The 57,671-nt window shown below is 66.8% G+C and carries 52 protein-coding genes (2 of these 52 only partly in view); 30 read left to right on the plus strand and 22 right to left on the minus strand.

The features are described 5' to 3' along the window. The 9 genes from Q0653_RS09820 to Q0653_RS09860 form a co-directional block, all read right to left on the minus strand. On the minus strand, positions 1-28 hold the 5' portion of the coding sequence (locus Q0653_RS09820) for a lipopolysaccharide biosynthesis protein (protein ID WP_298944435.1). It extends 1,472 nt beyond the left edge of the window; 28 of the gene's 1,500 nt are visible here — the first part of the coding sequence; it begins with the start codon at positions 26-28; its stop codon lies beyond the left edge, outside the window. Further along, positions 25-1,224, minus strand: a complete 1,200-nt coding sequence (locus Q0653_RS09825; protein WP_298944436.1) for a glycosyltransferase — start codon at positions 1,222-1,224, stop codon at positions 25-27. The genes Q0653_RS09820 and Q0653_RS09825 overlap by 4 nt, the downstream gene beginning before the upstream one ends. Before the next feature lie 6 nt (positions 1,225-1,230). Further along, entirely contained in the window at positions 1,231-2,343 is a 1,113-nt protein-coding gene (locus Q0653_RS09830) for a DegT/DnrJ/EryC1/StrS family aminotransferase (protein ID WP_298944437.1), read from the minus strand. Then, the gene (locus Q0653_RS09835) at positions 2,333-3,121 is read right to left on the minus strand and encodes a methionyl-tRNA formyltransferase (protein WP_298944438.1); all 789 of its coding nucleotides are present in this window, start codon (positions 3,119-3,121) and stop codon (positions 2,333-2,335) included. The genes Q0653_RS09830 and Q0653_RS09835 overlap by 11 nt, the downstream gene beginning before the upstream one ends. Positions 3,122-3,263: 142 nt before the next feature. After that, entirely contained in the window at positions 3,264-4,268 is a 1,005-nt protein-coding gene (locus Q0653_RS09840) for a hypothetical protein (RefSeq protein ID WP_298944439.1), read from the minus strand. Beyond that, a complete protein-coding gene (locus Q0653_RS09845) occupies positions 4,265-5,416 on the minus strand; it encodes a DegT/DnrJ/EryC1/StrS family aminotransferase (RefSeq protein ID WP_298944646.1) in 1,152 nt (383 codons plus the stop codon). The genes Q0653_RS09840 and Q0653_RS09845 overlap by 4 nt, the downstream gene beginning before the upstream one ends. Positions 5,417-5,433: 17 nt before the next feature. Beyond that, positions 5,434-6,432: an NAD-dependent epimerase/dehydratase family protein gene (locus Q0653_RS09850; RefSeq protein WP_298944440.1), complete on the minus strand. Its 999-nt coding sequence runs from the start codon at positions 6,430-6,432 to the stop codon at positions 5,434-5,436. Beyond that, a complete protein-coding gene (locus Q0653_RS09855) occupies positions 6,429-7,496 on the minus strand; it encodes a Gfo/Idh/MocA family oxidoreductase (RefSeq protein ID WP_298944441.1) in 1,068 nt (355 codons plus the stop codon). The genes Q0653_RS09850 and Q0653_RS09855 overlap by 4 nt, the downstream gene beginning before the upstream one ends. Before the next feature lie 40 nt (positions 7,497-7,536). Then, entirely contained in the window at positions 7,537-13,248 is a 5,712-nt protein-coding gene (locus tag Q0653_RS09860; protein WP_298944442.1) for a DUF4082 domain-containing protein, read from the minus strand. Positions 13,249-13,666: 418 nt separating this feature from the next. On the opposite strand from Q0653_RS09860, the gene Q0653_RS09865 reads away from it, so the two are divergent. After that, positions 13,667-14,263, plus strand: coding sequence for an acyltransferase (locus tag Q0653_RS09865; RefSeq protein WP_298944443.1), 597 nt, complete (start codon positions 13,667-13,669; stop codon positions 14,261-14,263). After that, complete coding sequence (gene lhgO / locus Q0653_RS09870; protein WP_298944444.1) at positions 14,260-15,450, plus strand: L-2-hydroxyglutarate oxidase; 1,191 nt, start codon at positions 14,260-14,262, stop codon at positions 15,448-15,450. Before Q0653_RS09865 ends, lhgO begins: the two co-directional genes overlap by 4 nt. A 14-nt stretch (positions 15,451-15,464) precedes the next feature. Here the strand turns inward: lhgO and coaA are convergent, their stop codons facing one another. Then, complete coding sequence (gene coaA / locus Q0653_RS09875; RefSeq protein ID WP_298944445.1) at positions 15,465-16,409, minus strand: type I pantothenate kinase; 945 nt, start codon at positions 16,407-16,409, stop codon at positions 15,465-15,467. Positions 16,410-16,558: 149 nt separating this feature from the next. On the opposite strand from coaA, the gene Q0653_RS09880 reads away from it, so the two are divergent. After that, a complete protein-coding gene (locus Q0653_RS09880) occupies positions 16,559-17,500 on the plus strand; it encodes a Ppx/GppA phosphatase family protein (RefSeq protein WP_298944446.1) in 942 nt (313 codons plus the stop codon). Between the two features lie 109 nt (positions 17,501-17,609). Here Q0653_RS09880 and Q0653_RS09885 read toward each other — a convergent pair whose 3' ends face one another. The 7 genes from Q0653_RS09885 to Q0653_RS09915 all read right to left on the minus strand — a co-directional run bounded on the left by Q0653_RS09885 (position 17,610) and on the right by Q0653_RS09915 (position 23,551). Beyond that, positions 17,610-18,497: a hypothetical protein gene (locus Q0653_RS09885; RefSeq protein WP_298944447.1), complete on the minus strand. Its 888-nt coding sequence runs from the start codon at positions 18,495-18,497 to the stop codon at positions 17,610-17,612. Positions 18,498-18,576: 79 nt separating this feature from the next. Next, a complete protein-coding gene (glmM, locus tag Q0653_RS09890; RefSeq protein ID WP_298944448.1) occupies positions 18,577-19,920 on the minus strand; it encodes a phosphoglucosamine mutase in 1,344 nt (447 codons plus the stop codon). A gap of 8 nt (positions 19,921-19,928) precedes the next feature. Then, positions 19,929-20,414: a 30S ribosomal protein S9 gene (rpsI, locus tag Q0653_RS09895; RefSeq protein WP_298744291.1), complete on the minus strand. Its 486-nt coding sequence runs from the start codon at positions 20,412-20,414 to the stop codon at positions 19,929-19,931. Between the two features lie 27 nt (positions 20,415-20,441). Continuing rightward, positions 20,442-20,888: a 50S ribosomal protein L13 gene (gene rplM, locus Q0653_RS09900; RefSeq protein ID WP_261607139.1), complete on the minus strand. Its 447-nt coding sequence runs from the start codon at positions 20,886-20,888 to the stop codon at positions 20,442-20,444. A gap of 445 nt (positions 20,889-21,333) precedes the next feature. Then, the gene (locus Q0653_RS09905; protein WP_298944449.1) at positions 21,334-22,053 is read right to left on the minus strand and encodes a CPBP family intramembrane glutamic endopeptidase; all 720 of its coding nucleotides are present in this window, start codon (positions 22,051-22,053) and stop codon (positions 21,334-21,336) included. Positions 22,054-22,061: 8 nt separating this feature from the next. Continuing rightward, positions 22,062-22,589, minus strand: coding sequence for an LPXTG cell wall anchor domain-containing protein (locus tag Q0653_RS09910; RefSeq protein WP_298944450.1), 528 nt, complete (start codon positions 22,587-22,589; stop codon positions 22,062-22,064). Positions 22,590-22,750: 161 nt separating this feature from the next. Continuing rightward, positions 22,751-23,551, minus strand: coding sequence for a CPBP family intramembrane glutamic endopeptidase (locus tag Q0653_RS09915; RefSeq protein WP_298944451.1), 801 nt, complete (start codon positions 23,549-23,551; stop codon positions 22,751-22,753). A gap of 44 nt (positions 23,552-23,595) precedes the next feature. Here Q0653_RS09915 and Q0653_RS09920 point away from each other — a divergent pair, with 44 nt between their 5' ends. The 3 genes from Q0653_RS09920 to Q0653_RS09930 all read left to right on the plus strand — a co-directional run bounded on the left by Q0653_RS09920 (position 23,596) and on the right by Q0653_RS09930 (position 26,946). After that, positions 23,596-24,186, plus strand: a complete 591-nt coding sequence (locus tag Q0653_RS09920) for a low molecular weight phosphatase family protein (protein ID WP_298944452.1) — start codon at positions 23,596-23,598, stop codon at positions 24,184-24,186. Between the two features lie 110 nt (positions 24,187-24,296). Next, positions 24,297-26,054, plus strand: coding sequence for a polysaccharide biosynthesis tyrosine autokinase (locus tag Q0653_RS09925; protein WP_298944453.1), 1,758 nt, complete (start codon positions 24,297-24,299; stop codon positions 26,052-26,054). 7 nt (positions 26,055-26,061) lie between these two features. Further along, positions 26,062-26,946, plus strand: coding sequence for a hypothetical protein (locus Q0653_RS09930; RefSeq protein ID WP_298944454.1), 885 nt, complete (start codon positions 26,062-26,064; stop codon positions 26,944-26,946). 38 nt (positions 26,947-26,984) lie between these two features. Here Q0653_RS09930 and Q0653_RS09935 read toward each other — a convergent pair whose 3' ends face one another. Further along, positions 26,985-28,484: an HNH endonuclease signature motif containing protein gene (locus Q0653_RS09935; protein ID WP_298944455.1), complete on the minus strand. Its 1,500-nt coding sequence runs from the start codon at positions 28,482-28,484 to the stop codon at positions 26,985-26,987. A gap of 182 nt (positions 28,485-28,666) precedes the next feature. Between Q0653_RS09935 and Q0653_RS09940 the strand changes: the two genes are divergently transcribed. The 9 genes from Q0653_RS09940 (at position 28,667) to Q0653_RS09980 (ending at position 38,533) form a co-directional block, all read left to right on the plus strand. Continuing rightward, positions 28,667-29,758 carry a hypothetical protein gene (locus Q0653_RS09940; RefSeq protein ID WP_298944456.1) on the plus strand — a complete coding sequence of 364 codons (1,092 nt, stop codon included), beginning with the start codon at positions 28,667-28,669 and terminating at the stop codon, positions 29,756-29,758. 65 nt (positions 29,759-29,823) lie between these two features. Continuing rightward, positions 29,824-30,330 carry a VanZ family protein gene (locus Q0653_RS09945; RefSeq protein WP_298944457.1) on the plus strand — a complete coding sequence of 169 codons (507 nt, stop codon included), beginning with the start codon at positions 29,824-29,826 and terminating at the stop codon, positions 30,328-30,330. A gap of 147 nt (positions 30,331-30,477) precedes the next feature. Continuing rightward, complete coding sequence (locus Q0653_RS09950; protein WP_298944458.1) at positions 30,478-32,001, plus strand: sugar transferase; 1,524 nt, start codon at positions 30,478-30,480, stop codon at positions 31,999-32,001. Continuing rightward, positions 32,001-33,104, plus strand: coding sequence for a glycosyltransferase (locus tag Q0653_RS09955; RefSeq protein ID WP_298944459.1), 1,104 nt, complete (start codon positions 32,001-32,003; stop codon positions 33,102-33,104). Before Q0653_RS09950 ends, Q0653_RS09955 begins: the two co-directional genes overlap by 1 nt. 247 nt (positions 33,105-33,351) lie before the next feature. Continuing rightward, entirely contained in the window at positions 33,352-34,071 is a 720-nt protein-coding gene (locus Q0653_RS09960; RefSeq protein ID WP_298944460.1) for a glycosyltransferase, read from the plus strand. Then, the gene (locus Q0653_RS09965; RefSeq protein ID WP_298944461.1) at positions 34,068-35,126 is read left to right on the plus strand and encodes a glycosyltransferase; all 1,059 of its coding nucleotides are present in this window, start codon (positions 34,068-34,070) and stop codon (positions 35,124-35,126) included. The genes Q0653_RS09960 and Q0653_RS09965 overlap by 4 nt, the downstream gene beginning before the upstream one ends. Further along, positions 35,123-36,229, plus strand: a complete 1,107-nt coding sequence (locus Q0653_RS09970; RefSeq protein WP_298944462.1) for a glycosyltransferase family 4 protein — start codon at positions 35,123-35,125, stop codon at positions 36,227-36,229. Before Q0653_RS09965 ends, Q0653_RS09970 begins: the two co-directional genes overlap by 4 nt. Positions 36,230-36,539: 310 nt before the next feature. Next, a complete protein-coding gene (locus Q0653_RS09975) occupies positions 36,540-37,292 on the plus strand; it encodes a hypothetical protein (RefSeq protein WP_298944463.1) in 753 nt (250 codons plus the stop codon). Positions 37,293-37,504: 212 nt separating this feature from the next. Next, entirely contained in the window at positions 37,505-38,533 is a 1,029-nt protein-coding gene (locus Q0653_RS09980) for a hypothetical protein (RefSeq protein WP_298944464.1), read from the plus strand. Here Q0653_RS09980 and Q0653_RS09985 read toward each other — a convergent pair. Continuing rightward, positions 38,514-39,956 carry a lipopolysaccharide biosynthesis protein gene (locus Q0653_RS09985; protein WP_298944465.1) on the minus strand — a complete coding sequence of 481 codons (1,443 nt, stop codon included), beginning with the start codon at positions 39,954-39,956 and terminating at the stop codon, positions 38,514-38,516. The two genes, Q0653_RS09980 and Q0653_RS09985, sit on opposite strands and share 20 nt — an antisense overlap. Positions 39,957-40,305: 349 nt before the next feature. Between Q0653_RS09985 and Q0653_RS09990 the strand changes: the two genes are divergently transcribed. From Q0653_RS09990 to Q0653_RS10010, 5 genes are all read left to right on the plus strand, one after another. Next, complete coding sequence (locus Q0653_RS09990; RefSeq protein ID WP_298944466.1) at positions 40,306-41,601, plus strand: UDP-glucose/GDP-mannose dehydrogenase family protein; 1,296 nt, start codon at positions 40,306-40,308, stop codon at positions 41,599-41,601. 526 nt (positions 41,602-42,127) lie between these two features. Beyond that, positions 42,128-42,871, plus strand: coding sequence for a cohesin domain-containing protein (locus Q0653_RS09995; RefSeq protein WP_298944467.1), 744 nt, complete (start codon positions 42,128-42,130; stop codon positions 42,869-42,871). Further along, a complete protein-coding gene (locus Q0653_RS10000; RefSeq protein WP_298944468.1) occupies positions 42,868-44,694 on the plus strand; it encodes an amidase family protein in 1,827 nt (608 codons plus the stop codon). The genes Q0653_RS09995 and Q0653_RS10000 overlap by 4 nt, the downstream gene beginning before the upstream one ends. Positions 44,695-44,871: 177 nt before the next feature. Then, positions 44,872-46,203 (plus strand): HNH endonuclease signature motif containing protein, encoded by a 1,332-nt coding sequence (locus Q0653_RS10005; RefSeq protein ID WP_298944469.1) that lies wholly within the window; start codon positions 44,872-44,874, stop codon positions 46,201-46,203. A gap of 59 nt (positions 46,204-46,262) precedes the next feature. Then, positions 46,263-46,517 (plus strand): hypothetical protein, encoded by a 255-nt coding sequence (locus tag Q0653_RS10010; RefSeq protein WP_298944470.1) that lies wholly within the window; start codon positions 46,263-46,265, stop codon positions 46,515-46,517. 9 nt (positions 46,518-46,526) lie between these two features. On the opposite strand, the gene Q0653_RS10015 is transcribed toward Q0653_RS10010, so the two are convergent. Both Q0653_RS10015 and Q0653_RS10020 read right to left on the minus strand, forming a co-directional pair. Beyond that, positions 46,527-46,781: a hypothetical protein gene (locus Q0653_RS10015; protein WP_298944471.1), complete on the minus strand. Its 255-nt coding sequence runs from the start codon at positions 46,779-46,781 to the stop codon at positions 46,527-46,529. A gap of 178 nt (positions 46,782-46,959) precedes the next feature. Beyond that, the gene (locus Q0653_RS10020) at positions 46,960-47,793 is read right to left on the minus strand and encodes a universal stress protein (RefSeq protein WP_298944472.1); all 834 of its coding nucleotides are present in this window, start codon (positions 47,791-47,793) and stop codon (positions 46,960-46,962) included. Between the two features lie 130 nt (positions 47,794-47,923). Here Q0653_RS10020 and Q0653_RS10025 point away from each other — a divergent pair, with 130 nt between their 5' ends. From Q0653_RS10025 to Q0653_RS10060, 8 genes are all read left to right on the plus strand, one after another. Further along, a complete protein-coding gene (locus Q0653_RS10025) occupies positions 47,924-48,517 on the plus strand; it encodes a hypothetical protein (protein ID WP_298944473.1) in 594 nt (197 codons plus the stop codon). Continuing rightward, the gene (locus Q0653_RS10030; RefSeq protein ID WP_298944474.1) at positions 48,518-49,273 is read left to right on the plus strand and encodes a PAS domain-containing sensor histidine kinase; all 756 of its coding nucleotides are present in this window, start codon (positions 48,518-48,520) and stop codon (positions 49,271-49,273) included. Next, complete coding sequence (locus Q0653_RS10035) at positions 49,270-49,422, plus strand: hypothetical protein (protein WP_298944475.1); 153 nt, start codon at positions 49,270-49,272, stop codon at positions 49,420-49,422. Before Q0653_RS10030 ends, Q0653_RS10035 begins: the two co-directional genes overlap by 4 nt. A gap of 30 nt (positions 49,423-49,452) precedes the next feature. After that, positions 49,453-50,358, plus strand: a complete 906-nt coding sequence (locus tag Q0653_RS10040) for a nucleotidyltransferase family protein (RefSeq protein ID WP_298944476.1) — start codon at positions 49,453-49,455, stop codon at positions 50,356-50,358. Between the two features lie 70 nt (positions 50,359-50,428). Continuing rightward, the gene (locus tag Q0653_RS10045; RefSeq protein ID WP_298944477.1) at positions 50,429-51,190 is read left to right on the plus strand and encodes a response regulator transcription factor; all 762 of its coding nucleotides are present in this window, start codon (positions 50,429-50,431) and stop codon (positions 51,188-51,190) included. A 9-nt stretch (positions 51,191-51,199) separates the two neighbouring features. After that, entirely contained in the window at positions 51,200-52,828 is a 1,629-nt protein-coding gene (locus tag Q0653_RS10050) for a PAS domain-containing sensor histidine kinase (protein WP_298944478.1), read from the plus strand. Continuing rightward, on the plus strand, positions 52,825-53,940 hold the full coding sequence (locus tag Q0653_RS10055; protein WP_298944479.1) for a GGDEF domain-containing protein: 1,116 nt from the start codon (positions 52,825-52,827) through the stop codon (positions 53,938-53,940). Before Q0653_RS10050 ends, Q0653_RS10055 begins: the two co-directional genes overlap by 4 nt. Positions 53,941-54,132: 192 nt before the next feature. After that, positions 54,133-54,687 carry a hypothetical protein gene (locus Q0653_RS10060; protein WP_298944480.1) on the plus strand — a complete coding sequence of 185 codons (555 nt, stop codon included), beginning with the start codon at positions 54,133-54,135 and terminating at the stop codon, positions 54,685-54,687. A 23-nt stretch (positions 54,688-54,710) separates the two neighbouring features. On the opposite strand, the gene Q0653_RS10065 is transcribed toward Q0653_RS10060, so the two are convergent. Then, positions 54,711-56,084, minus strand: a complete 1,374-nt coding sequence (locus Q0653_RS10065) for a PqqD family peptide modification chaperone (protein WP_298944481.1) — start codon at positions 56,082-56,084, stop codon at positions 54,711-54,713. A 54-nt stretch (positions 56,085-56,138) separates the two neighbouring features. Here Q0653_RS10065 and Q0653_RS10070 point away from each other — a divergent pair, with 54 nt between their 5' ends. Together Q0653_RS10070 and Q0653_RS10075 are read left to right on the plus strand one after the other, a co-directional pair. Further along, complete coding sequence (locus Q0653_RS10070; RefSeq protein WP_298944482.1) at positions 56,139-57,623, plus strand: polysaccharide biosynthesis tyrosine autokinase; 1,485 nt, start codon at positions 56,139-56,141, stop codon at positions 57,621-57,623. A gap of 31 nt (positions 57,624-57,654) precedes the next feature. Continuing rightward, positions 57,655-57,671, plus strand: partial view of a DUF4012 domain-containing protein gene (locus Q0653_RS10075; protein WP_298944483.1) — the 5' portion only. Its footprint extends 1,780 nt past the window's final position; 17 of the gene's 1,797 nt are visible here — the first part of the coding sequence; it begins with the start codon at positions 57,655-57,657; its stop codon lies off the right edge, out of view.

Below are 57,671 nucleotides of genomic sequence, written 5' to 3' on the forward strand. Positions count from 1 at the left end.
GACCGCCCGATGAGACCGGAACGCTCATGTCTGCCCACCGCCCCCGACGACACGCGCCACCGCGCGACCCACCTTCTTGGTCAGGCGCCTTCCCTCGCGGGGGAGATCCGCGACCCACTGTGTGACGCCGTAGGTCGACAGTGCGGTTTCGTAGACGGCACACAGCCGTTCGGTCATCGCCGGCAGGCCGAACCGCTCGACGGCAAATGTGCGTCCGAATTCGCCTAGCGCTACGCGGCGAGCCGGGTCTTCGAGGAGCGCGCCGACGTCACGGGCGAGGCGGCCGATCGGGTCGTCAAGTGTGTCGGGACTCCAATAGCTCGATCGCGCGAGCTCCTCTGCGGAGCTGGGTTCGAACGTCTGCGACCACCCCGCCTCCCCTTGCACGACGAGAGGTTTGCCGAATGCAAGAGCCCGGGCCGCCGATCCTCCCATCCCCAGCATCACGTCGGCTGCCTCATACGCTGGGCGTGGATCTGACATCGGTCCGAGCAGTCGAACCGCCTCACGACGGAGCGCATCGTTCACCCGACGCGCACGGTCCCCCAGGGATTCCGCCGCATCGCCGCCGCCCACGATGTATAGCGTGGCGCCCGAGCCATCCAGCTCTTCCATGGCGTCGATCGCGATCTCCAACGAACGTGCCTTCATGCGGCTGTCCAGTCGGCTCACAACCCCGATCAGCGGACCATCACCCAAGCCTGTGTCCCTTCGGAAGTCGGCGCCTCCGGCTCGGCCGGGCGCGTCACGCTCGATGTCCACGGGGGGAGAGATGAGCTCCGTCGCACCCGCGCGACCCGACTGCTCCTCGATCAGATACCCTGTCCCGAGGACGAGCGGCATATGACGAAGCACAATGGGCGCGATGCTCATTTCGTACACGGTATGAACCCACGGCGTGCGGCCCCATCGGGCGGGGCCCCAATACACTTGGCGCGCCGCGCCCCACATGCCGTACACGTGAATGAGATCGACCTTGCGGCGATGCGCGATATCGCTCAGCTGTGCCGCGTGCGCACGCATTCCCACCGCAGCGTCGTAGACCTCGATGTCGACATCCTGGTCGCGGGCGTAGTCGAGCAGATTCGGCGTCGCAGGCAGCGTCTCACCCATGCCCACAACGATCGACTCGACCCCGAACGCGCGCGCGGCGACAGCGAAATCGACCGCGTTGATCTGCGTGCCGCCGAGCTCGAGGCTGTTCAGGTGTACGAGGACGCGCATGGCCACTCAGCCGCCCACACTTGTGCGCAGAGTGGCCGCCACCAGCATCTGCTGCGTCTCGGTGAGATGCGGGAACATCGGCAGCGAGAGGATGCTCGCGGCAGCCGCTTCAGCCACCGGGAACTGCCCATGACGGTACCCGAGAGATGCGTACGCCTCGGTGGACGGCACGACGGTCGGGTAATGGATGCCGGCCCCGATTCCTGCGTCGCCGAGACGCGCGAGTACGCGATCACGATCGTCCACGCGTACGACGTAGAGGTGCCAGACATCGGTGTTTCCTGGGCGAACCGCCGGCAGGCGTAGGCCGTCGATGCCGCCGAGGAGGTGGCCGTAGCGTTCGGCGGCGGCCCGACGCGCTGAGTTCCATGTCTCGAGCCGACGGAGCTTTGCCCGCAGTACCGTCGCCTGCACGGCATCGAGTCGGGCGTTCATCCCGACGTGGTCGTGGACGTACTTGACCGAACTGCCGTGTGCGGAGAGGTTCCGGATGAGGGCGGCACAGTCGGCGTCGTTCGTCATCACAGCCCCGGCATCGCCGGCCGCTCCGAGGTTCTTGCCTGGATAGAAACTCGTCGCGGCGACCCGCCCCACAGCGCCCGCGCGCCCAGCCGCGCCCGATGCGCCCTGCGCTTGAGCAGCATCCTCGATGACCTCAAGTCCGTGGCGCTGAGCAAGCGCTGTGATCGGGCCCATCGGCGCGGTCTGCCCGAACAGATGCACCGGCACGATCACGCGCGTGCGCGGGGTGATCGCGGCCTCGACGGCTTCGGGATCGATGAGCAAGTACTCGTCGTCGACGTCGACGAACACCGGGACCGCGCCGATCCGTGATGCTGCTTCGGCCGTCGCGATGAAGGTGTTCGCGGGCATGATGACTTCGTCGCCGGGGCCGACGCCGACGGCGCGGTACGCGAGTTCGAGCGCATCGGTGCCGTTGGAGACGCCGACGACGTGATCGACACCGATGTACTCGGCGTATTCGTGTTCGAAGGCCACGACCTCAGGCCCGCCGATGAACCCGGCCGTGGCCAACTGACGCGCCCAGACCGGGAGTACCTCGTCGAGAACTTCCGCCTGTTGAGCGGCTAGATCAACGAACGGAACTTCATGCGTCACGAGGACCCCTCCCGTCCCGTGAATCAAAGTCGGCGAAGGTGAGCTGCAGGGAACCCGCAATCTCGCAAGGCCGTTGAGCCTCCCCGCCGACACGAACAGCCTCGACACGGATCAGGCCGTCGCCGGTGAGCACATCGACCGAGCCCTCGTCGCGGTTCACACGTACGACGCGGCCCGGGATACGCCCCACATATGTCGGGGGGTCGTCGACGGGCGAAGCCCGCTCAACAACGATCCGATTCCCCGCGACGTAGCTGAATGCCCCGGGGTAGGGCGAGGTGAGTCCACGAATCAGCCGATCGATCGACTCAGTAGAGTCCGACCAGTCGATGAGGCCATCGTCAGGAACGCGACCGCAACAGTATGTGGCTAAGCTCTCGTCCTGCGCCGTTCCCACCTTGCCCGTCAGTCGAAGCTTTACGGCATCAGGAAGAATGCTGGCTTGCGTCGCGTTCAGCTCCCGGTACAAGTCGGTCACCGTGTCCCTCGGCCCGATGGGCACTCGGCGCTGAATCAGGATCGGTCCTGCATCGAGCCCTGGAACGATGCTGTGCACGGTTACCGCAGTCTCGTGTTCACCGTTGATGATCGCCCAATTGACGTTGGCGCGTCCTCGGTATGCGGGCAACGGCGCGTAGTGGACGTTGATGTACGGGGTCGTCTCGACCATCGCGGCCGGCAAGATACGGGCGAACGAAGACACGACCACGATGTCGGGCGCCTCTCGCTGCACATGGTGCTCCACGTCCTGGGGTCGGGGCCCGGCAAGCACCGGCACGCCGCATCGGCGCGCTCGCGCAACGACAGCATCCTCCGCGGGCTCGTTCCGGACGACTCCGACGACGTCGAAGCGATCGACCAGCGCCTGAAGGGCGGAGTCTGCTGTGGGCCCATCTCCGATCAGCATCACCCGTGGCGTGTCAGAGCTCATCGATGTACCGCCGTTCGGCGCTCGTGAGTGACGCGGGCTCGCGTAGGAGAAGCTCGCCGACTTTGAGTCCTCCTGCTTGAAGGCGCACGATGGCGTCCGGCCCCACGCGCGAGGGCAACACCGCCATATGGCCGCCGGAAACGTTCTCGCGTGGCCAGACCGAGAGGCCCACCGTGTCGCACGTGTCCGTTGAAATATCCCCCCAGTACCGCACCACCACGAGATCCGGCCGCGCCGTAGCCAGCCGCGCGACATCGGTGTCGGAGAGCACCGACCCACCGGTCGGTGTGATGGCCACGAGCAGTGCATCCGCCGCGGTGACATCGAGCCCGTCGAGACTCCTCGCGGAAACCACCCTGGCGCCCGCCGCCTCGAGCCCGTGGACGATGTAGTCGTTGAAGGGATTGTCGCAGCAGAGCGCGATGGTGCTCCCGTACGCCGGAACGCCGGCATCCGCGAGTTGGATGACCGCCATGATCCCGAGGTACGAGAAAACATCCACAAACGGATGCCGCTCGTTCGTCCCCGCTACACGCACACCGCGCCGGAGGAGCCCATCGATGTCCAGATCGACCCTCCCCGCTTGGATCTCCCACGTCTCGAACATGAGGGAAACGACCGCGTCGTCCCGGATCGCATCGGCGTAGGCGCCGACGATCGGCCGGACGTGTCCGCTGTTGGTGATCACGTCTGCCCGGGCGAAGTCGTTCTTGTCATGCTCGCCAGTCACCCGGATTCGATCTGCGACGCCCAGCAGGTGCGCCAAGGCCGATGTGGCAGATGTCACGTCATCGACGCTTCCGTACCGCGTCGCCTTCGTGATGGCCGTCACGCGCGCCCCGGACAGCGCCGCAACGACTGGTGTGACCAAGTAAGCGCCCGTAGCGGCTTCGGTGAGCACCTCGCGATCGGCGAGGTCGATCTCCATCCGTTCCACCGACTCGCGAACAAGCCGGGCGAGTCTCGGGAGGGCAAAACCCGCAGCATGCGTCACTGTTGCCTCTCCGCGACGTCTCCGATTGTGACGCCCTTCACAGGGTGCAGGAGCACATCGATCACGCGATCCTGATCGGCATTGCTGAGCGAGTGATACACGGGGAGGATCAGCGTGTGGTCCGTCAGCCACTCGGTGACCGGCAGCGATCCGTCGGCAGCCAACTCGCGGTAAGGCGCGTGACGATGCGTTGCCATGATGCCGCGACGCGCCGAGATTCCTGCCTCCGCGAGCGCGATCAACAATCCGTCGCGGTCGGTCGGATAGCCCTCTTGCACTTCGACCCAGAACGACTGGATGTTGCCAGTCCCATAGTCCGGATCAGCCACCGTGCGCAAACCCTCGACCCCGCGAATCCCTGCACGATACCGCGTTGCGATCTCGCGGCGGCGACGCACGATCGCGGGCAGTTTCGACAATTGCACGATACCTACGGCGGCCTGCAGGTCGGTCATCCGGAAGTTGAATCCCACCTCGGAGTACTCCTCGGCAGGGGGCAAGACGCTCTGATGCCGATCAGCTGCGGAGACTGTCATTGCGTGCTCCCGCAACCGACGCGCGCGTGCCGCCCAGTCCGCGCGGGAGGTGGTGAGCATGCCGCCCTCACCGGTCGTCAGCAGCTTCCGCGGGTGGAACGACCAGGCGGCGATATCGGCGCCGGCCCCCACCGGTCGCCCGCGATACGTCGACCCGGCGCCGCAGGCGGCGTCCTCGATGACGACGACGCCGAGCGGATCTGCGATCTCACGAATCGGCGCAAGGTCCACCGGGACGCCACCCTGGTCGACCACGATGACCGCCCGGGTTGCGGAGGTCAATGCCGCCGCGAATCCCGCCGCGGTCATATTCCCCGTGACGATGTCGACGTCGACGAACACGGGCGTTGCGCCCACGTAGGTCACGGCGTTCGTCGTTGCGATGAACGAGAACGATGGCACGATGACTTCGTCCCCCGGTCCAATCCCCGCAACGACCAGAGCGAGGTGGAGCGCCGTCGTGCAGCTGCTCGTGGCGACGGCGAACGAGGCATCCATCGCGGCGGCGAACTCTTCTTCGAAGCGCGCGACGCGTGGTCCTTGTGCGACCCAACCAGACGCGATCACCTCGGCGACGGCGTCGGTCTCCTCCTGGCCGAGCCAGGGGATCATCACGTTGATGCGATCGGTCACGCCGTCACCACCGAACGGCTCGCGGCGATCTCGGAGCGGAGCGGCCGCCACCACTCGACGAGCTCCCGCAGGCCTTCGTCGAGTCCGATCGTCGCCTCGAACCCCAAGTCGCGGCGGGCCGCGGATGTGTCAGCGAGACGGCGAGCCACGCCGTTGATGGCTCGTTCAGGACCGTGCTCGACGCCGAGGTGTTCGGCATCCATCACCCGGAGGAGCGCCTGCGCGAGTTCGAGCAGACTGGTTTCGGTGCCACTGGCGATGTTGTACGTCCCTTCGACGATGTCACTTCGCGCCGCCAGCACATTGGCGTGCGCGATGTCGGGCACGCAAACGAAGTCCATCGTCTGATTGCCGTCACCGAAGATGAGGGGTGGAACCCCGTCTGAGATACGTTCCATCCAGCGGACGAGGACTTCGGTGTAGAGACCATGCACGTCCATACGCGGGCCGTACACGTTGAAGTAGCGGAGCAGGACGTAGTCGAGGCCTTGCATCGCGCGGAAGCTGCGCACGAGCCCTTCGTTGAAGGTCTTCGCTGCCCCGTAGATCGTGTCGTTGTTCTCGTGGTGGTGGCGTTCGTCGGTTGGGAAGGTCTCGGCCATGCCGTACACCGACGCACTGGATGCTGCCACGAGCTTGCCGACGCGGTGCTTCGCCGCGGCTTCGACGACATTGAACGTGCCGTCGACGAGCACTTCGAGCGCGAGCCGCGGCTCCTCAGCACACTGCGTGATGCGGATCGCCGCCTGGTGATAGACGACGTCCTTTCCCGCGACGAGCTCGTCGACGAGCGCGCGATCGCGGATGTCGCCGTCGATCAAAGTGGCGCGTCCTGTCGCGAGCGCCTCGTCGAGGTTCGCGAGACGCCCCCGGACGAGATTGTCGAGAATGTCGATATGGGCGACGCCCGCGCCCAGGAGTTGGTCGACCAGTGTCGAACCGATCGTCCCGGCGCCGCCGGTGACGAGCACACGCGCTCCTTCGAGCTGAGTCATGCGGCTGCCCTCCGGGGCTGGATGTCGAGCTTCATGGGCGCCGGCGCACCGCCGGCCGCAAGACTGCGCTGTGCGGCGTCGAGCACCGACAGCACACGAAGTCCGGCTTCGCCGCTCGTGCGGGCGGGTCGGCCCTCGCGGATCGCCGCCGCGAACTCGGCGACGACTCCGGCGAGCGGCTCCCGTTCAGGCAGGGCCGGCGACCACGTGTCGCCGAGCCGGTACGAAATGTTCGCGTCGCGGCGGTCGGGCGTCGTCTCTTTCGAGACGGCGGCGATATCGACGCCCCGGTCGTAGACGCTGATGCGCTGCTGCGGATTGAGGTCGTCCCAGACGAGCGTGCGCTTCGTGCCGCCGATCACCATCTGGCGGATCTTCGTGGGGCTGAGCCAGTTGACCGTGACGTGTGCCATTGCACCGCCGGCGAGCGGCATCGAGAGATACCCCACGCATGCCTTGCCCGTGCCGAGCGGATCGGAACCATGTGCCGACACGGACGCTGTGGCCAGCCCGCCGGGAAGGACGAAGTCCATGATCGACAGATCGTGCGGGGCGAGATCCCAGAACACGTCGACGTCGGGCTGGATGAGCCCGAGGTTGATGCGCGTGCTGTCGATGAACAGGATCTCGCCGAGCGATCCTTCCGCGATGAGTTCGCGGATCTTCAACACCGCCGGCGTGTAGCAGTAGGTGTGATCGGCCATGAGCACCCGGCCGCTCGAGGCGGCCCGCGCGACCATCTCTTCGCCGCGCAGGCGGTCATCGGCGAGAGGCTTCTCCACCATCACGTGCTTACCGGCATCCAGTGCCTTGAGCACGATGGGGTGGTGCGTGCGGGCGGGCGTCGCGATGGCGATCGCGTCGACACCCGGGTCTGCGAGCACGTCGTCAAGGCTCGCCGTGACCGGCACGCCCCCGATGCCATCGGCGATCTGCTGCGCACGCGCGATATCGAGGTCACAGATGCCCGCGAGCTCCCAGTCACCACTCGCGCGGAAGTTGCGCGCCAGGTTCGGACCCCAGTACCCGGCCCCCACGACCACCACTTTCAGTTTTTCTGTCACGTTGCTGCTCCCCACGAGGCTCGTGATTGTTCCGATCGGTTTATTCGGTTGGTGTGAATGTCACGTCGACCCAATAGTTGTGGCTCGACAGATTCGATGGATAGGAAGCCGAATAGGTGTACGCGGCTCCCTGCTGTGGCGTTGTGAAATTGCCCCTCGTCGTGGCGTCGGCGAGTCCGTTCAGATCGATCGCGTATCGTCCGGATGTGCTGTGAAGCCCGACGCGGTACTCGGTGCCGACCACGAGGTCGACGGGTGTCGCCAAGGCCATCTCCTGCCATCCCGATGCGGTCTCTCCGATGAAGGTCACTTCGGAGAGAGGTGTCCCGTCGGGGCCCCACAGATACCCCGTGTGCAAACCGGTGTTCGCATCGCCCTTGTAGAAGCGGATACCGGTCGCCTGCCCGGGAACGCTGACGGTGAACCGCGTCGCCACCTGTACCGAGTCCGGATCGTTCCACCATGCGTTCTGGGGCGTCGCCGCGCCGAAGATCGATTCGGCGCTCAGGACGACCGGGGCCGCGCTGGTTGTGAAGCCTGCATCTCCTCCCGCGACCGACGCGCCGTTCACGGTCACGCGGACGGTGAAGGTGGTCCCCCAGGCCAGCGGGTCGGTCGGCGTGAAGGTCAGCGTGCGGGATTGCTCGTCGTACGTCGTGGTCCCCGCGATCGCCACCCCACTCTGACTGACCTCGAGCGCCGCGCCGCTGACAGCGATGTCGAAGGCCGCAGCGACTGGTGTCGTCGGCGAGACATCAACGGCTCCGGATGCCGGCGTCACCGAGATCACCGATGCAACAGGCTCAGGCTCGGGCGTCGGCGTCGGCGTCGCAGTCAGTGTGGGCGTCGCCGTCGGTGTCGGTGTCGCAGTCGGTGTCGGTGTCGCAGTCGGCGTCGCGGTCGGCGTCGGCGTGGGCGTCGCCGTCGGTGTCGCAGTCGGCGTCGGTGTCGCGGTCGGCGTCGGCGTGGGCGTCGCCGTCGGTGTCGGTGTCGCAGTCGGTGTCGCAGTCGGCGTCGGCACCTGCGTAGCCGCGCCGAATCCGATCTCCGCGTCGACGAAGTACCCCGTCGACCCCCACGACGACGTCGGGTACCCTCCGGCCGAGCCGTAGACGAACAGGCCGTTTGCACCGCCCGGTGCCGTGATGAATCCGCTCGTCCGCGCCGCGGCGAAGTACCCGCTCGTGTACGCATAGCGTCCGCTGCTGGAGAAATACGACACGACGTAGCGTTCACCCGGCGCCAGAGCCACGGGCGACGACAGCGCTGCCCGTTGCCATCCCGACTCTGTCTCATCCGTGAAGGTCACCTGCGCCAAGACCGCGCCGTCCGGTCCCCACAGTGTTCCCCGATGCGATCCGGTGTTGGCGGCGCCCTTGAAGAAGCGGATCGCGGTCGCGGTGCCCGGTTGCGAGACGGAGAACGCCGTCCCGATTTCCACTGGATCCGTGTCCGTGACCGCGGCGACCGCGGGAACGGACTCCCCGAACAGCGTCTGGACGTTCGGGGCCGTCGTGAACGCCCAACTGTCCAGAACGCTCGCGCCCAGCCGGATGCGGGCCTCGAACGTGGTCTCACCCGGCAAAGCCGCCGTCGGCGTGAAGGTCAGCATCCCGGTCGTGCCGTCGAAATGGGACGCTCCGGCGATCGGACCGCTCGGACCGCTCAGCCCCATGCTCAGAGTGCGGAGCCCAGGGCTTCCGATGATCGACGCTGAGATCGAGGTGATCGTCGTCGGGACGTCGATGGCACCACGGGCGGGCGCGACCGACGACACCTCGAGTGCGCCGGCATCGTCGGCCACGAACTCGATGTCGACGAAGTAGTTCGTCGAGTTCCAAGTCCCGGCGGGCATGACCCCACCGCTGCCGTAACGGTAGCGACCATTGTCGACCGCGACAGTGGACAAGGGGCCGCTCGTTGCGGGAGTCTGCAGCGCGTTCACGGTGTACCCCGGCCGACCCTGTGGCGCGAAGTACGACACGGTGTAGACCAGGCCGGGTGTCAGCGTGACGGGAGAATCCAAGACAGCCCGTTGCCAGCCGGACGCGGTCTCGTCGGTGAAGATCACCGTCGCCAGGCGCTGTCCGTTCGGACCCCAGAGCGAACCTGTGTGGGTGCCACCACTTCCGGACGTCTTGTAGAACCGGATCGCTCGGACTTCGCCCGGCGCAGACGCCGTGAACGCGAGGCCCAGCTCGACCGCGGACCCATCGACGTCCACCGCCGCGGGGGTGGTGGAGCCGAAGAAGCTGAGCGTGGTCGAGGGCAGTGCCGTGGTGAACGACCAGGCGACGTCCGCGCCCGGCATGCCCGACGCGGAGCGGATGCCGCTGATCGCCACATCGATGGGCACGCCCGCCGGTAGCGCCGTCGTCGGGGTGAACGCCGCCGTGGAGGCGGTCGAATCCAGCGCCCAAGAGCCGGGAACCGCGACCCCGTCGACGGTCACACTCATCGACGTGGGCAGCTGGATCGTGCCGGAGAAGGTCGCCGAGATCGTCGTCGAGATCGGCGCATCCGAGGCCCCGTTCACTGGCGTGGTGGAGACCACCGCGGGAGCTGACGTCGCGGGTTCGAACACGACGTCGACCCCGTAGTCACTGCTCGAGGGCGAGGCCGGGAACCCGCCGGAGTAAGAGTAGACCGCTCCGTTGGCGGGCACACTCAGCGGCCCACGGACGTAGGTGCCGGCGAACCGACCCGCCGTCAGTGCGTATCCGCCGGACGGCGCGACGTACGAGGCGACGATCGACTGACCGGCCCGCACCGCCACCGGCGTCGCGAATGTCGCCGTCTGCCATCCCTGAACCGAGTCATCGGCGAACGTCACGCGCGCCAACTCCCCACCGGCAGCATCCCAGAGCGTTCCGACGTGGACCCCACTGTTCGCAGCGCCCTTGAAGTAGCGCAACCCGGTGATCGTGCCCGCTCCGGCCACCGTGACACGGACGCCGAGGGTGACGGCGTCGGCATCCGCCGCGGAGGCGATCGACGGACTGCTGCTGGCAGGGAACAGCGAGCACGGGCAGGTGCCCTCCGGCGTGTCGAGCGCGCGCGTCGTGAACGACCACGCCGCATCCGCGTCGAGCGCCGCGCCGGTCGAATCGCTGGCCGTCGGCGTCACCGTGTAGCGGGTGAGCGGGGAAAGCGGGTCAGTTGCCAGGAACCGGATCGTGCGGGTCGTGGCGTCGTACGTGACGCTGCCGGCCACCGTGGTACCCCCGGGGCCCGTGACCGTCATGCCGACGGTGGCCGGCACCACCGGGCGGGTCAGTGTCGCCGTGATCGGTGTCGACGGGTCGATGCTGCTGTGCTCCGCCGCGGGTACGCGGTCGAGCAACCGCAGCGGAGACGTGTCGGCGGAAGTGAAGAGGACATCGACGTAGTAGTTCGAGTCATGCCAGGTGCTCGTCGGGCGCTGCCCGGCAACGCCGAACACCCCGGGTGCCTGCTCGCCGAGAAGCGCGCCGGTCGACAACGGCGATGCCGGCGTCGACAGATACGGCCAATACCGGGCCTGCATCGCATACCCACCGTTGGGTGCCGTGTACGACACGGTGTACTGCTGTCCAGCGATCACCGGCACGGATGCGGTGAAGGCGGCCGTCTGCCACCCGGTCGCGGTCTCGCCCGCGAAGACGACCGAACCGAGCTTGACGCCGTCCGGGCCCCACAGCGAACCGGTGTGGATGCCGGTGTTCGCGACGCCCTTGTAGAAACGGACGCCGGCGATGAACCCGTCCGACTCCGGTGTGAAGCGGAGCCCCAGCTCCACCGCCTGGGAGTCGTCGGCGGAGGCGAGCGACGGCGTCGCGTCACCGAAGAAGGTGTGCGGCCCCGCCGCTGTCACGGCGAGCGATGCGCCCGCCGCGGTGAAGTTGCCACTGTCATCGATCGCCCGCGCCCGCACGGCGGTGGACCCGGTTCCGCGAAGGATGCCGGAGTAGGACCACTGGCTCGTCCCCGCTGCCGGATGCCACGTGCTTCCGCCGTCGAGGGAGACTTCGACCGCGGCCACGACGCCGCCCACATCGGATGCGGTGCCGGTGACGAGGACACTGCGGTCGGCGGTGAGTGACGCGCCGGCCAGCGGGCTCGTGAAGGCCACCACCGGAGCCGTGGTGTCGACGCTGGCGGATGCGGCGGCGAGCGTGGTCATCCGCGATCCGGGCTGCGCACCCATATCAGCGAGCAGATTGATCTGTGCTTGCTGGATGCGCGGGTCGGCGGGCGCGCCGGCGCCGTCGTGGGTGGCGTCGAGGCCCCAGCCCCACTGCACGCTGCCGGCAGAGAACACCAGCGCGTCACTGGCCGCGCGGTACATCGTCAGGTGGTGTGTCGTCGTGCCGGCAACGACGATGTTGCCGTAGTCGGTGAGGTACTCCGGTGTCGGCCCGACCGTCGTAGACAGCCGGATGAGCCCGTCGGGGCGGAACCCGTTGTCGACGTCTTCGTTCGACTCGTATCCGACGGTGTGTTCTGCCAGCGCGGCCGACGATCCTGCCGGCAGCGTCGCGAGCGACGTGTTCCTCCAGAGTCGAGTCTTGCCTTCGGCGGACGACACGGTGACGGGAAGGTCGGTGTTGTTGGCCGTGTAGATCGTGCCGGTGACGGCGTTCTCGGGAGAGTGCCCGCCGTCTTCGGCTCCGGCGATGCGGGGGTCCCGCCACGTTCCCGTCCATTCGGACGACGGGTCGATCTTCGCGTTCGACCACGTCTCTTTGTACGACACGAGCGTGCGCCGATCGCGACCGGTGCTGTCCGCTTCCCACCGGGTGCGCCAGTACATTTCGTTTCCGCTCAGGAACTGCAGGTTCACGCCCGCGTCGCGCGCCTGCTCCACGTTGGCGCGCTGCGCGCCCGACCAGTACTCGTCGTGACCCACGGAGAGGAACACGTTGTGGTTCAGCAGGGCCGCTCCATCGCGATCCGTATCGACGCCGGCGATGTACGACATGTCGTAGCCGTTGCGCTCGAGGAACCGCACGGTCGCGAACTCGGCGCTGAAGTAGAAGTCGCGGCCATCGACCCAGTTGCGCGTCGCGAAGGGGCGGTTGTAGCTGAGTTTGTACGCGCGTCCGTTGCCGGCGCCCTGATAGAAGCTCGACCCGCCGTAGGTGTTGTAGGCCTGCCAGCTCGTGTCCGACGTCTGGAACACGACATCCGACGTGCTGCTGTCGTTGCGGACGATGAAGATGATGTGACTCTGCCCGCCGGTATCGGTGCGTTTGAGTGACGCGAGGTACACGCCCGACACAGCTGTCCCCGGGACATTCCACGATGCCGAGACACCCCACGTCCCACAGTCGTAGAGCTCGGTCGTCACGTCCGAGATGCACTCGGGCTGGCTCTGCGGAAGCGAAGCGGTGACGGGCACCGAAGTGATCTTCCGGGCGCCGAGCCCCTGGTACCAGCCGGTGCGATAGATATCGATCGTGTAGGCGGCGGCATCCGTGTCGATCTTGAAATCGATGGTCGACCCGACGTTGACGCTGATGTCGGTCGCGAACCCCTGAATCGACGGGTCACCCGCGCCGTCGATGTCCCAGATGTAGGGGTCCGTGCCGGGCTGCTGGTTCTCGCACACGATGGAGTTGATGTCCGCGCCGCAAGGACTTCCCGCCGCCTCGGCCTGCGCCGGAGGCGCAACGACGGCCAGCATCGTCGCGACCAGTCCTGCGAGCACCACGCCGGCGAGCGCGCGCACGGGCCGCTGTCGACGAGCGCCGAGTCCTCGATGCGTCTTCATCTACACGTTCCCCCGTCGTACACCCATGGGCTCATCGGGGAGGGGAATGACCACCCCGCCCCGCGCGTCGACACACGGCGCTTCGCCGTGGACGCGCGAGGCGGGGCGATCGATGAAGGTACCGTCGGCCGGATAAGCGTCGACGACGGATGCGTGCGCGCCCCCGCGCACACGCCTCGACGGCGTCGCCGCAACGGCGGAATTTCCCCGGTTCCCCATACTCATTCCCCTGTCGCCCGCCGCGTGAGTAAAGCGCGACGAGCCTCATGTATCGATCGTTTGGCCGAAACCGATCCGCTCCCCCCAGAGGCGCGGATCCCGATCGATGTCCCCGCGGTCACTATAGGCACAGATCACCCCCGCGCGCCATACTCATCTCGACGGATGCCGTAACTCACCGTCACGGGAAGGGGAACCCATGACCGATGAGCCGACGATTCAGGCCACCGCCGACGTTGATGACACTGCTGTGCTCGGCGCACGGACGCGCGTCTGGCACCTCGCCCAGGTTCGGGAGAACGTCCGGCTGGGAGCCGATTGCAACATCGGCCGCGGCGCCTACATCGGACCGGGTGTTGTGCTCGGAGATGCGTGCAAAGTGCAGAACTACGCGCTCGTCTACGAACCGGCCGTCGTCGGCGACGGGGTGTTCATCGGGCCGGCGGCGGTGTTCACGAACGACGAGTTCCCGCGCGCGGCGAACCCCGACGGGTCGCCGAAGGGCGCGGACGATTGGCACGCGGTCGCGGTGACGGTCGGTCGCGGCGCATCGATCGGGGCGCGGGCGGTGTGCATCGCGCCCGTCCACATTGGCGAATGGGCGCTGGTCGCTGCCGGCGCCGTGGTGACGAAGGACGTCCCAGCACACGCCCTCGTCGTCGGGGTGCCGGGGCGACGTGTCGGCTGGGTGGGGCGCACCGGGCGTCCGCTCACCCTCGACGGCGAGGTCTGGGTCTGCCCCGACACCGGCGAGCGCTACGTGCAGGACGGCGAGCGGTTGCGCGCTCTCGAATGAGCACCTCGTACATCGTCGTCGGCGCGGGGATCATCGGCGCCGCCGTCGGCCGCGAACTCATCCGCCGCTTTCCCGGCAGCGACGTGACGGTGCTGGAGAAGGAATCCCGGGTCGCCGCTCACCAGACCGGGCACAACTCCGGAGTCGTCCACGCCGGGCTCTACTACGAACCGGGAAGCCTCAAAGCACGTCTGTGCCGCCGCGGCGTCGGGCTGCTGAAAGACTTCTGCGCCGAGAAGAACCTCGCCTATCTCGAGTGCGGCAAGCTGGTCGTCGCGCTCGACGAGACGGAAGAAGTGCGGCTTGCGGCGATCCATGAGCGCGCCGTCGCCAACGGTGTCCCGGGCGTGCACATGATCGGCGCAGCCGGCATCCGCGAACGAGAGCCCGAAGCAGTCGGCCGGTCCGCGCTCGTTTCTCCCGGCACCGCCGTGGTCGACTACACCGCGATCACGCGTGCGCTGGCCGACGACATCACCACGGGCGGCGGCCGCGTCGAATTCGACCGCGAGGTCGTCCGGATCGAGCGAAGCGGCGACCGCAGTATCGTGCATACCTCCACCGGCACACTTTCCGCCGATCACGTCATCGTGTGCGCGGGCGCGCAGTCCGATCGCGTGTCGCGCCGCTCGGGCGGACCACGGCATCCGAGTATCGTGCCGTTCTTCGGTCAGTACTTCTTGCTCGAACCCGCATACCGCGACATCCTGACCGGGCTCGTGTATCCCGTGCCCGATCCGCGGTATCCATTTCTCGGCGTGCACCTGACCAAGCGGTTCGACGGCGAGATGACGGTCGGCCCGAATGCCTTCCTCTCGCTCTCGCGGGAGCGCTACCGCGGACTCGGGCTGTCGCCCCGGGATCTGGCGGAGACCCTCGTGGATCCGGGCTTCTGGCGCTTCTCCAGCCGAAATATGCCGAGTGCGGTACGTGAAGCGCGGACAGTGCTGTCGCAGCGCTACTTCCTCCGCGAAGCGGCCCGCTACGTGCCCTCGCTGGAAGGTGCGACCGCGACGCGGATCGAGCGCGGCATCCGGGCGCAGGCGATGGATGCCGCGGGCCGGCTCCTCGATGATTTCGTCATCGAATCGGATGCCGCCGCCACCCACGTGCGCAATGCGCCCTCGCCCGGCGCGACCTCATCGCTGGCGATCGCCGAGCACATCGTCGACCGCGTCACGGCGTGATCAGCCAAGACCGCTCAGAGCTTGCGCAGCTGCACCCGCTCGACAGAGTGATCGGCATCCTTCTTCAGCACGAGCGTCGCGCGGTGCCGCGTCGGCTCGACGTTCTCGCGCAGGTTCGGCAGGTTGATCTCGTTCCAGAACCCCATCGCGGTAGAGACGGCCTCGTCGTCCGAGAGCGCGGCGAACGCCGTGAAGAACGAGTTCGGATTGTTGAACGCGCTCTGGCGGAGAGCCAAGAACCGGCTGACGAACCACGAGGCGATGTCGTCGATGTCGGCATCGACATAGATCGAGAAGTCGAACAGGTCGCTGACCGCGATCTCGTTAGGGCTCGGCGGCGGTGACAGGACGTTCAGACCCTCGACGATGACGACATCCGGCCGGCGCACGGTCACCTGCGCGTCGGGCATGATGTCGTACCGCACGTGCGAGTAGAACGGCGCACGCACCTCGGGGGCGCCGGATTTCACATCCATCAAGAACTGCACGAGCGCGCGTCGGTCGTACGACTCGGGGAAGCCCTTGCGATCCATGATCCCGCGGCGTTCGAGCTCGGCGTTGGGGTAGAGGAATCCGTCGGTCGTCACGAGCTCGACCCGGGGCGTGCCCGGCCAGCGGCTCATGAGCTCGCGTAGCAACCGCGCGATGGTCGACTTCCCGACCGCGACCGATCCCGCGACCGCGACGACGAACGGCGTCGTCGAGTCGGGCTCGCCGAGGAAATTCGCCGTCTGCGCGCCCAGCCGTTTCGTGTTCTCGGCGTAGGTCGACAGCAGCCGGCTGAGCGGCAAATAGACCTCGCGGACCTCCGCGAGATCGAGCCGATCGCCGATGCCGCGCAGCTGCACAACCTCGGTCTCGCTCAGCGGATTGGCTACTCCCGCGGCGAGCCGCGCCCATTCCGAGCGATCGACCTCGCGATACAGCGAGTCGACAGCGGTGGCGTCTTCGGTGGACATCGGGCCCACTCTATCGGGGGTCTTGCCGCCGTCACGTGTTCACAACTCCGGAGATTCGCGCCGCCACCCGGCGATGCGCCCCCGGCGCGCCGGGTCTGCGCAGCGATCACCGGAGTTGTGAACGCCGAACGACCGATACGCTCGACCCCATGCGCTTGGGAGTCCTCGACATCGGCTCGAACACCGTCCATCTCCTGGTCGCCGATGTGCGCCCGGGCGGCCGCCCGCACGCGACGACCTCGCAGCGCACGGTGTTGCGCCTCATGCGCTATCTCGAGCCGGACGGCTCGATCAGCGAGACGGGCGTCGCTGCGCTGGTGGATGCCGTGGCCCAGGCGCGCGCGACTGCCGAAGCCGAGAACGTCGCCGAACTCCTCGCGACGGCCACGAGCGCGGTGCGCGAGGCCGCGAACGGCGCCGAGGTCATCGCCCGGATCGAAGAGGCACTCGGGCAGGAGCTGCAGGTCCTCGGTGGCGAATCCGAGGCACGGTTCACGTTCCTCGCAGTCCGCCGCTGGTTCGGCTGGTCGGCCGGACAGATTCTGCTCTTCGACATCGGCGGCGGGTCGCTCGAGCTCGCGGCCGGCTCCGACGAGCTGCCCGAAGTGGCGGCATCCGTCCCGCTCGGCGCCGGGCGGTCGACCGTCGAGTTCCTCCCGAACGATCCGCCCGGCGAAGAGGCGGTCGCGCTCCTCCGGGCGCACGCCCGCGCGACCCTCGCTCCGGTCGTCGAGCTCATGGCCGACCAGCCCCGCCCGAACCACGTCGTCGGCTCGTCGAAGGCCATCCGCTCGCTCGCGAAGCTCGCCGGCTACCCCGCGCCCGGCTGGAGCGGCAGCGAGCGGATGCTGCTCCCCCGCGCCGCGCTCGGCTCCTGGATCCCGCGGCTCGCGCGCCTTCCCGCATCCGCCCGCCAAGAGCTTCCCGGCATCACCGCCGACCGGACGTTCCAGATCGTCGCGGCCGCCGTCGTCCTCCACACCGCGATGACGGCCATGAACGTCGACGAGCTCGAAGTGTCACCCTGGGCGCTCCGCGAAGGCGTGCTGCTGCGCTACATCGAATCGCTCAGCTGGTCCGAGCCCGACTGAGCGGGCCCGTGCGCTGTCACCGCGTGAGACTCCAGTTGCGCGACGAGACGGCACGCACCGCGTGACGTCTCGTCGCGCGAGGGAAGTCTCACGCCGCACGAACCCCGCGTCAGTCGGCGAAGGCGCAGTGCATGCGCACCGGATCGGTTTCGACGTAGTCCTGGATGAACCCGAAGAACGATCCGCCCCCGGATGTCAGCAGCGGCGCCTCGCGCAGCCCGAAGACGGCGACGTCGCGGGTCGGATCGGTCGCAGCGGGTGCCGACGCCGGAGGAGCGACGCGGGTCGCGAGACCCATCTCGGGCGATCCATCGAGCCATTCCGTCGGCGGGCACACCCCACCCCACGCGGTGACCGGCGCCGTCTGCACCGGGTAGAACTGGCCGTCGATCTCGGTGAGTTCGATCACGCGGGTGAGCACGCCGCTCCCGCCCTCGGCGCAGGAGCGCGCGGCATCGGTGTGCGGCATCCACAGGACGACATCGAGCTGCAGGCCCCCGTCGACGGCGGTCACCGCGCGAGTCACGTCGCCGCACCGGGTGGTCCGAGAAATCGGATAGATCACCTGCTCTGCCACCGGCTCGCTGTCGGCGCCGAGTCCTCGCCAGATGTACCAGAGCTCGTGCAGGGCGTTTCCGTCGACCATCGTGATCGGGATCGCGGCATCCATCACCTCGTCGCCGTCGAGGTCGGCGCCGACCGCCTCACCCAGGGTGTATGGGCGTCCGAGGTCATCGGTGCCGACGCCACCGCTCAGCGCGACCGTGTACGGGGTCCCCAGCCCGTCGGGCGCATACGACCACTCGGTACCGGCAGCCCAGGCCGCGATGTCCGCCGCCGTCAGCTCCGGCGCGGGCTCGGGTGTGGGGCTCGCCGACGGCGTCGCCTCGGTCGTCGGCGGTGGCCCCGACTCTTCGGCCGCCGCGCAGCCCGTCAGCACGAGAATGACGGATGCCGCAACGCAACCGAACCGAATGACCCTGTGTGATGTCCCCATCGTCGTCCCCCCGAACGAGTCCGCGGCAGGTGACACGAACTGGCCCCACTGTAGCGGGTTCAGGGGACATCCACGAGAGTCAGCCGCGAACGACCTCGGCGAGCTGTTCGGCCACGCGCTGCGCATCGTCCTGCGAGGCTGCTTCAACCATCACGCGCACCATCGGCTCGGTGCCGGAGGGGCGCAGCAGCACGCGGCCCGCGTCACCCAAAGCGGCCGACGCCGCGGAGACCGCAGCGAGCACATCAGCATCCTGAGCGCGCGAGCGCTCGACACCGCGCACATTGATGAGCACCTGGGGGAACACGGTCATCACCGACACGAGCTCGGCGAGCGACTTCCCCGTCCGAGCCATCTCGGCACAGAGGTGCAGGCCCGTCAGCACACCATCGCCGGTCGTCGCGAAACGACTCATGATGACGTGGCCGCTCTGCTCGCCGCCGAGCGAGTAGCCGCCGGCGGTCATCCGCTCGAGCACGTAGCGGTCGCCGACGCCCGTGGTCTCGACATGGATGCCCTGGGCCTCCATCGCGCGGTGCAGACCGAGGTTGCTCATGACGGTGGTCACGAGCGTGTCGTCCTTCAGTCGCCCCTCGCGCTTCATCGCGACCGCGAGGACCGCCATGATCTGGTCGCCGTCGACGACGGTGCCGTCGGCATCCACCGCGAGGCAGCGGTCAGCGTCACCGTCGTGCGCGATGCCGACGTCAGCGCCGGTGCGCAGCACTTCCGCCGACAGGCGCTCGAGGTGCGTCGAGCCGTAACCGTCGTTGATATTGATGCCGTCGGGGTCGGCGCCGATCACGGTCACCCGCGCGCCGGCGTTGCGGAACGTCTCCGGAGAGACCCCGGATGCCGCGCCGTGCGCGCAGTCGAGCACGACGTGCAGGCCATCGAGCCGGTGCGGGAGCGACGCGAGGAGGTGGATCGCGTAGCGGTCCTCGGCATCCGAGAATCGTTCGACACGACCGACCGCGGCACCGGTGGGCCGGAGCTTGTCGCCCGTCATGGCCTCTTCGATGCGCTTCTCGACGTCGTCGGGGAGCTTGACTCCCCCGCGCGCGAAGATCTTGATGCCGTTGTCGGGTGCCGGGTTGTGGGATGCCGAGATCATCACGCCGAAGTCGGCGTCGATGTCGGCGATCAGGAACGCGGTAGCCGGGGTGGGCAGCACACCGGCATCCAACACATCCACGCCCGACGAGGCGAGCCCCGCCTCGACGGCAGCCGAGAGAAACTGACCCGACACGCGCGGGTCGCGCGCGACGACCGCGGTCAGCCGCTTGCCGGCCGCCGTCCGTGCCGAGGCGATACGCCCCTGGCCCAGGACGACAGCTGTCGCCTGGGCCAGGGTGAGCGCGAGGTCAGCGGTGAGGGGGCCGTTTGCGAGCCCTCGCACACCATCCGTACCGAACAGCGCCATGGAGCGGATTAGCGCTTCGAGTACTGCGGAGCCTTGCGGGCCTTCTTGAGACCGGCCTTCTTGCGCTCGATGACGCGAGCGTCACGCGAGAGGAATCCGGCCTTCTTCAGGGTGGCGCGGTTGTTCTCTTCGTCGATCTGGTTGAGCGAGCGCGCAATGCCGAGGCGGAGCGCACCGGCCTGGCCCGAGGGGCCACCACCGGAGATGCGCACGATCACGTCGTACGCGCCGACCAGGTCGAGCACCGTGAACGGGTCGTTGATCAGCTGCTGGTGCAGCTTGTTGGGGAAGTAGTCCTCGAGCGTGCGGCCGTTGACCGTGATCACGCCGGTGCCGGGGACGAGACGCACGCGGGCGATGGCCTGCTTGCGGCGGCCGACGGCAGAGCCGGGAACGGAGAGCACCGGGCGAGGAGCGGAGACGGCCGGGGCTGCCTCGGTCTCGGTGGTGTAGCTCTCGGGAGCGTCTTCGATGGTTTCAGCGATCTTCGCCATGAGTTGTCCTTATATCTCTCGGCGCGCTTACTGGGCGACCTGGTCGAAGGTGTACGGGGTGGGCTGCTGGGCCGCGTGCGGGTGCTCGGCGCCCGTGTAGACCTTGAGCTTCGACAGCTGCTGGGCACCCAGGCTGTTCTTGGGGAGCATTCCGCGGATCGCCTTCTCGACGGCGCGGATCGGGTTCTTCTCGAGGAGCTCCGCATAGGTGGTCGACCGGAGTCCGCCCGGGTAACCCGAGTGGCGGTAGTCCTTCTTCTGCGTGAGCTTCTGGCCGGTGAGAGCAACCTTGCCCGCGTTGATCACGATGACGTGGTCGCCCATGTCCATGTGCGGGGCGAAGGTGGCCTTGTGCTTGCCGCGGAGGAGAACCGCAGCGTGCGTGGCGAGGCGTCCGAGGACGACATCGGTTGCGTCGATGACGAACCACTCGCGGGTGGCTTCACCGGCCTTGGGGGTGTAAGTGCGCGTCACAGTAGTGCTGCTTTCTTGATTCGAACGGAGGTGTTCGTGAATCCCGCTCCGGGGACCTTCGCTGATCGAGTGCCGCCGCAGGCAACCGCACTCGCTGATCGAGTTCGCCGCAGGCAACCGCACTCGCTGATCGAGTGCCGCCGCAGGCGGTGTACCGAGATCACACAACGAAGGAGTCCAGTGGAGGGCTCACGTTCGCGGTGCCGGTTCAGCTGAGCCAGACACCAAAGGTCAACAGTACGGCATGGGGATGCCGGGGACAAACCGAGAAGCCAAGTGGACCGCGGGGGGAAGCGGTCCACTCAGCGTTCAGATGCATCAATCGGGGGATGCACCGGCGACGATATTGCACTGGGAGCGGTCCCAGCAACTTCGACGCGCGCCTATGGGATCGTCAACAAGCTCTGCGGCCCGGCCGACACCCCAGATGTGGGATGTCGACAATTCAAACCAGCAGGAGGACGACTCCGGTGAGGTTGAACAGCACGTGCGTAACGAGACCGGCGCTGATGCGCCCGGTCACCACCGTCAACACCCCGGCGCCCACACCGATGAGGATGGGCGGGAGAAGCGCGGCCACGGGAACGGTCGCTCCGTACGGAAGAGCGTGCATGAGCGTGAACCCGGCGGTCGACACAGCAATGGCAAGTGTCGCACCGACCCCACCCGGTCCGACGAGTGCCTGCAGCGCACGCTGCAGCGCTCCTCGGAAGAAGACCTCTTCGACGACGGGGGCGAAAAGCACCGCCGCGATGACCGCGAGGGCGGTGCCGGCGAGGCGATCGGCATCCGCGTCAGCGAAGGGAGGAATGAGCGACCCGGTCGTGGGTGTCATGACTTCGACGACGGCGCGCACGATGATCGCGACGAGAGCGCCGAGCAGCAGGTCGATCGGCGCGAAGCGGATGCCGAGCGCTCGCGCGAGGGCCGGTCCTCCGAGCCGCGCGGCCACCAGTGCGCCGGCGAGCAGGGGGCCGAGCGTGACGAGATAGTCGACCGCGATGCCGAGCCAGGCGGGCCACTCCCCCACCGGGCCGCGCACCTGCGGTCCGGTGAGAGTGAGCACCGCGGACCCGGCGAGAGAGATCGCCGCGACGGCGAGCGCGACGCCCGGCCGCCGATAAAAAGACGACGACCCCGAGCCGAAGCCCGGGGTCGTCGTCATGAAGTGATTCAGCGCTGAGCAGCGCGGCGGCGAGCCGTCGCGGCGACAACGGCGAGAGCGCCGAGGCCGAGCGCGCCGCCACCGATCCACAGTGCGGCGGCGGGGATTTCGCCACCCGTGCTGGGGAGCGTTCCGTTGCCGCCACCGGCGGCTGCACCGGCAGCGGTGACCGTGACGGTGACCGTGCTGGAGACGCCGTCCGCGGCTGCGGTCACCGTGTAGGTGCCGGGGGCCGAGCCGGTGAAGGTCGCCGTGGCGACGTCATTGACGATGGGCTTGGTGGTCGACGAACCAGCCGCCGCGGCAACGATCGACGACAGGCCTGCACCCGTGGTGGGCGAGACCGAGAAAGTGGCGGACGTCGCCTCGGTGTTTTCGAACGTCGCGGTGATGGTCGCGGTGCCGTTCACCGTGATCGACGACGCGCTGGTGCTGACGGTGACCTCAGCGGGGTACTCGACTGCGTTCGCGGCAGAGGCACCGGCGAAGATCATGGCGCCGGCGACAACAGCCGCGGCGAAAGCCTTTTTCATCATGTGTTTTCCTTCTAGTTCGTGTGCAAAATCGCGGCGAACAAGCTGGATTTTCCTCCACCCGAGTTCCCACCGTACTGGATGAGAGAATTCTCAGCAAAATCGAAGCTGTTACCAGTGGGTAACAAGTTGCTGAACAGCGACACGCCCGAACAGCCGCTGATCTATCCGAAAACCGTGCCGACGAGTGCCAGCGTGACACCGGCCCCATTGAACACAGCGTGCACGAGCACCGCTCCCCAGATCCGCCCTGTGAAAATCACCAGCAGCGCGCACACGAGTCCGAGCGCCGCCATCGCGACGATGTCGGCGACCGCGCCAGCACCGACCGCGAGGTGCGCGAAGACGAACAGTGAGGTGCTCGCCAACGTCGCGGCCAGTCCTGCCGTGAAGGCTCCGAGCGGGCGACGGAGCACCGTGTAGAGGGCGACGAGGATAACCCCCGAGAAGAGAGAGGTTTCGACGAGCGGCGCGATCACGACGGGAGCGAGAACGTCGCCGAACCACCATCCGTCGGCGAGAGCGCCGTCGACGGTGACGAGCGTCGGGAACGGCACGGGCGCGCCCTCGGCGCCCGCCGCCCATCCCTGCACGACCCGCAGAACCACCCCGAGCCCGAACCCCCAGAGCAGGTCGATCGCGCGGAAGCGCAGCAGACCGACCGGCCGCGAGCGAGCGAAGCCGACCGCGATGGGCACCAGCATCCCGAGCCAGATCAGCAGGGTCGCGATGAGCGGCGACGCACCGGCGGTGAGCGCAGCCGTGCCCGCAAGGATTCCGCCGCCCAGGCTGAGCAGCGCGATCGCGAGCAGGCCTTCGCGCCACGACTGCACCGTGCGACTGCCGAGGCGCCAGTCGGTGCGGGCCGTCCGGCGCGACCGTCGCTGCACGGGCGCGGCCGCGTCAGCTGTCGCTACGGCACTCCCGCTAGAGTGCGGGGCGGTGTTGTCGATGGGTTCCGGCACGCGCCCACGTTACCCGGCACGACGATGAGAAAAGAGGACGCGCGATGGAGATCATGACCGTCTGCACGGGGAACATCTGCCGTTCCCCGCTGGCCGAGGTGCTGTTGGCGACGCGTCTGGCCGACCTCACCCCCGCCGTGCACAGTGCCGGCGTGCGCGGGCTTCCGGCTGCGACGATGACCCCCGAGGCCGTCGATCTGGCCGTCCACTTCGGTGTGCCCGAAGACGTGGCCGACGCGCACCGGTCGCGGTATCTGACCGAGGGCATGCTGTCGAGCCCCGACCTCATCCTCGCGATGACGCGCGATCACCGCCGCGCGATCGCCGAGCTCGCTCCGGCGCGTCTGCGCTCGACGTTCACGGTGCGCGAGTTCGCACGCCTGGCCGCCGCGGTCTCTGACGAGGAGCTGCTCGCCGCCGCCGATGTGGTGGGGGCGGATGCCGGGGACCGCATCCGCGCTGCCGCAGCCGTCGTCGCTGCGCACCGGGGCATCGTTCCTCCGCCCGCAGACCCCGCTGATGACGACGTCATCGACCCGTACCGCCGCGAGTGGGAGATCTACCAGCTCTCTGCGCAGCAGCTTGTGCCCGCTCTCGCCGAGGTGGAGCGCGTCATCCGCCTCGTCACCCCCTGACCTACCCCCGCTGGTCGAGTGCCGGCGCGCAGCGCCGGTGTACCGAGACCCCCTCGATGCCCTCCGCGCGAGATAAGCCCTCACACCCCCTGTGGCACACTGGTCCCACCATGGAACTGAGCGATTACATCCGCATCCTGCGCAAGAACTGGCTGATCATCATCGTCGCCACTCTTGTGGGCATCGGCGTGGCGGCGGCGTTTTCGCTCAGCCGAACTCCCCAATACGAAGCGTCGAGCACGATCGCCGTCTCGACGCAGGGCAGCGGCACGGTCGCCGAGCTCCAGCAGGGCTCGAGCTTCGCGCAGACGCGTATCAACACCTACGTGGGCCTGGTGCAGACCCCGATCGTGCTGAACCCCGTGATCGTCGCCATGGACCTCGACATGACCGCCGACGAGCTCGCCGCGCAGGTGACGGCGTCGTCGGCCCTCAACACGACCCTCATCACGGTCGCGGCATCCGACTCCGATCCTGTGCAGGCCGCCGAGATCGCCAACGCGGTCGCCGCAAGCCTGTCGAGCGTCGTTCCCGAGATCGAGCCGACCGTCTCCGAAGGTGCGAGCCCGGTGCGCCTCACCCGCGTGAGCGATGCGCTTCCGCCACTCAAGCCCTCGAGCCCCAACGTGCCGCTGAACCTTGCGCTCGGCGCCCTGGTGGGCCTCGCGCTCGGCATCGGTTTCGCCGTGCTCCGCAGCGTGCTCGACAACCGGGTGCGCACGCCCCGCGATGTGGCACAGGTGACCGAGAGCCCGCTGATCGGTGCGATCACGTTCGACACGAAGGCGAAAGAACGCCCCCTCATCGTGCACGCCGACCCGCTCAGCCCCCGCGCCGAGTCGTTCCGCGCACTGCGCACCAACCTGCAGTTCCTCGACATGGGCGGCCGCGCGTCGTTCGTCGTCACGAGCTCGGTACCGAACGAGGGCAAGTCGACCACGACGATCAACCTGGCGATCGCTCTGGCCGATGCGGGCAAGCGCGTCGCGCTGATCGACACCGACCTCCGCAAGCCGGAGGTCGCCGAATACCTCGGCATCGAGGGTGGCGTGGGGCTGACCGATGTGCTGATCGGTCGGGTGCGGGTGGGCGATGTCATGCTGCCGTGGGGCGGCCGGTCGCTGTATGTGCTTCCGGCGGGAAAGATTCCCCCGAACCCGAGTGAGTTGCTGGGTTCGCATCAGATGCAGACGCTGATCGATGTGCTCGAGCGTGATTTCGATGTGGTGTTGTGCGATGCGCCGCCGCTTCTGCCGGTGACGGATGCCGCCATTCTCGCGAAGTCGACCAGCGGCGCGATCCTCGGTGTCGCAACGGGCCGCACGACTCGCCACCAGCTGTCGGGCGCCGTCGACGCGCTGCACACGGTGGGCGCGAAGGTCGCCGGTGTCGTGATGACCATGGTCCCCACGCGCGGTCCGGACTCGTACTACAGCCAGTACGGCGGCGGCTACGGCGGGTATGGATACCGGCAGCCCGAGGCCAAGACCGCACCGGCGTCACCGCGCGGCCGCAAGCGTTCGCCGTCCGATGTGCCGGGGCCGATGGCGCCGACGGGTCCGATCGCGACGCCCGACGCACCGCGCCGTCCGCATCCGCTGCTGCCGCAGGCCGCAGCGCCGACGCGCGCGTCGTCAGAAGCGTCGGCACGCCCCGCGGCGGCCGGACCCGACGCGGCGGCACCCGCACGCGCTGCGGCTGCGCCGTCACGCTCGACCCCAGCCCCCGCGCGCCCGACGGTTGGCGAGCCACCGAAGGTCGTCTCGACGCCGCACGCCGACGCTGCGGCGAAGTCCGACTTCGATGCGCTGCTGGCCGGCGAGACGGTGATCGACCCGACCGACTCGACGACGCACCGGCGTTCGTAGTCCCCGGATGTCTGCGGGAGTTTTCGCACGCGTGACGGCTGTCGTGGCCGTCGGGGTGCTGGCGATCGGTGTGGGTGTGTTGTCGGTGTTGGCTCTGCAGAGCACCGCGTCGTCGGAATCGCCAGAGAGCGCGGGGCCCGCGCCCACGTTCGACTTCGGTGACCGCGCGACGACCTCCCCGAGCGCGAGCGCCACGCCGTCGCCGACGTCGACGTCGACGACATCGACGCCGGAGCGATTCTTGGCAGTCGACGGCTCAGACCTGTGGCGCGCGACAAGCGGCGCGTGCGGGGGTGCAGCGCCCGAGGTGGAGTACTCGACCGACGGCGGCGAGTCGTGGGCCGAGGTGACTCCGGCGGCGGCCGTGCAGGTGATGAGCCTCGCGACGTTCGGCGAGGGTCAGGCGGAGGCTGTGGCGGCGACCGACGCCGCGTGCACCCCGGCCGCGCTGCGCACGTACACCGCAGGGCGCGCCTGGGAGTCGTATCCGCAGATGCTCGCCGGCGCGACCTTTGTGTCACCGACCGATCGGTCGACGGTCGTCGTGGCCGGTGCGGCGATGACGGCACCGTGTGCCGATGCGCGTAGCGCCCGCACAAGTCGCACCGCGACAGGAATCGTCTGCGACGGAACCGCGTTCCTCTGGGCTGACGGCGAGTGGATGAGCCTCGCGGCGGGTGCCGTGGCCCTGGACGCGGTGGCCGGCACGATCGTGGTGGCACACGTGTCCGACGCGTGCCGCTCGGGTGTGACGGTGACGCAGTTCACCGGGACCTCTGGCGACGAGCTGGGGTGCGTTTCCGATGTGGATGCCGCATCCCCCGCCGCGATTTCCGTCCTCGGCGATGACCTCGTGTTCTGGTCGGGCGACAACGTCTTCGGCCTGGACTGACTGGGACTCTCACTCCCCCGCGCCTGCTCGCTTCTCGCCTACGCGGCTACGCGCGCGTGCCGCCATCGCGGCCGATCGGGTGGTGGATCCCACAACCACCGCAGCGCTGACTTCGACTCGAGGCGGATCACCTCGCGGGCACTCGCGCCAACGCCCGCCTCGGGCGGCGGCACGAGCAGAAATCGACCGGCACCGTCACGAAGAATCGCCCAGCCCCAGAAGTGCAGGTGCATGTGGTGATAGCGACAGAGCAAGATCCCGTCGTCGACGTCGGTGCATCCACCTTCCGACCACGGCACGATGTGATGAGCTTCGGTCATCGCGGGCGGACGATCGCAGCCGGGCCACATGCATCCCCCGTCGCGAACGGCCAAGACGAGTCGCTGCGCGGAGCTGTAGGTCCGCACGGTACGACCGAGGTTAAGCGGTTTGCCGTGGGTATCGACGACCACATCGACGCTTCCGCCGAGACAGAGTGCGCGTTCGATGACGCCGCCGTCGACCGCCGTGCCACCGTCTTCCGTGTGGCCGATCGCGACCAATCGTCCGAGGGCGTCGCGGTGGACGTCCTCCCCGGTGAGGGCATCTTTCATGACGATCAATCGCACGCCGGGCTCGCGCGCACCGAAGACGTCTTTCGCATCGGCGAGCGCTCCTGCACGCACGACATCGATGAACAGGTCGTACGCGAGTTGCTCGTTGGTGCGCGGGTCGTCCGTCAGCGCGGCCGCGGCATCCTTCTCATCTTCCGCGACGAAGCGCGGGCCACCCCGTCGCGGGCGAAGCGCGGCCCCGAAGATCGCCTCGAACCACTCACCCATCTCAGGGTCGAACGTGATGTCGCCGCGCCGCCGCCCATCGGCGTCGCGCCAGAGCCGAATGGAGCGTGCGTCGTACTGGGCACGCAACCGCTCCTGCGCCCCTTCCTCATCGAGCATGTCGCGGAGCGTGCGCGCGTGATCCCGCAACTGCTCGACGGTCCATTGCGGCGCATCCCACGACAGCTCTTCGGCCGCGAGCCGCCACGCCTCCACCAGCTCGTCCGACTCGTCGCGCACCGGCGGCTCGCCGAGCCCTCGATGGATCGCGTCGTATTGCGCTTGCGTCAGCCGACCGGACAGCATTGCCTCACGCAGCGGGGCATGCCACGGAATCGAGACCACAGCATCCCCCGCGTCCAACCCGGGAGTCGGCACGCCGTCGAGCAACGCCTCGCCGATCTTCACCGCGCGCGTCGCCTCACCCTTTGTCACCCCGGTGATCACGCGCACCATCTCGACGGGTGTTCGGAATCCGCCCGTTGCCGCCATTCCTCCGTGACCCCGGTCGCGGGTCGATCGTTGGGCGACGACTCCGGCCAGCATCGTCTGGAGCGTCTGCCACGAGGTGACGATCTGCCCGACCTCGGCGATGAGAGCGCGCACCGAGTCATCGCTGAGTTGCTGGACCGACGCAGGTAGCCCCGCAGCCTCTACCGAGAGCTCACCGAACACGCTGAGCCGGTCGACGGCTCCGCGCATATCTTCGATGAAAGTCATAGCTAGAGTCTGGCACTAGCCTCCGACATTCGATGATATAAGCGACCCTTCTGTGGATAGCCCGAGCACCAAAGCTGTCCGGGTCTGTCCGGACTTCACCCACCGACCCCAACCGGGCACCCCCGCGGGATAGATTTCCCCGAGTCCGCAGAGTCCAGACCGCCACAGAGGGAACCACTCCGATGAACTTCGAATCGACCTTCTCGATCGGCGATGTGCTCGCGGCCGCGGCCTTCGTCATCGCGGCCATCACGGTGGTCCGTGAGATCCGTCGGGCCGCCGTCGACAAAGCATCGCGGCTCGCCGTCTGGACGGCCATTCCGCACGACCGCGTGAAGTCGGCCGGCATCCGTGGGGTCGTCATCACCAATACGTCCGGCGAGGTGGCGCGCAATGGGGCAGTGACCACCAAGATGGGCGACCTCACCCTCCGCGATGTCTATCCGGTGGTACCGCCGGGCACGCAATTTCTGACTCTCCAGGTGCAGGACAAGGACTCCGCCGGCCAGCCCACGCAGCAGTGGACACCCGATCAGCAGCAGCAATTCCAGCCGTACTGGATGCTTGCTGGCACCGAAACCGACGGTCGCCTCGAGGTCGAGCTCCGCAAGAACGATGAACCCAAGAAGTTCGAGCTCACGCCGTGGGTCGAAACCGCAGGCACGGGCTCGTTCACCGTCGAAGAGCTGAGCTTCGAGCTCGGAAACCGGCGCTGGGTGCGCCATCGCGACAAGCCGGTCAAGCGCCTGCGCACCCGGCACCACCTCCCGGGAGCCGAGGAGACGCGGCGGATCTTCCCTCACGATGCCCTCACTGCCGAGCAGAAGCAGGCAGAGGCAGAGAGTACGCAGGGCTCGTACGAGCAGTCCCGCGATCTGATCGCCGCCCTCGCTGCCGAGTTCACCTCCAGCGGCCTGCAGCCCGGGTCAGAGGCGAAGGCGCAGGGTGAGCTGCAGAAGCTCGGCATCGCGAAGGTGCGGCGCACGAAGGCGATTCAGCGCAGCGGCAAGGATCGCGGGGGCATCGCGCTCGACTTCTACCTCGCTGCCACCGACGCGAAGCCGGCCTATTCGATCGGCGCGAGCGAGTGGGGCGCTCTGCCGCAGTGGTTCGGCTGGGTGAAGCCGAAGGATTCGACGGCACCCTCCCGCTCGTTCTTGACGCGCCCGGCGTTCAAGCGGCGGCGCACGGCGGATGCCTGGACCTCGAATGTGCTGGCCGCCGAGGTCATCGCGGCGATTCGCGACGACCTCGCCGCGCACCGCCGTGCGTGACCACTCGGCTACACTCGCCAGATCAAGCGCACATCGTCGCGGCGCTCCGCACTCGAGGAGGCCCGATGACCGACCCCACGATCCACGTGCCGCCGCGCCCGCCGCTTCCTCCGCAGTCGCCGAGCGAACCAACCGGCGCCAAGCGCCCCGCTTCGCTCGCGAGAAACCCCCGCACCTATCTCGCGATCTACCTCGCGATCTTGGCGGCGATCGCGTTCTGGCCCTCACCTGTCGACCAGGGCGCTGGCCCTCTCCTTCGGGCGATCACCCGCCTGATCCCCGCGCTCACGTACCCCCGCATCGAGTTCGCCGCGAACATCGCGCTCTTCATCCCCCTGGGCCTGCTGCTGACACTCATCTTCACCACGAAGCGCTGGCTGGTGATGCCGATTGCCTTCGTCGCGACGGTGACGATCGAGTGCGTGCAGGCTCTGGCGCTCGGCGCCCGCACGCCGAGCCTGCTCGACATCGTCGCGAATACCGCGGGAGCGTGCGTCGGCATCCTGCTCGCCGTTCTCGTCGAGACCCTCCGCGATAGCCGCACCACGCCACCGCCCGTGTCCCCCAAATGACCGACATGAGACCGTTTTCATCGAACCCGGTACTCTGAGTACGCCCTTCCCCCTCAAGAAACTTTCATGTCGTCACACGAAACTTCCCCGTTGCATGAGCCTGATACCGTCATGCCCGATGTTTCGGATGCAACGAATGATGACGCGATGAGCGTGGATGCCGGCACGCGCCCGGCGCAGGCACGACACGAGACGCCGACGACCGCGTCTGGCCGTATCATCCTTCCGCCCGCACACGACAACTGGCGCGCGCGTTACGCGCGCATCCTGCGGATCTCCGATCTGCTCGTCTTGATCTGGGTCGTCTACGGCACGCAGATCATCTGGTTTGGGCTGGGCCAAGTCGACGTGTCGGTGCGCGAAGACGCGCGCCTCAGCGACGTCTCCTACTGGGCGTTCTCCGGCGTTCTCGTGGTCGCGTGGATGCTCGCCCTCGCCCTCGCCGACTCCCGCAACGACCGGGTGATCGGCACCGGAACCGAAGAATACGTCCGGGTCACCCGGGCAAGCTTCAGCCTGTTCGGCGCGATCGCGATCATCGCTTTCTTGGTGCGCATCGATGTCGCGCGTGGGTACCTGCTGATGTCGCTGCCCGCCGGCATCATCCTGCTCGTCTTCACCCGCTGGCTCTGGCGGCAATGGCTCGTAGCTCAGCGCTCGATGGGTCGATATTCAGCGAAAGTGCTACTAGTCGGTTCTCGGCAGTCGGTCACCCAAATCGCACGGGATCTGCAGCGGACCCCCGACGCCGGGTACAAAGTCGTCGGCGCGTGTGTGCCAAATGGTGCCGTGGCCGACATGATCGAGGGAACGAACCTGCCGATCATGGGCAGCGTCGATGCGATCGACCGCGCATTGGCCGTCACGGGCGCCGACACAGTGGTCGTCACGAGCACCGACGACCTGCCGCCGAACAAGGTCAAAGAGATTTCCTGGGGGCTTGAGGCGGGTCGCCAGCATCTCGTTCTCGCCCCCAGCATCACCGACATCGCCGGCCCGCGTGTGCACAGTCGGCCGGTCTCCGGGCTTCCCCTCATTCATGTGGAAACACCGCGCTTCAGCTCGGGTCAACGTTTCCTCAAGCGCAGCGTAGATCTCTTGGGAGCCGCGGTTCTGGTCGTGGTGCTGTCACCCGTGCTGATCGCGGTGGCGCTGACAGTGAAGTTCACCAGTCCCGGTCCGATCCTCTACCGCCAGGAGCGGATCGGCCTCCACGGCAGTCCCTTCGGCATGCTGAAATTCCGCTCGATGCGCATCGGCGCCGACGCCGAGCTGAAGGCCCTGCTCGAGGCACAAGGCACCGACACCCAGCCGCTCTTCAAGATCAAGGACGATCCGCGCATCACGCCGATCGGCCGCTTCATCCGTAAGTACTCCCTTGATGAACTCCCACAGTTCTTCAACGTGCTCGGCGGCTCGATGAGCTTGGTCGGCCCGCGCCCTCAGATCGCAGACGAGGTCGCGCTGTATACGAATGCTGCACGCCGACGTCTGCTGGCACGACCCGGCATCACCGGATTGTGGCAAGTCAGCGGGCGATCTGAAACGGGCTGGGAGGAAGCGGTGAAGCTGGACCTCTACTATGTGGAGAATTGGTCTCTTGTCGGCGACTTGGCGATCTTGGCTAAGACAGGCAAGGCTGTTCTCGCACCCGGAAAGTCCGCGCACTAGTGGCCGGTCTCATTGTTCAAGAATGGATCGCACCAAATGGCGGGTCCGAGCAGGTCGCTCTAGAGATGTTGAGAGCCTTCCCGGATGCGTCTGTTCGCACTCTTTGGAATGACGACCCGACACGCTTTGAAGGCGTAAGGGAATCGTGGATGGCGCGGACTCCGCTCCGCAATTCGAAACTACTCGCGATGCCAGCGATGCCTGCGACTTGGAGACATCTGAGGGAGCCGTCAGAGGTCGATTGGATGCTAATAAGTTCGCATCTATTCGCTCACCACGCCCGACTGCGGGAGCAGCCCGGTTTGGCCAGGCTGGCATATGTCCACACGCCTGCCCGATACATTTGGGAACCCTCGGTCGACCGCAGAGGGGCATCACCACTTGCTCGAATGGCAGCGGCCGCGTTAAAGCCCTTCGACAGGGCACGCGCGCAAGAACTAACCAGTGTCGCGGCGAACAGCGACTATACGCGCGAGCGAATCGAGCGCGTGTGGGGAATTTCTGCTCGAGTTATTCATCCTCCGGTAGACGTGGAGCGTATACAAGGGACCGACGACTGGGCTCAGCAGGTCGCACCTACTGAGGCTGATGTGCTAGCAAAACTCCCGGAGGTCTTCGTTCTTGGCGCTTCGCGTTTCGTACCCTACAAGCGCCTCGAGGCGGTGATAGACGCGGGCGACGCGGCCGGACTGCCAGTGGTGATAGCCGGCGGGGGTGCGGACGAAGCTAACCTACGCGCACACGCCTCGCGAGCCAGCGTGCCCGTGACCTTCGTACTGAAACCGACCGACGAGATGCTTTTCGCCTTGTACCAGCGCGCGCTCGTACTCATTTTTCCTGCGATCGAAGACTTCGGTATCATGCCCGTTGAAGCTATGGCAGCAGGTACTCCCGTTGTCGTCAGCTCGCAAGGCGGCGCAGCAGAAAGCGCTCGTCTGCTCGCAGGCGGGGTTTCTGCGGACTGCGAGTCGCCTGGAGATTGGCGGCACGCGATCGATCTGGCATCGGCGATAGACGGCAAAAGCCTTGCCCGGAGAACACGACTTCTCTCACGGCAGAGCTTCAGGGCATCAATCGAGGGCTGGGTACGTGACTACGCTTGAAAAGGGGGATGCCTTGGAGCCTGTGCTAGTAGATGTGGGGTGGCGTGGCCCTCACGGCATCGGCAGATACTCCCACGAGATTCTTCAGCGGCTCAGCGTGCCTTGGACGGCACTATCGAATCCTGGGACGCCCGGTACTCCCCTAAACTTGCTCCTACCTCGGCAGACATCATCGCGTTCCTGGATCTATTCCCCTGGGTACAACGCAGGCCTTTCGAAGTCTCGACAAGCCGTTACCGTACACGACTTGATCCACCTCGAGAGCGCGAGCAAGAAGTACCAGGGCTATTACTCCGCGATCCTCAAACCGGCAATCAAAAAAGCAGGACTCGTATTTACTGTGTCTGAAACTTCACGAAATGCGATCCACGAATGGCTTGCCGACGACTCTGTCGAGGTGGTCGTGGCCACAAACGGGTGCAGTGATGAGTTCAGCCCTGCGCGAAGGCGAGATGCAGAGCAGGGGTACTTGCTATTTGTTGGCAACACGAAGCCTCACAAGAATCTGACAACACTACTCAAGGCGCTCGCGTTGTTGCGAGACGTCAAGCTCGTTGCTGTGACGCCGAACGTCGATCTGGTCAGACGTGCTGCAGCAGCCTTGGGTGTGAGCGATCGGGTGCGTGTGCTCAGCGATGTCGACGATCGGGACCTGGCAGAGCTTTACGCAAATGCTGGCGCCACTGTAGTCCCTTCGCTAATCGAGGGGTTTGGACTTCCTGCGCTTGAGAGCATCTGCTCGGGTACACCCGTCGTGTACTGGAGGGGTTGTGAAAGTGTCGCGGAAATCGTCGGCCGTATGGGTATCGCCTGCGATGCTGCTTCGTCCGCAGAGGAGTGGTCGGACGCGCTTAGCCGGGTACTCGCCAACCCTCCGAAGGTCGATCCAGTATTGGCGCGCTACACACATTCCTGGGATGCGTCTGCCCAGATTGTGTCGCAACGTCTAGCGGATCTTGCTCGATGAAGGAAGTTCAACAGAAGGTGCTCTTTGTGAGCCACACCGATGCATTCGGAACATTTCGCGTCGGCAGCCATCACCTCTCGTCAGCACTGGCGCGCAATGGTTTGAACGTCGTCCATCTCTCAACACCGCTGTCCGTTGCGCACCGCATTGCTGGTCGCGCGAATGAAGCGAGGGCAGTAGCAGCAAAGCGATCACCGATTCACGCGCCCGAAGGGGTTACGCACATCATCCCGACGACTGTGCTGCCAGCAGGCATCGGGCTTCGCCTACCCTTCGAGCGCTGGCTTTCGGCTGATTTTACGCCCGCCGATTTCGTCCTGATTGACCAACCGTTACTTTGGGATCGAAGCCTTCGCAAACTGGGGCGCCGTATCATTTATCGGCCAACCGACACTTATCCCCACGGAGTGAAAGCGAAGCGCCAACGACAGATCCTCAGCGAGGCTGACGGCGTAGTGGCAACGTCTGGAGAGGTGTTGCGCGGACTCGGTGGTCTCAGCGTTCCCCAGCTCGTACTCGAGAACGGCGTCGAGTACGAGCGACACATCGTCACCGCGGGCCAAAGCAGGACAGCTGTTTACGTCGGCGCATTCGACGAGCGCCTAGATTTCGATGCGCTGCGCCAACTTGCCACCGACTTCCACGATTGGACATTCATCGTTGCAGGCGAGGGCACCGTTCAACCTCCGATACTCCCGACCAACGTGATACTCCCCGGTCCAGTGCCGTACGCAGCACTGCCAGCATTGCTTCAAGAGTGCTCCGTCGGCCTGATCCCATTGTCGAATCACCCCAGCAACGCGGGGCGAAGCCCAATGAAATTGTACGAGTACCTAGCGACGGGACTGCGTGTCGTGAGTCGAGAGACACCTGGGATTAGGTCAGACCCTGGCCGCGGTATCTACACCTACCGCGAGCGCGCTGGCCTGAGTGAAGCTTTTGAGACCGCCGCGGCGAATCCTGGGTGCAATATTGCGGGCCGGGAACTCGCCCGAGGGTACTCGTGGCGGTCGCGAGCAGCGGAACTCGAGAGCTTTATGCGGAGTCTGCTATGAAGATCGATGAACCTCCGACGCAAAGGGTGGCAATCGTCGCCACTACCGAGTACCACGGCGGTGCTGAGATCTACATCCAGCGGCTAAAGCAGCAGCTTGAAGAAAAGGGGTACGCGGTCACCCTCTTCGGTGACTTAGTAGGCTTCGACGGCGAGTCACGCTCGATCGGCGCTGGCCCAAAATGGGGACTTCGCACGTTGACGGTAGGCCTGCTTTCGCTGCCCCAGGAACGCGGCCGATTGCTTTCGGCCTTAAACTCCGACCAACCATTTGCGGCTTTTAGCCTCCATTTCAAGCGCGAGCAGATTGCATACACACGTCTACTTACTAAGAGGGCGCGCACAGTTTGGGTCGAACACGGTACATTCCCCAGCGGACTGTTCGGCATTATCATTCGTCCTCTATATTGGCTCGCATCGAGAAAAGTGTCAGAAATCGTTTGCGTGTCAGAGCTCGTCGCCCGAAGCATCGCGCAGCGAGCATCTAGATCAACCCCGATCAGCGTGATCGAGTCTGCTGTAGCGCGACCAAACCCGTCTGACCGTGAAGCGACGAGGGCCAAATACGGTGTGACCACCGACGCTCGATTGTGCGTCTTTGTCGGGCGTCTTACTGCTCGCAAGCGGCCACAGCTCGCCATCGAAGCGGCACTCGCCGCGTCAGCGGTGATCCTTGTCGCGGGGGACGGCCCGGAAAGAGCCCGACTTGAGTCGCTCTATAGAAACAACCCCGATGTTCACCTGATCGGACAAACCGACGACGTTTCATCTCTCCTGTCTGCCGCGGATTACCACCTTTGGACATCGGATGGTGTGGGCGAAGGATTCCCAACCGTTCTTCTCGAAGCTAGTTGGCATTCAGTACCGACCGTTGCCGCATCAGACTCCGGGTTTGCAACGATGGTCAAGTCAGCAGGTGGCGTCGTTACGGAGCCCGACGCCGAAGCGATGGCCGTCGCCATCCTCGATGACAGCGAACATGGAGCATCGGGAGCATCCGCGCTCGCTTGGGCCAAGCAACACACACTTTCCGATTGGTCTACGGCACACACCATTTCGCTAGGGTTGCCCATCGGGGAGGGGAAAACGGATGGCTATGCCTAAAACCGACGACTTATCGATCCTCTTGGTTGAGTTGGGCGGTCGCGGCGGGGTCTACCAGCACACCCTCGCCGTAGCAGAATTGATCTTTAGCGGCGACTGCAGTGTCACGTTGCTTACGGTCTCCCAGCCAGAGATCGCAGCCCCGCGAGGAATTCACGTCAAGGTCGGCGTCGTTTCGAGCCGCGGCCCGCGGGCGTGGCGCGCGATTCGTCTCTTGGCTAACCTATCTTTCCGCGTTCTTCCAGCGCTCCTCCGTAGCGGACAAGTGATTTGGATTCAAGGAACCTATAAGCCCAAAATTACCTGGCTCATGGCCGCCATCGCACGGCGACGCGGGAACGAGGTGCTTTTCAGCCCGCACAACCTATTTGCACGCTACGGAGGTGCACGCGCCCAACGACATATTGAGAATGCGTGCCGCGCTGCAAGCACGGTGGTCGTGTACAACGAGCCCGACACACGGTTTCTCGATCAGCGAGGCATCGAGTGGCGGGAGCTTCCGCTAGTTCAGTATGCTCCTGTCCCCGACGAAGCCGTCATGGATTATTGGCGCCGTTTCGCTCGGGATCAAACCGTGCAGGTCTGTGCAATCGGTCAGATCCGAGCGGACAAAAACTACTCCTTGCTAATCAAGGCGTGCGCAGATGCCGGACTAGGCCTTCTCATCGCCGGCGAAAGTGTGGGAGAAGAGGCCTCCAAGCTCCGCGGCGAGATTGTCAAGGGCCAGAATGTTCACATCATAGATAGCTACATAGATCTCGACACGCTCGTTGCGATCGCGTGCTGTGTTGGAACCGTCGCGCTACCGTACGAGGTCGCATCACAATCTGGTGTGGCTGCGCTTCTCGCACGTTACGGTCTCCAGATCGTCGTGGCAGACATCGGGGGACTGGCAGCGCAAGGCACGCGTGTGGTTGGAGCTCAGACCGCGGCAGCCTGGGGCCAAGCGCTTGTCGAGAGCGCACGCCTAGCGGTCCGCACTAGGAATGAGCCCCTTCCGACCGATGCCCACACCTACGAGACCTACAACGCACTGATTCTAGAGAGCTGGGCCCGCCTGTGACCTACGCGAAGCGTAGGCCTAGCCTGTCGGATCGACCGTTAGTCATCGCCATCTGCATCGCTGTGACGTTCGTCGCGATCGCACGCTCGGCCCTAGTGCCGGAATCCATTGCCTTCATAACACCCATCGCCGCGACGGGCATCCTGATCACTGTCGCTTCGCCCAGGTTGGCATCACTCCGCGTTCACGCAGATTCACTTCCACTCGTTGCGATGGGAGTACTCCTCGCCTTAAGTACCGGCGCGGCAGGAGATACCGCAGACTTTGTGAAGGCATCCGGGATTGCACTGCTTTGGGCGACAGTTTTCCTTCTCGCATCCAACCTCAGCCCGGTTGCGAGAGATCAAGTCCTGCGGTTCCTGGTGATCATTGGGTTGCTGCAGGTAGTAGTTATGGTGTTCGAGAGCGTCGTCCCGCTTGCGATCGTGCGTGACCAGATTGCGGCGACCACCGACTCCCCCTACATCATTCGGCCAAATCTGATTCTGGGCGACTGGACGAATCGGGCTCAAGGCACGTTGGGGTATCCGATCGCAGCTGGCAATTACATGGCACTGTGCTTTGCACTATGTCTATCGTGGCTGAAGGTGGGCCCACGTTCTCGCGTGATCTTGCTTACTTCCTTCGGCTTGGCCATCGTGCTGACCGGCACCCGGACCGCTTTGATCGCAATCGCGGTCGCCAGCGTGGTTGCCCTGTGGAACTCGACGAAGCTCGGCTTCGGAGGAAGGTTCGCCGCAACCGTCGCGGGCTGCGCGGCGTTGTGGGCGGTGGACGCTTTTATCGGGGCCGCTGCTGAGGCTGATGATTTTTCGCTGACTCACAGATGGTCGGTGGCGGCAGGATTCTTCGCGCTCCTGAATCGCCCTCTAAACATTGTTTTGTTCGGGAGTGGGCTGAACTCGCACGCCAGTGTGTTCGAGCAGGGCTATCTCGAGACTTCCGCGACAGGAGCGCTAGACAATGCGTTTATCATGACGTTCGTGACCTCGGGTCTCCTCTCGCTCCTCGCGCTCGTCGGGCTCATGATCTACACCTTTTACTGGTCTCCGGGGGTCTTGCGCCCAGCCTTCGCTACCTTCGTCGTCTTTTTCTTCTCTTACGATGCGCTTTGGTGGCACTTCACCGCGGTTCTCTTCTGGACTTTTGTGGGCGTAGCTTCGGGGCATCGTCGTCGTCCCAGCAACGCGCCTACTGAAGAGTCCCACCGATTCGGGGAAGTCAACGCCTCAGGCGCTTAGCTTCAGCAGACAAGGCAAGCAGATCTAGTCGAATCCCACGAAACACGACCGTAGACGCAGCGCCGGCGACCCAGAACACAGCGACCAGGCCAATTTCCGCTAGGTCGGTGAGCGCTAGAGATTGCATCAACTCGCGCCCTATAAAGGAGGCCAACATCCCCCCCGCGGCGAAAGCAACTGCGCGTCCCGCCGGTTGCAGCAGAGCCCGAGCAGTGAGCACCGGCCTTGGCAGCGCGATGACGTAGCCGGTCGCCGTGATAATGACCTGCCCCACGGCGATCGCCATCGCCACGGGCCCCATGCCGAAAGGCGCGAACACAATCACGAGAACGATCATTACGATACGTCCAGCAGATTCGGTAGCCAGCAACCTACCGGTCGTTCCTTCCGCCAGCATGATCCAGTAGAGAACGTAGCCAATCGTTTGCGCGATGCTTGCGATCGCGAGAATGCGAAGCGGTTCGACGGCTCCAGTCCAGCCGGGCCCCAGCACCACACCGATCACAAGATCCGGCGCCACGATTACAAATGAAAGTGGCGCGGTCAAGAAATAGCAGAGTGTCGTCTGCGCAACCCTCACCGCCTCGCGGTACCCCGCGACATCCCCCCGCAGTCTTGCGAGGCGAGGAAGCATTACTCGCGTCAATGGGCTAGCTAGCTGTTGAACGGGCATCCGTGCGATCAAGGTGGCGCGATTGTAGGCACCAAGGTCAGCTGCATCTTGAGTACGTCCGATTAGAACCTGATCAATGTTCGTGCTGACGTAATTGAGAATCTGCACGAAGAGCGTGTCCCGTCCGAAAGTTAGGTGGGTGCGAATATTGCCGGAACGGGACGGCATCCCAGGCAACCATCGTGATCGAATCATGACCAACGCGAGACCAACCAAAGAAACAGTTACCGGCATGAGCGCGAGCGCCCAGAACGAATCCGACGATGCGACCGCGACCGCGACCGCGACAAGCAATCCCGCGAGCTGGCTGACTACATCCACCACAGCTAGATCGCTATAGCGATCAGCGCGGTTTAGTACAGCACGAAACTGGACAGCCACGCCGTTCAAGAGCAACGACGACGACATCACGATGACAATAATCTCGACGTCATCTTCTGAGTAGAACCCAGCGATCAGCGGGCTGATCGCGCACATCAACACGAATAGAGCGGCGCCAACCGTTACATTCACCCAGAAGAGATTCGAGTGTTGTTCCCCAGATACGTCACGGTCCCTCACGGCTGCCATTGAAAGACCGAAGTCTGAAAGCACCATCGCAAAGCCTACGAAGGCCGATGCCATCGCCACCAACCCGAAGGCCTCCGGAGCGACCAGCCGAGAGAGGATTGCGACGGCGCCGATCTGAAGGATGTACTTCCCCCACTGTCCCGCTAGCGTGACAGCAACGGCGCGATGCCCTTGGGACAACGGGACTCCGTCCGTTTGCTGATGGGCCTGAGGCCCTCCCGAGTTTCAATCACCTCGCCCGAAACTCCCACTCTACCGGTGGAGCAGCGACGGAAATGACTGAGCTGCAAAGATCGCGACGACGAGCACCCCAGTCGAGAGATGGACGAAGCGAACGAGATGATGAGAGCGGCATGCCATGTGAATCGTCGTTCGCGATGTATCTAACACGTTGGCTACTGTCGGTTATCGTCGCTCACGCATCTATTAGTTACTACCCTCGCGCTGGTCTGTGCATGTTGAGTGTGCCTGGAGCATCGAGAGGTGGAACGTGATCGATGCGAGCGTGCGCCCCGGATAGGCTCAGATCATGCGTCTTTCCGTCATCGGCTGTGGGTATCTCGGGGCCGTGCACGCGGCGGCGATGGCTTCGATCGGCCATGAGGTCGTCGGCATCGACGTCGACCCCCGCAAGATCGACGCCCTCTCTCGCGGTGAGGCGCCCTTCTTCGAGCCCGGGCTACCCGAGATCCTCTCGGCCGGCGTCGCGTCGGGGCGCCTGCGGTTCACGACCGACATCGCCGAGGCACTGGGAGCGAAGGTCCACTTCATCGGAGTCGGCACGCCGCAGCAGAAAGACGGATACGCCGCCGATCTGACCTACGTCAACGCGGCCGTCGACGCCCTCCTGCCCTATCTTTCGCCGGGTGACATCGTCGCCGGCAAATCGACTGTTCCGGTCGGCACGGCCGCCTCTCTCACTCCGCGCATCGACGCAGCGGGCGCCACCCTCGTCTGGAACCCTGAGTTCCTCCGCGAAGGCTGGGCCGTGCAAGACACCATCGACCCCGACCGGCTCGTCGTCGGCGGCTCTGCCGACGCGGCCGACGTTCTGCGCGAGGTCTACCACCCCGCCGTCGCCAAGGGCACACCCTTCCTCGTCACCGACCTCGCGACGGCAGAGCTCGTCAAGGTCGCCGCGAACGCGTTTCTCGCGACCAAGATCAGCTTCATCAACGCCATGGCCGAGATCGCCGAGGTCACCGGCGCCGACGTCACCCAGCTCGCCGAAGCCATCGGACACGACGACCGCATCGGTCGCAAGTTCCTCGGCGCCGGCATCGGCTTCGGGGGTGGGTGCCTGCCCAAGGACATCCGCGCCTTCTCGGCCCGGGCCGAAGAACTCGGCCGCGGCGAATCGGTCGCCTTCCTCCGCGAAGTCGACGAGATCAATCTGCGTCGCCGCGAACGCGCCGTGCAGCTGGTCATCGAAGGCCTCGGCGGGCAGGTGTTCGAGAAGAAGATCACTGTGCTCGGGGCCGCGTTCAAGCCGTACAGCGACGACATTCGCGACTCCCCCGCCCTCGACGTCGCGGTGCGACTGCACGGGCTCGGAGCACGCGTCGTCGTGACCGACCCCGAAGCCATCGCGAACGCGCAGCGCGTGCACCCGCAGCTCACCTACGTCGCCGACCGCGACGAGGCGATCGCCGATGCAGACGCGATCATCCTGGTCACCGAGTGGGATGAGTACCGGCGTGAGCTCGCCCCGGAGCACGCCTCGACCCTGACCCACGGTCGCGTCGTGATCGATGGGCGCAATGGCCTCGACCCCGCGGCCTGGCGTGCGGCCGGCTGGACGTATCTGGGCATGGGTCGCCCGTAACGCACAACGCGCATCTGACGTCGACTGCCTCAGTACGCTCGTCATGAGGCTGAGCACGCCTCGCCGGCAGATCGGGGACACCGTGGGTGAGCAGAAGCGCCGGCGCGCCACGATCGTCGACGTCGCCGCCGACGCGGGCACCTCCGATGCCACGAGGCCGGGCAATCGACGTGCTGCAACAGGCCGGGCGCCGCGTGCCGACCGGCGTCGGCGTCGTCGAGTTCGACGACTCGCTGGGCGACGCGCGTCACGCCCCAGCTGTCGACCGTGCACCAAGGCTCCGAGCCCACCGGCGAGCGCACGACCATCACACTGTTGCGCCTGATCTCGGGTGACGTCGGCATCGCCGCAAGGATCGCGGTCGGACCGATGTTCACGATGCCATCGTCTCCAGTGAGCAACGTGGGGTAACACCCGGGAAACGTCCGGCTGACAGAGTCCAGACATCCCCCCGGACGCGCCGATGCGACACAGCATCACGCCGTGTCGGCGGTCCATTCCGCATCCCGAAAGGAATGGCTCTCGCATGTCTGCACATCGCATGACAGCGGGCCTGCGCGGTGTCGGCGGTCGTGTGGCAGCACTTGCTGCCACGACCGCTGCGCTGCTCGGCGTCTCGCTCGCCCTCGCCCCCGCGGCCTTCGCCGCCCCCGTCGGGGCGGTGACCATCACCGCTCCCCCCACGGCAGACGAAGGCGACACCATCTCGGTGTCGATCCCGGTCGACACCAGCACCGATCTCTTCGCGTTCGACCTCGTCGTCACGTTCGATGAGGCACTCCTCGCGTTCGACGACGCTTCCGCCACGTTCCCGGCCGGCGGGTACGACAGCGTCACCGAGAGCGCGGGCAGCGTGCAGCTGACGCACACTCGCCTCGGGTCGTCTCCCGGGCTCGAGGGCGCGCAGGCGCTCGCGACCTTCACGTTCACCGTGGTGGACGGTGGCGCTGCCACGATCGAGCTCGCGTCGGCGACGTTCATCGACTCGCTCGGCGCGTCGACCCCGCTCGCCGCGCCCGTCTCGACGAGCGTGACGCTCGTCGCGGCTCCGGTCGTCGTCGCCCCCACCCCGACCGCCACTGTCACGCCCACCCCGACACCGACCGTCACGGGCGCACCGGCTGGCGCGACCAGCACCCCCGCCGCCGCGCCGCTCGCCTCGACCGGCTCCGACCTCACCGTTCCGCTGGTCGTCGGCTCGCTCGCCGTGGCGCTCCTCGCGCTCGGCGCCGTCCTCGTCATCCGCCGCCGCAAGGAGATCGTCCGATGAACCACTCCCTCTCATCCCGCCGCCGCCTGCTCACCGGCACCGCCGTTGTCGGCGTCGTGGCGCTGTGCGCCACCGGCGCGCCGGCCGCGTTCGCCGACGCCCCGGCGATGGCAACACCCGCCTTGCTCGCGCCGTACTACACCGAGCTCGACCTCACGGGTGACGAGCAGGTCACCACGGCCGATCTCGACCTGGCATCCGCCGCCCTCGGCACGACCGCGACCGACGCCGACTGGGCCGCGATCGCGGGCATCGACCTCGATGCCGATCTCGTGATCACGGTGGCCGACATCGCTGCGCTCTCGCAGCGCATGGTCTACGACGACGGTCCGTTCGAACTGGTCGAGGCATCGAGCCTCGACATGCAGGCGGCCATGAACGCCGGCGTCACGACATCGGTCGAGATCACGCAGGACTACATCGACCGGATCGCCGCCTACGACCGCACGATCCCGGCCGGCGCGACCCGCGCACTCAACTCGATCATCACCGTCAACGCGGCCGCGTTGCAGGTGGCGGCCGCCGCCGACGCCGAACGCGCCGAGCACGGCATGACGAGCATGCTGCTCGGCGTGCCGATCGCGCTGAAAGACAACTACAACACCGCCGACATGGTCACGACGGGTGGGTGTGGATGCTGGAACGCCAACCAGACCTCCACCGACGCGTTCATGGTCGAGGGCCTGCGTGACGCCGGCGCCGTGATCCTCGCGAAGGCGTCGCTTGACGAGTTCGCCTACGGATTCGCCTCGGAGTTCTCGTCGTTCCAGGACCCGGGATCGACGCTGCTCGTCGCCTCGCCCTACGACACCACGAAGACGGCCGGCGGCTCGTCGGGCGGCACGGGCGCCGCGATCGCCGCGAACCTGTCGGGCATCGGCTTCGGCACCGACACGGGCGGCTCGATCCGCGTGCCGTCGTCGTACAACCAGCTCGTCGGCATTCGCCCGACGGTCGGGCTCGCGAGCCGCGACGGGATCATCCCGCTCGCCCTCTCGCAAGACACCGGCGGGCCCATCGCCCGTTCGGTGCTCGACGCGGCGGTCGCGCTCGATGCGGTCGTCGGTGTCGACCCGGCCGACACCGTGACCTCGCGCCAGGCCGGACTCGTCCCCGAGTCATACACGTCAGAGCTGTCGGAGGCCTCCCTCGAGGGTGCGCGCATCGGCTACCTGCCGTCGATGGTCGGTTCGAACTCGGCCACGTCGGGGCTCTTCGCCGCCGCTCGCGAGACGCTCGCCGCGCAGGGCGCGACGCTCGTCGAGCTCACCGCGCCGACCGGCTTCAGCGCCGTGCTGAACGAGGGCTCGGGCTCGACCAACGAGTTCAAGCACGACCTCGACATCTACGTCGCGACCCACTTGTCACCGGCGGTCGAATCGCGCACACTGCAGCAGGTCCTCGACGGCGGCAACTTCGTCACGTCGCGCCGCAGCGTCTACGTCCAGCGCAACAACGTGACCGACGCGACCTACCAGGCGTGGGCGGGCCCGACCGGCTCGCACACGACCCAGCTCGCGGCGGGCAAGGTGCTCGTCACCGAGTTCATGGACGCGAACGACCTGGATGCCCTCATCTACCCGAGCACCAACACCTACGGCACGATCGGCACCAACATGCGCCTCAGCCCCAACACGGGCATGCCGTCTGTGACGCTGCCGATGGGAATCACGGGTGAGGGCCAGAGCGGATCGTCGGTCGGCGTCAACCTCGAATGGCTCGGCCGCGACTTCTCTGAGGGCACCCTCTTGGGGCTCGCGTACGACTTCGAGCAGGCGACCCACTACCGCACGAGCCCCACGATGTACCCCGCGCTGCCGTAAGGCGACGTCGGCGATATCGGGATGCGCCCCGGAGCTTCGGCTTCGGGGCGTGTCTGTGGGTGGGTGGGGTGGACGTGTCGGGGCGGGTGTTCGCTCGCGGTGGCTCCTTGGCGAAGCGGTCGGCACGGCCTGGGGATAACTCGGGCGAGTGTCGGAGGTATGTTCTAGTCTTTTGACATGGAAGAGAACCAGCTCACCGGGATCGCGGAAGCGCTCGACGCGCTGGCCGCGGCCGGGGGCGGGAATGCTCCCGGAGCGTTGAGCCCGGGTGAGCTGGTTGCGGTGAACCAGGCATTCGGTGCATTGCGGCGGCGGGTCGAAGCCGCGTTCGCGCCCGTCGCGGCCGAGATCGCCCGGCAGTCGCGGGTCGAACTCGGGAAAGACTCCCTCGCGAAGAAACAGGGGTTCCGGTCCCCCGTCACGTTCATCCAAGCCACCACCGGGTCCAGCATCGGCGACGCGGTCAAACTCGTGCAGGTCGGTGAAGCCACCGCCACCCGCCTGACGCTGACGGGTAAGCATTTGCCGGCCAAGCACCCGCACGTCGCGGACGGGGTCCGCTCCGGCCTGCTGAGCGTCGCGACCGCGTCAGCGATCGTGTCGATGCTCGACCGCATCGAGGTACGAGTGGATAATTCTCGCCTCGACGCGACTGAGCGGGAGCTCGCTCTGATGGCGCCGGGGCTCCGCGCGGATGAACTTGCCCGGCTCCTCGCGCGCGCGGAAGCCACCCTCGACCCCGACGGGCTTGAGCCCCGGCACGAGCAGGCCCGCGCGGAACGGTTCCTGGAGATCCGGGAACGCGACGGCCGGATGCGCATCACCGGAGAAGTCGACATCGAAACCGGTGCCCCCATCAAGACTGTGATCGACGCGATGGTCACCCAAGCTATCCGCGCCAACCACGACGCCGACGACGCCACCCGCGACCAGCGGTCGATGAAACAGATGCGCGCCGACGCGCTCGCCACCCTCTGCCGACACGCGATCGGCTGCGACCAACTCCCCACCGGGCCATCGACGACCGTGATCGTGCGGGTGACCCTCGAGGAGTTGCAGACCGGTGTCGGCGCGGCCACCATCGACGGGATCGACCAGCCCCTCCCCGCCAGGGCGCTCCGCCGCCTCGCCTGCGACCTGCAGGTCATCCCCTGGGTCATGGGCAGCGACAGCGAGATCCTCGATTGGGGACGCGACAAGCGCGGATTCACCCGCGCACAGAAACTCGCCCTCGCCCTCCGCGACGGCGGATGCGCCTGCTGCGGAGCACCCGTCGCCTGGACCGAAGTCCACCACATCCAATGGTGGAGTAAAAACGGCCCCACCGACCTGTCCAACGGCATCCTCCTCTGCACCGCCTGCCACCACCGCATCCACGACGACGGCTGGGAGATCCACATCGACGGCACCGGCACCGACGCGAAAATCTGGTTCATCCCCCCACCCTGGATAGACCGAAATCAGACCCCACGACCCGGCGGACGACGGCGCTACACGCTCGCCGTGTAGCCTCGCGGCCTCACCCACTTTCCGTGTCGAGGCATCCCGTTCAGAATAGGAATGTGTACATGTCCGTCGAACTCCTCGCGCTGATCATCAGCACGTTGACGCTGCTGCTCGGGTTCATCACGGTGATCGGCTGGCTGGTCACCCGCACCGACCGCCAGTTCGAGCGACTGGCGCAGAATCTCGGCGCCCGGGTGGATAGCGTCGAACACACCCTTGCCGCCCGAATCGCCAGCGTCGAGCGTGAACTCGTCGAGGTGAAGATCGCCGTGGCGCGCATGGAAGGCCCACCGCGACACCTCGTCGTCGGTCGCTGACGACGAGGCCTACGCGTACTGGTACTCGAACATGCCGGAGCCGGGCGCGTCGTGAGTCCCCAACCGGCGAGCGCCGAGAACACTCGTCAGCAAAAGCCGGAGCCCTCCCTGACGCACTCCGACGATCACGCCCAGCAACAACCGCAACTGCGGACGCAGACCAGCAGTGACGGGAACCTCGGCGACGATGTCGGAGTAACCGTTGACGACGGGGAAGCCGAACGGAGAGTCCTGATGGACGGGGAACACACTCGGGAGCGTCACGTACGGCTGCCCGGGGCCGGACGCGAGGGACAGCGTCGCGAAGGCTGACAGATGAGCCTGGCGATTTCGACTTCCCCGTCCACATCGCGGGGTCCAACGCGTCTCGCACGTGCACGATCCAGTTCCTCATCGACGGCGTCGTCTTCCAGCCCGCGACGAGGTCCGTCACGGTCTGAGCTCAGCGCACGACGGCCGTGACCGTCGCCAGTCGCTCGAGCACCTCTTGACTGATCGATCCCAGAAGGAACCGCGCGAGCGCGCCGCGCCCGTGCGACCCCAGCACGATGAGGCGCGCTCTCGCGGCGTGCGCGTTGATGATGTGAGACGGATACCCCCGCTCCACCACCCGCTCGATCACGAGGTCGGGGTACTCCGAGGCGAGCCCGGCGAGCGCAAGCCCCTGCATCTCTTCGGTCACCGCCTGCATGTTCGCCAGATACATCTCGGGATAGACCGCCAGGGCGTTGCGGGGCGCCGTCAGCGGCGTCCAGACGCTCACCGCGATGAGCTTCTCGCCGAGCCGATCGGCCTCGCCCGCCGCGAACGCGAGGGCTCGTTCCGACACCGCCGAACCGTCGAGCCCGATGACGACACCCGCACGATCATCCACGTCGATGTCGGGCACGACGACCACGGGGCAGTGCGCGCCGGCGGCGATCCGGATGCCGTGCGCGCCGCGCGCGGGCCCGCTCTCGGGCCCGCGGTAGTCGCTGCCGAGAACCAGCAGGGCAGCATCCTTCGATGCATCGATCAGGTGCGCGACCGGGTTGCCGGCCAGCACGCGAGTGGCGGTACCCCCACCGGCCCGCGCGGCCTGCTCGTCGAGCATGCCCTGCGCGGCAGCCATCGCCCGTTCGAGCACCGACGCCTCGCCGACGGCACCCACCACGCCCCCGACGACCGCGAGGAGCTCGACGCTCTGGCCGCGCGCTCTCCCGCGGGCAACGGCCCAATCGACGGCGCGGTCCGAGACCGGCGCCCCCGACACCCCGACGATGATCTTCTCAGCCATGATGTGTCCCTCCATTGGAACTGCCTGTCTTTGTCACGCTACGCCGCCCGCGCCCGCACGGCCACGGCGCGAGCCAGAAGAAAGCCGATCACCCAGGCTGTACCAGTGGGCCCTCGATAGACTCCACCCCATGTCTGCGCCTGTGACCTCTGAGGCGCCGCGATTCATTACACGCACCCAATCAGTCTGGCTGTGGCAGCTCTCGCTCGCCGGCGTGGTCATACTCATCGCCCTCGTGGTGGTAGCGATCGCGCCCGAGATGTTTGCGAGCGCGACGGTCGCCATCGGCGTCGGGATCGTCATCGCCGCGACCGTCGTCGTCATGATCGTCCCGTGGGATCGCGTCGGCCGCCCCGCCATCGCGGTGATCCCCGCGGTCGACGTGCTGGCGATCGGCCTCATGGCCTTCGGCTCCGATCTGCGCTTCGGCTTTCTCTGGGTGTTTCCGGTGGCATGGATCGCGACGCACTACACGGTGCGCGGGCTGAGCGGCATCCTCGCCCTGATCGGCGTGATCATCGTCGTCGATGCCCTCAGCCACGACCCGTCGGCGGACAGCACTCTTCGATTCGTCGTCGTGCTGGTCTCGCTGACCTTCCTGGGGATCACGATCCACGCGGGAGCCCGCAAGAACCGCGCGGTCATCCGATTGCTGCGCCGTCAGAGCGACCGGCTCGAAACGACCCTCACGCGCGTGCGGGCGCAGGAGCGTCGCGTCATCTAAGTGCTCAACGGACTGGATGCCGCGATCGCCCGGGTCGATCGCGACGGTCGGCTGCTGGGCGCCAATGAGTCGCTGCTCTCGCTCTACGGGCTCGACCCGCGCGACACCTCCCGCCCGGGCCGCTCGGTCGAATACGACGTCAAAGGTGGAACCGCACTGCGCGAGTACGACCGGCCCTTCGCCCGCGCGGCGCGCGGTGAATTGTTCTCGGACTACCGCCTGTGGCTGTTCGAGTCGGAAGGACGGCGGCACGCCCTCTCGGCCTCGACCCGCGAACTCGCGAACGCTCCCACCGAACCCGAGACGACGCTCCTCGTCATCGTCGACATCACCGACGCGATCGGCGCCGACGATGCCCGCCGCACTCTCGCGCGCACCGTGACACACGAGCTCGCCAACCCACTGACCGCGATCATCGGCTACACCGATCTTCTGCTGGCCGAAGACCTCAGCCCGCGCAATCTCGAGCGGCTTGAACTGATCGACGCGGCGAGCGCACGCATGGAGAAGCTCATCTCCGAGGTCCTGCGCGCCGGCGGTCGCGAGCGTCTCGTCGAAGAACCCTGGCGGCGGATCGATCTCCGCGAGGTCGTTGCGGCATCCGTCGATTCATTCGCGCCGGCCGCGGCCGCGGGAGACATCGCGATCTCCTTCACCGGCAGCGACGAGGCACCGGTCGTGGCCGATGCGTTCCGCCTGCGCCAAGTCTTCGACAACCTCATCAGCAACGCCGTGAAGTACACCCCGCGTGCATGATGGGCGTGCAGTGCTCGGCGAGTGTCGGGTGGGTCAGCGTCGCCGAACTCGGCTACGACGCCGACGTGCTGTTGGCCGCGGCCTGCGACGCGGCAGCAGCCGCATCGGCCGCCGGCGGCGACCCCTGGGAACGCGTCGGCGTCGCGTGACGTTCGCGCAGACCGGGCTACCCTGATCGCATGCCCGAACAGGTAGAGCTCAGCCTCGATGAGGCCAATGAGCTGCTCAGCGCCTGGGCATGCCACCGCGCAGAAGAACGCGGCATCCGGATGCTGCTGATCAAGGGCCGCGCCCTGAGCGACTATGGTCTGCGCCCTCGCCGCACGTCCGCCGACGTGGACGTGCTCGTCGACCCCGCGCGCTTCGCCGAGTACTGCACGGCGATCATCGACGCGGGGTGGGAAGAGTTTCCGGGCACGTTCGCGAGTGACGCCTTCACGCTGCACTCGCGGTCGTTCCGCCGGAGCGGCTGGCCGAACTCGTTCGACGTCCACAGCTACTATCCCGGCTTCCTCGTCGCGCCGGACGTGGCGTTCGATGCACTGTGGGAACGCCGGGCAACGGCGGAGTTCGCGCATCGCCGCTGCCCCGTGCCCGACCGAGCCTCCAGCATCCTGATTCTTGCGCTCCACAGCCTGCGCGGAACCGACCAACAGCCCAGGCACCGCGACGAGCTCGCGGCGGTGCGAGCGCTGATACTGACCGACGCCGAACGCATCGATCTCGGCGACGCGGCTCGCGAAACGGGTGCCGCCGCTGCGCTCCGCGAGATTCTCCCCGCGATGGGGGTCGTCGTCGAGGTTTCGGCCGACGACCTCCGCACCCCCGAATACCGGGAGTGGCACCGCAAGACCGCCGAAGCGCGCGGCGCGGCCGCCTCGTGGCTGCTGCTGTTCGGCCGCGCGCGCTGGCGCGACAAGCCCGGCGTGATCCGACAGGCCGTCTGGCCGACCCGTGCCGACTTTGCTATCAACCACCCCGAGGTGCCCGATCGGTGGCTCCCCCAGGTGAAAGCGCGCATCGCGCGCTGGGCACGCGGCATCCGTCACCTGCCTGCCGCGCTTGCGGCGCTGCTCAAAGGATGATGCGCGTGCACGCGGCCGCTCGTCGATCTGACACAATCAATTCGCCGACACCGGCAGGAGGAGGCGCACCGTGAACACCACTCACGAGACAGCCGTGGTCATCGACGATGACAACGATGTGCGGAGCCTCCTCGCCGAAATCCTGCGTAGCGCCGGCTTCGATGTCATCGAGGCCGACAACGGGATCGACGGCATCGCTGCCGTGCTCGCCCACAATCCGGCGATCACGACACTCGACGTCAACATGCCCGGAATCGACGGGTTCGAGACGGCGCGCCGCATCCGCGCCGGAAACAGCGGCACGTACATCGTGCTGATCACGGCGCTCACGGACGAAGCCGACTCGGTCCTCGGATTCAGCGTCGGGGCCGACGACGTCGTCGTGAAGCCCTTCCGCGCGCGGGAGCTGCGCGCGCGCCTGCTCGCCGCCCAGCGACGCACGGTTCTCCCCAACGGCGGCGAGACGGCCACCCCTCCCAGCCAGAGCACCGCGCCGGCCACCGGGTGGAATGGCTTGCACATCGACAGGCAGACCCGCACCGCCACGGTCGATGGCCAGCCGATCGTGCTCACCCGCACCGAGTTCGATCTGCTCGCGACGATCATCGAGACCGAACGCGAAGTGCGCACGAAAGCTGACCTCGTCCGCGTTGCTCACGCTGTGCCCGACATGCGCGTCAGCGTCGCCGACGAGCGTGCGATCGAGACCCACATCACGAACCTGCGTCGGAAGCTCGGCGAGTCCGCGGCCGAGCCGAGGTTCATCGAAACCGTGCGTGGCGTCGGCTACCGCGCGATCATCGAACCGCTGACGCCGGAATCGCTTCAGTAGACTGAGCCGGTGACAGCCGACTCCTCCCCCGTGCGCGGGTGGGGAGACACACGCTCACGGTCGATCTGGCGCTGGCAGCTGATCCTCACCGCCACCGTCGTCACTCTGGTCGGTACGAGCGCCATCCTCGAGCCGCATCGCTTCGCCGAGCCGACGTTTTTCCTCGGCGCCGTGGGGATCGTGTTCCTCACGTGCGTCGCCCTCGCTTTCCCCTGGCATCGGGTGGGCCGCCGAGAGATCGCTCTGCTCCCGCTCGCCGACATCATCGTGATCGAGCTGCTCGCCGCGGGCACCAACGGCACCCCGTTGCGCCATCTCTGGGTGTTCCCGGTGGCGTGGATCGCCACCCACTACACCCTCCCGTGGCTGATGGGCGCGATCGGGGTGGTCGCCGGCATCCTGATCGTGGAGGCCTTCACCGCGCCGATCACCGCAATGGTCACGCAGCGCTTTCTCACGGTGCTGTTGTCACTCGCGTTCATCGGCGTGACGATCAACATCGGTACGCGACGCACGCGTGCGTACAGCCACTTGTTGCGGCGGCAGTTCTCGCAGCTCGACCGCACGCGACAGCGTGCACTGGCACAGGCGGAGAGCGCGTCTCTGCTCTCCGACGCCCTCGAGACCGGGGTCGCCCGCGTCGATCGGGACGGCGTGCTCGTCACCGCGAACGCCGCGTTCCTCACTCTCTACGCGGCCGAGAGTGCCGCCAGCTTCACGCCGACGACCGCCGTCGAGTACGACGATCGGCGCGGTCGCGCACTCGAGATGCACGAGACCGCGTTCGCGCGCGCGGCTCGGGGCGAGCGATTCAACGACCGGCGGGTGTGGCTCTTCACGGCGGCCGGCCGCTGGCATGCCCTCGACGTCTCGTCGCGGCCCATCGATACGGCCCCCGGCGAATCGCCCAGCAACCTGCTGGTCGTTTACGACGTGACCGCGACGGTGGATGCCGAACGCGAGCGCCGGACAGTGAGCACCGTCGTGTCGCACGAGCTCCGCAACCCCTTGACGGCGATTCTCGGCCACACCGAGCTTCTGCAGGACCGCGATGATCTGCCCGCCGACATCCGTCGTCAGCTGTCGGTCATCGACAATGCGGCCGAGCGCATGCAGCGCCTCATCACGTCCACGCTGTCCGAGTTCACGGATGCCGTCGGGGCAGACCCGGAGCCGGTCGACATCGCCCGCATGATCGAAGCGTCGGCACAGGCGTTCGGGCCGGTCGCCGCCTCGTCCCAAGTGGTGATCACCCACGACGTCGCTCAGGCGCCGCGCGTGATCGGCGATGCCTTCCGGCTGCGGCAAGCGATCGACAATGTGATCGGCAACGCCGTGAAGTACACGACCCGCGGCGGGACCGTGCGCATCAGCGCGACCAACGATGACACCGACCTGACGGTGATCGTCGCCGACACCGGAATCGGGATGTCGCAGAGCGACGTGACGCACATGTTCGATGCCGGGTTCCGCAGCGACACTGCGCGCGCGAGCGGTATCGCGGGCAGCGGCCTCGGCATGGCGATCACGCGGGAGATCATCACGCAGCACGGCGGAACCCTCGACGTGACGAGCACCCTCGGACGAGGCACATCCGTCGCCCTCACCCTTCCCCGCTGCGACAAGGAGACCCCGTGATCGAATCCAGCCCCATGACGGCGCTGGTCGCGCTCTCGACGCTGTGCACCGCCCTGTTCATCGGGCTGGGATTCCTTCCGCGGCCGAGTCGCGCGGGAGCGATCTGGACCTCTGCCTTCGGCATGCTCATGACCATGTCCTACGGCTGGGTGGCCGCGGACCTGATCGAGTCACCGCCGCTGCGCGGCGCAGCATCCGGATTGATGTTCAGTACGATCGCGCTCGTCTGGGTCGGCCTCCGCGTACGTCGCGCGGCGCTTCGAAGTCACGGTGTCGTCGCTGCAGCGGCCATGGTCATCATGCCCGTCTTGCTGGTCGTGACCGCGGAGACCGACCTCTACCTGACCGCCGTGCGTGCTGTCTTCACGATCGCGGCGGTCTTCGCGGGGCTCATTCTCGCCGAGCTCGTTCGGCTCGGTCCGCTGCTACGCGATGAGGTCCTGCCGCTCGCGATGACCTCGGCCGCGTTCGTCATCTTCGCGGTGATCAACGTCGTCCTCGAAGGTGTGCGGCTGGCGAGGGGTGGTGCGGGCCCCGAGCAAATCGCACTCGTCCGCGACGTGAACACCCTCGGCGCCTTGCTGTACGTGGTGTGCGCCGCCGTCACCCTGTTGCTGCTCACTCGCGACCATGAGCCCGTGCGCGGCGCCGCCAGCGACTCGACCTTCACGCGTGTCGCCCGCGATCGGCTCCGCCGCGCCGAAGCCGCGGACGACAAGTGGTGGGCGCTGCTGATCATCCGACTCGACGACCCGACCGCACTCCGGGAGGCGTCGAGCATGCACGCCTTCGATCAGGTGCGCGCGCGCTTCGCCGACGTCGTGCAGGGTTTGCTGCCGGCGGAAGCCGACATCGACCTCCGCGACGGCGCAGAGGTCGTCGTCCTCCTCCCCCGCCCCGAGGGTGCCGTGCGCCAGATCCTCGCCCACCTGTTGGAGAACGTCGCCACGACCGAATCGGATCTCGCCGTGCGCCTGTCCGCCAGTGTCGGATGGGCCGGAGTCGATGTGGTCGGCTACGACCTCGACGCGCTCATCTCCGAAGCCGCCGACGCCGCAACGCTCGCGCAAGAGCGCGGCGGCGACCGATGGTTCCGCGTCACCGTGGGCTGAGAGCGCTCCCACAAGATTCGCACAAGATCAACACAGGTCGATCTGAGCATTGACGCCACTCCCGCAAGAAGGCGGAACGTCCCCCATACGGTGGACACGCGGAGACCTCTCTGGGGAGGTCGTGCGCGGTCCTCCCGCCACCCGAATCGCTGGGGGGACCGCTCCGCTTGACCACTCTTTGGGGGAGTAGCCATGACAGACGTGCGCGCGCGCGGAGACCTCGGTCCCGCCTTCGACGAAAAGACGCCGACCCTCGACCGCCGCCAGCTCATCCGCGCGGGCGCCTGGGCCGCCCCCGTCATCGTGCTCGCGACCGCCGCGCCCGCCGCGGCGCAGAGCCTCACGCTGGTTAACGTCCCAGCGTCAAACCTCATCACTCCGATCAAGCTGTCGCTCAACTCCTACAATTCGAACCTGTACTACGCACTTGACTTCGCATACGCCTACCTCGCGTGGGGGCAGGGGGGTGGTAGCGGACTTGCGCCTGGTCAGATGACCGTCACCTACTCCGTCACGTTGACAAAGGGCAATGAGACGATCGTGGTGGAGCAAAATGCCGTAGGCACGGCTCCCGCTTACCAGAACTTCCAACCCGGCTGGAAAGAGGTGACGGGCCTGTCCAAGGGAAGCTGGAAGGTCGAGTGGTCTTTCTCTTCTGTCATCGCGATGCCGGATATCGTCGGAGGGAAGAAGTTCGTCCCGACAGGCATCTTGGCCTCAGCTTCGGGCACCAAGGTTGTGAACTGAGCCGCCACGGCACGCGTTTAGCATCACGATGCTGCGGACAACACCCCCCGGAGGAAGAGTCCGCTCAAGAATTCTCTGACGTCCTTCTCCACCGCGTTACTGTCCAGGTCAGCCAGGAGGGACGTTCGGCGGGAGATCTGCACGGCGGAACCCTCTCTCTCGGCGAGAACCTGCCAGACAAGTGCAGCGGATCCATTCAAGACGATCGGCTGAATATCACTGCCCGGGGGCAAGACCACGTAACGCAGGGCTGACCCCGTCCAGGCGACGTCGTCGCGAATGCGCCAGACCGGCTCGGGTGGCGCATCTGTCAGCACACCGGCGTCGACGAGCTCGACGAGAGCCGCGTCGACCGCCTCTCCCGCGTCGGCACCAGCGGGTTCGCCGTGCGCGGCGATCGCCGCCGCGACGAGCTCGTCACGCGGCGCGGCGGAGGCCGCGCGCCAGAGCGTCGGAGCGATGCCGGCGAGCACGCGCACCGTGCCCCCGTCGGCGCCGTCTTCCTGCAGGAGGACGATGCGGTCGGGGTCATCGAGCTCGAGCGCATCGAGGGTGGGAGTACGACTCCAGAGGGGGAGGTCGGGGTCGGGTGGTCTCGATACACCGGCGCTCCGCGCCGGCACTCGACCAGCGGCGGCTCGGTTACCAGCGTCGGCGAGAATATCGACGATGGAGAGCAGGGTGGCGGCCTCGCGGTAGATCACGCGCTGCACGCCGCCGACCGACGCGGTCAGGCGGGCCATCAGCTGCAGCGGCTCGGGCAGGCTCGGCAGATAGCTCGACTGCGACACGAGCTCCTCGAGCGCATCACCCAGGTCAACGGGCGTGATGACCGGCTGGTCTCCGGCATCCTCGCGACGATCGAGGAGGACGATCGCCGCCAACCGCAGAGGAGCGTCGGGCAGCGCTGCGAGGCCGACATCTGACGGGGCCCGCTGCACCTTGGGGTACACGCCGCCCTCGATGATCGACAGCGGCTTGCGGTACGCGAACACCCGACCGTCACCGTCGACCGCGACCGTCTCATCCGACGCGTAGCCGAGGTGGGCGCCGAGCGTGCGCGATGCCGTCGTCTTGCCGCGCCCGGACGGCCCCACGAGCACGATCACCCGCCCGTCGGGGAGGGCGAGACCCGCGGCGTGCAGCATCCACAAGTCGCCGCGCCGGGCATCGATCGCGGCGAGGGTCACCCGCTGCGACAGTCGCTCGAGCAGCTGAGCCGTGTCCGCGGTGTCGCCGTCTTCGCGGACGCGCAGCTCGACCTCTGCAGCGCCGTCGTTCGAGGCCCCGGCATCCCGCCATGCAGCACGTACCGCCTGCGCTTCGTCATCACCGCATCCCGACACGTCAAGATCGATGCGCACGCCGAGCGCATCGATGGTGAGGAGGGCAGACACGAGGCGAGTCTAGGTGCACCCGGCCAGTAGTCTGGATGAAGAAGTGGGGGAACGATGGAACTGCGGGACTACCTGCGCATTCTGCGCACACGCTGGGTCGGCATTCTGCTCTTGACGTTTCTGGGAGCGGCGGCGGCCTTCGGGTGGACCGCCCTGCAGCCGCGCGTCTACACGGCCTCGGCGAGCGGCATTGTGCAGGCCACCGGCGGTGGTACCGACACGGGTTCAGCGCTCGTGGGCAACCAGCTCGCCCAGAGCAAGGTGTCGTCGTACGTCGACATCGGCGGATGGCGCTCGGTCGCCCAGCACGCGATCGACGAGCTCGGGCTCGACACGACCCCCCAGGGCCTCGTCTCGCACGTGAGCGTCAGCAACCCGCTCGACACCGTGATCATCAACGTCTCCGCGAACGCCTCGTCGCCCGAGGCGGCCCGCGACCTCGCCGAAGCGTGGATCGGCGGCATGGTCGCCGAGATCAACACCCTCGAGACCGGCAACCCTTCCTCTCCCGGTGCTGTCACCTTGGTCGCCGGCCAGTCCGCCTCGCTCCCCTCCGACCCGTCGTCGCCCAACGTGCGGCTGAACCTCGCGCTCGGCACCCTGATCGGCCTCGCGCTCGGCATCGGCTACGCGGTCATCCGGCACGTGCTTGATCGCCGCGTGCGGCACCCGCGCGACATCGAACGCGAAACGGGGGTCGCCGTCGTCGGCACGATCCCGCTCGACAAGCAGCTCTCCGACGCACGACGCCTCGTCGTCTTCGACGGGCCTTCGCAAGAAGCGAGCTCGTCGGGGATCACCGAAGCGATGCGTGAACTCCGCACGAACCTGCAGTTCATGGATGTCGACAATCCGCCCCGCGTGATCGTGGTCTCCAGCCCCCTGCCCGGCGACGGCAAGTCGACGACCGCGGCGAACCTGGCCCTGGGCCTCGCCGCCGCCGGACAGCGGACCGTCTTGATCGACGCCGACCTCCGCCGCGCCGTCGTGGGCTCGATCTTCTCCCTCCCCGACGGCGCGGGACTCACGGACGTGCTCGCCGCCCGCGCCACGATCGACGACGTCGCGCACCCCGTGTCGCCCAACTTGACGGTGCTCACCGCCGGCCGCATTCCCCCGAACCCCAGCGAGGTGCTCGGCTCACAGCGCATGCGCGACCTGCTGCTCGGGTTCGGGAAGGCCGCCACGGTCATCATCGACTCGCCGCCGACGATCCCGGTGACGGATGCCGCGGTGCTCTCGACGGCCGCCGACGGCGTGCTGCTCGTCGTCTCGGCTGGGCGAACCACGTACGAAATGATGCACAAGGCCGTCGACAACATCGGCCGCGCCAACGGGCGGGTACTCGGCGTCGTGCTGAACAAGGTGCCGCGCCGCGGCGCCGAATCGGGCTACTACGGCTACCAGTACCGGGGCGAGTATTACGCACCGGCGCCCGCCGAGCCGCGCGGGCAGGATGCCGCATCCTCCGGCACGATCGACGACCTGCTGGCGAGCGCCGACACGCCGCCGACGCAACGTGGGTCCGCGGCCGAGTGATCACCCAGGCGCAGACGCCTAGGGTTGTCGGGTGAGCACTTCCCCCCT

Origin of the sequence: uncultured Microbacterium sp. (genome assembly GCF_947488465.1) — a bacterium.
GTDB lineage: Bacteria > Actinomycetota > Actinomycetes > Actinomycetales > Microbacteriaceae > Microbacterium.

Excerpts from the sequence above, each read along its gene's own strand:
- Q0653_RS09850 (WP_298944440.1), bottom strand. The coding sequence starts at position 6,432 with ATGACTCAGCTCGAAGGAGCGCGTGTGCTCGTCACCGGCGGCGCCGGG.
- Q0653_RS10035 (WP_298944475.1), top strand. The coding sequence starts at position 49,270 with ATGATGGGCGTGCAGTGCTCGGCGAGTGTCGGGTGGGTCAGCGTCGCC.
- Q0653_RS10010 (WP_298944470.1), top strand. The coding sequence starts at position 46,263 with ATGTCCGTCGAACTCCTCGCGCTGATCATCAGCACGTTGACGCTGCTG.
- Q0653_RS09965 (WP_298944461.1), top strand. The coding sequence starts at position 34,068 with ATGAAGGAAGTTCAACAGAAGGTGCTCTTTGTGAGCCACACCGATGCA.
- Q0653_RS09995 (WP_298944467.1), top strand. The coding sequence starts at position 42,128 with ATGTCTGCACATCGCATGACAGCGGGCCTGCGCGGTGTCGGCGGTCGT.
- Q0653_RS09935 (WP_298944455.1), bottom strand. The coding sequence starts at position 28,484 with ATGACTTTCATCGAAGATATGCGCGGAGCCGTCGACCGGCTCAGCGTG.
- Q0653_RS10025 (WP_298944473.1), top strand. The coding sequence starts at position 47,924 with ATGTCTGCGCCTGTGACCTCTGAGGCGCCGCGATTCATTACACGCACC.
- glmM (WP_298944448.1), bottom strand. The coding sequence starts at position 19,920 with ATGGCGCTGTTCGGTACGGATGGTGTGCGAGGGCTCGCAAACGGCCCC.
- Q0653_RS09865 (WP_298944443.1), top strand. The coding sequence starts at position 13,667 with ATGACCGATGAGCCGACGATTCAGGCCACCGCCGACGTTGATGACACT.
- Q0653_RS09880 (WP_298944446.1), top strand. The coding sequence starts at position 16,559 with ATGCGCTTGGGAGTCCTCGACATCGGCTCGAACACCGTCCATCTCCTG.
- Q0653_RS09975 (WP_298944463.1), top strand. The coding sequence starts at position 36,540 with ATGGCCGCCATCGCACGGCGACGCGGGAACGAGGTGCTTTTCAGCCCG.
- Q0653_RS10020 (WP_298944472.1), bottom strand. The coding sequence starts at position 47,793 with ATGGCTGAGAAGATCATCGTCGGGGTGTCGGGGGCGCCGGTCTCGGAC.
- lhgO (WP_298944444.1), top strand. The coding sequence starts at position 14,260 with ATGAGCACCTCGTACATCGTCGTCGGCGCGGGGATCATCGGCGCCGCC.
- Q0653_RS10040 (WP_298944476.1), top strand. The coding sequence starts at position 49,453 with ATGCCCGAACAGGTAGAGCTCAGCCTCGATGAGGCCAATGAGCTGCTC.
- Q0653_RS09910 (WP_298944450.1), bottom strand. The coding sequence starts at position 22,589 with ATGATGAAAAAGGCTTTCGCCGCGGCTGTTGTCGCCGGCGCCATGATC.
- Q0653_RS09860 (WP_298944442.1), bottom strand. The coding sequence starts at position 13,248 with ATGAAGACGCATCGAGGACTCGGCGCTCGTCGACAGCGGCCCGTGCGC.
- Q0653_RS09980 (WP_298944464.1), top strand. The coding sequence starts at position 37,505 with ATGGGAGTACTCCTCGCCTTAAGTACCGGCGCGGCAGGAGATACCGCA.
- Q0653_RS09905 (WP_298944449.1), bottom strand. The coding sequence starts at position 22,053 with ATGACGACGACCCCGGGCTTCGGCTCGGGGTCGTCGTCTTTTTATCGG.
- rpsI (WP_298744291.1), bottom strand. The coding sequence starts at position 20,414 with ATGGCGAAGATCGCTGAAACCATCGAAGACGCTCCCGAGAGCTACACC.
- Q0653_RS10005 (WP_298944469.1), top strand. The coding sequence starts at position 44,872 with ATGGAAGAGAACCAGCTCACCGGGATCGCGGAAGCGCTCGACGCGCTG.
- Q0653_RS09845 (WP_298944646.1), bottom strand. The coding sequence starts at position 5,416 with ATGATCCCCTGGCTCGGCCAGGAGGAGACCGACGCCGTCGCCGAGGTG.
- Q0653_RS09940 (WP_298944456.1), top strand. The coding sequence starts at position 28,667 with ATGAACTTCGAATCGACCTTCTCGATCGGCGATGTGCTCGCGGCCGCG.
- Q0653_RS10070 (WP_298944482.1), top strand. The coding sequence starts at position 56,139 with ATGGAACTGCGGGACTACCTGCGCATTCTGCGCACACGCTGGGTCGGC.
- coaA (WP_298944445.1), bottom strand. The coding sequence starts at position 16,409 with ATGTCCACCGAAGACGCCACCGCTGTCGACTCGCTGTATCGCGAGGTC.
- Q0653_RS10060 (WP_298944480.1), top strand. The coding sequence starts at position 54,133 with ATGACAGACGTGCGCGCGCGCGGAGACCTCGGTCCCGCCTTCGACGAA.
- Q0653_RS09930 (WP_298944454.1), top strand. The coding sequence starts at position 26,062 with ATGTCTGCGGGAGTTTTCGCACGCGTGACGGCTGTCGTGGCCGTCGGG.
- Q0653_RS09920 (WP_298944452.1), top strand. The coding sequence starts at position 23,596 with ATGGAGATCATGACCGTCTGCACGGGGAACATCTGCCGTTCCCCGCTG.
- Q0653_RS09950 (WP_298944458.1), top strand. The coding sequence starts at position 30,478 with ATGAGCGTGGATGCCGGCACGCGCCCGGCGCAGGCACGACACGAGACG.
- Q0653_RS09990 (WP_298944466.1), top strand. The coding sequence starts at position 40,306 with ATGCGTCTTTCCGTCATCGGCTGTGGGTATCTCGGGGCCGTGCACGCG.
- Q0653_RS09885 (WP_298944447.1), bottom strand. The coding sequence starts at position 18,497 with ATGGGGACATCACACAGGGTCATTCGGTTCGGTTGCGTTGCGGCATCC.
- Q0653_RS10000 (WP_298944468.1), top strand. The coding sequence starts at position 42,868 with ATGAACCACTCCCTCTCATCCCGCCGCCGCCTGCTCACCGGCACCGCC.
- Q0653_RS09925 (WP_298944453.1), top strand. The coding sequence starts at position 24,297 with ATGGAACTGAGCGATTACATCCGCATCCTGCGCAAGAACTGGCTGATC.
- Q0653_RS09970 (WP_298944462.1), top strand. The coding sequence starts at position 35,123 with ATGAAGATCGATGAACCTCCGACGCAAAGGGTGGCAATCGTCGCCACT.
- Q0653_RS09945 (WP_298944457.1), top strand. The coding sequence starts at position 29,824 with ATGACCGACCCCACGATCCACGTGCCGCCGCGCCCGCCGCTTCCTCCG.
- Q0653_RS09825 (WP_298944436.1), bottom strand. The coding sequence starts at position 1,224 with ATGCGCGTCCTCGTACACCTGAACAGCCTCGAGCTCGGCGGCACGCAG.